The organism is Lentzea chajnantorensis, assembly GCF_054300775.1.
Map to the genome: position 1 here is coordinate 791,915 of NZ_JBSDZT010000002.1, position 56,708 is coordinate 848,622.

General features: G+C 71.1%; 51 protein-coding genes, 1 tRNA gene and 2 pseudogenes (1 of these 54 cut by a window edge). 22 read left to right on the forward strand and 32 right to left on the reverse strand.

What is annotated here, in order from left to right:
* Nucleotides 1–38: 38 nt before the first annotated feature.
* Entirely contained in the window at nucleotides 39–719 is a 681-nt protein-coding gene (locus ACVDFE_RS04450) for a site-specific integrase (protein ID WP_458429658.1), read from the forward strand.
* 19 nt (nucleotides 720–738) lie between these two features.
* Here ACVDFE_RS04450 and ACVDFE_RS04455 read toward each other — a convergent pair.
* Nucleotides 739–812: transfer RNA gene (locus tag ACVDFE_RS04455), tRNA-Thr, on the reverse strand.
* A gap of 111 nt (nucleotides 813–923) precedes the next feature.
* On the opposite strand from ACVDFE_RS04455, the gene ACVDFE_RS04460 reads away from it, so the two are divergent.
* Nucleotides 924–2,282, forward strand: a complete 1,359-nt coding sequence (locus ACVDFE_RS04460) for a hypothetical protein (RefSeq protein WP_458429659.1) — start codon at nucleotides 924–926, stop codon at nucleotides 2,280–2,282.
* A 63-nt stretch (nucleotides 2,283–2,345) separates the two neighbouring features.
* On the opposite strand, the gene ACVDFE_RS04465 is transcribed toward ACVDFE_RS04460, so the two are convergent.
* The 9 genes from ACVDFE_RS04465 to ACVDFE_RS04505 all read right to left on the reverse strand — a co-directional run bounded on the left by ACVDFE_RS04465 (nucleotide 2,346) and on the right by ACVDFE_RS04505 (nucleotide 13,738).
* Nucleotides 2,346–3,542 (reverse strand): DNA polymerase III subunit delta', encoded by a 1,197-nt coding sequence (locus ACVDFE_RS04465; protein WP_458429660.1) that lies wholly within the window; start codon nucleotides 3,540–3,542, stop codon nucleotides 2,346–2,348.
* A gap of 28 nt (nucleotides 3,543–3,570) precedes the next feature.
* A complete protein-coding gene (locus ACVDFE_RS04470; RefSeq protein WP_360385164.1) occupies nucleotides 3,571–5,616 on the reverse strand; it encodes a bifunctional MFS transporter/dTMP kinase in 2,046 nt (681 codons plus the stop codon).
* 80 nt (nucleotides 5,617–5,696) lie between these two features.
* Nucleotides 5,697–6,107, reverse strand: a complete 411-nt coding sequence (locus ACVDFE_RS04475) for a hypothetical protein (RefSeq protein WP_360385162.1) — start codon at nucleotides 6,105–6,107, stop codon at nucleotides 5,697–5,699.
* 17 nt (nucleotides 6,108–6,124) lie between these two features.
* Nucleotides 6,125–8,887, reverse strand: coding sequence for a type I DNA topoisomerase (gene topA, locus ACVDFE_RS04480; protein ID WP_360385160.1), 2,763 nt, complete (start codon nucleotides 8,885–8,887; stop codon nucleotides 6,125–6,127).
* Between the two features lie 139 nt (nucleotides 8,888–9,026).
* Nucleotides 9,027–9,599 (reverse strand): hypothetical protein, encoded by a 573-nt coding sequence (locus ACVDFE_RS04485; protein WP_360385158.1) that lies wholly within the window; start codon nucleotides 9,597–9,599, stop codon nucleotides 9,027–9,029.
* A gap of 65 nt (nucleotides 9,600–9,664) precedes the next feature.
* The gene (locus ACVDFE_RS04490) at nucleotides 9,665–10,207 is read right to left on the reverse strand and encodes a hypothetical protein (protein ID WP_458429661.1); all 543 of its coding nucleotides are present in this window, start codon (nucleotides 10,205–10,207) and stop codon (nucleotides 9,665–9,667) included.
* Nucleotides 10,204–10,752 (reverse strand): hypothetical protein, encoded by a 549-nt coding sequence (locus ACVDFE_RS04495; protein ID WP_458429662.1) that lies wholly within the window; start codon nucleotides 10,750–10,752, stop codon nucleotides 10,204–10,206. The genes ACVDFE_RS04490 and ACVDFE_RS04495 overlap by 4 nt, the downstream gene beginning before the upstream one ends.
* Before the next feature lie 43 nt (nucleotides 10,753–10,795).
* Nucleotides 10,796–11,365 carry a hypothetical protein gene (locus tag ACVDFE_RS04500; RefSeq protein WP_458429663.1) on the reverse strand — a complete coding sequence of 190 codons (570 nt, stop codon included), beginning with the start codon at nucleotides 11,363–11,365 and terminating at the stop codon, nucleotides 10,796–10,798.
* A gap of 63 nt (nucleotides 11,366–11,428) precedes the next feature.
* Entirely contained in the window at nucleotides 11,429–13,738 is a 2,310-nt protein-coding gene (locus ACVDFE_RS04505; RefSeq protein WP_458429664.1) for a sodium-translocating pyrophosphatase, read from the reverse strand.
* 215 nt (nucleotides 13,739–13,953) lie between these two features.
* Between ACVDFE_RS04505 and ACVDFE_RS04510 the strand changes: the two genes are divergently transcribed.
* Both ACVDFE_RS04510 and ACVDFE_RS04515 read left to right on the forward strand, forming a co-directional pair.
* Nucleotides 13,954–16,251 (forward strand): DEAD/DEAH box helicase, encoded by a 2,298-nt coding sequence (locus ACVDFE_RS04510; protein ID WP_458429665.1) that lies wholly within the window; start codon nucleotides 13,954–13,956, stop codon nucleotides 16,249–16,251.
* 501 nt (nucleotides 16,252–16,752) lie between these two features.
* Nucleotides 16,753–17,598, forward strand: a complete 846-nt coding sequence (locus ACVDFE_RS04515) for an aminoglycoside adenylyltransferase domain-containing protein (RefSeq protein WP_458429666.1) — start codon at nucleotides 16,753–16,755, stop codon at nucleotides 17,596–17,598.
* A 460-nt stretch (nucleotides 17,599–18,058) separates the two neighbouring features.
* On the opposite strand, the gene ACVDFE_RS04520 is transcribed toward ACVDFE_RS04515, so the two are convergent.
* The 8 genes from ACVDFE_RS04520 to ssd form a co-directional block, all read right to left on the reverse strand.
* A complete protein-coding gene (locus tag ACVDFE_RS04520) occupies nucleotides 18,059–18,679 on the reverse strand; it encodes a bifunctional DNA primase/polymerase (protein ID WP_458429667.1) in 621 nt (206 codons plus the stop codon).
* Nucleotides 18,680–18,873: 194 nt separating this feature from the next.
* Nucleotides 18,874–19,323 carry an Rv3654c family TadE-like protein gene (locus ACVDFE_RS04525; protein ID WP_458429668.1) on the reverse strand — a complete coding sequence of 150 codons (450 nt, stop codon included), beginning with the start codon at nucleotides 19,321–19,323 and terminating at the stop codon, nucleotides 18,874–18,876.
* Nucleotides 19,320–19,619 carry a TadE family type IV pilus minor pilin gene (locus tag ACVDFE_RS04530; protein WP_360385140.1) on the reverse strand — a complete coding sequence of 100 codons (300 nt, stop codon included), beginning with the start codon at nucleotides 19,617–19,619 and terminating at the stop codon, nucleotides 19,320–19,322. Before ACVDFE_RS04530 ends, ACVDFE_RS04525 begins: the two co-directional genes overlap by 4 nt.
* A gap of 10 nt (nucleotides 19,620–19,629) precedes the next feature.
* Nucleotides 19,630–19,791, reverse strand: a complete 162-nt coding sequence (locus ACVDFE_RS04535) for a DUF4244 domain-containing protein (RefSeq protein WP_458429669.1) — start codon at nucleotides 19,789–19,791, stop codon at nucleotides 19,630–19,632.
* Between the two features lie 13 nt (nucleotides 19,792–19,804).
* Nucleotides 19,805–20,332, reverse strand: a complete 528-nt coding sequence (locus tag ACVDFE_RS04540) for a type II secretion system F family protein (protein WP_360385136.1) — start codon at nucleotides 20,330–20,332, stop codon at nucleotides 19,805–19,807.
* On the reverse strand, nucleotides 20,329–21,093 hold the full coding sequence (locus tag ACVDFE_RS04545; RefSeq protein ID WP_458429670.1) for a type II secretion system F family protein: 765 nt from the start codon (nucleotides 21,091–21,093) through the stop codon (nucleotides 20,329–20,331). The genes ACVDFE_RS04540 and ACVDFE_RS04545 overlap by 4 nt, the downstream gene beginning before the upstream one ends.
* Nucleotides 21,087–22,193: a TadA family conjugal transfer-associated ATPase gene (locus ACVDFE_RS04550; protein ID WP_458429671.1), complete on the reverse strand. Its 1,107-nt coding sequence runs from the start codon at nucleotides 22,191–22,193 to the stop codon at nucleotides 21,087–21,089. The genes ACVDFE_RS04545 and ACVDFE_RS04550 overlap by 7 nt, the downstream gene beginning before the upstream one ends.
* 951 nt (nucleotides 22,194–23,144) lie before the next feature.
* On the reverse strand, nucleotides 23,145–24,179 hold the full coding sequence (gene ssd / locus ACVDFE_RS04555) for a septum site-determining protein Ssd (protein WP_458429672.1): 1,035 nt from the start codon (nucleotides 24,177–24,179) through the stop codon (nucleotides 23,145–23,147).
* A gap of 437 nt (nucleotides 24,180–24,616) precedes the next feature.
* Between ssd and ACVDFE_RS04560 the strand changes: the two genes are divergently transcribed.
* From ACVDFE_RS04560 to ACVDFE_RS04575, 4 genes and pseudogenes are all read left to right on the forward strand, one after another.
* Entirely contained in the window at nucleotides 24,617–25,411 is a 795-nt protein-coding gene (locus ACVDFE_RS04560) for an HAD-IB family hydrolase (RefSeq protein ID WP_360385128.1), read from the forward strand.
* A 651-nt stretch (nucleotides 25,412–26,062) separates the two neighbouring features.
* Nucleotides 26,063–27,716: pseudogene (locus ACVDFE_RS04565) on the forward strand (glycoside hydrolase family 3 protein).
* On the forward strand, nucleotides 27,713–28,921 hold the full coding sequence (locus tag ACVDFE_RS04570; RefSeq protein WP_360385126.1) for an exo-beta-N-acetylmuramidase NamZ family protein: 1,209 nt from the start codon (nucleotides 27,713–27,715) through the stop codon (nucleotides 28,919–28,921). Before ACVDFE_RS04565 ends, ACVDFE_RS04570 begins: the two are co-directional and overlap by 4 nt.
* A gap of 7 nt (nucleotides 28,922–28,928) precedes the next feature.
* Nucleotides 28,929–30,452: a serine hydrolase domain-containing protein gene (locus ACVDFE_RS04575; protein ID WP_360385124.1), complete on the forward strand. Its 1,524-nt coding sequence runs from the start codon at nucleotides 28,929–28,931 to the stop codon at nucleotides 30,450–30,452.
* Here ACVDFE_RS04575 and pdxR read toward each other — a convergent pair.
* Nucleotides 30,435–31,772: a MocR-like pyridoxine biosynthesis transcription factor PdxR gene (gene pdxR / locus ACVDFE_RS04580; protein ID WP_360385122.1), complete on the reverse strand. Its 1,338-nt coding sequence runs from the start codon at nucleotides 31,770–31,772 to the stop codon at nucleotides 30,435–30,437. The genes ACVDFE_RS04575 and pdxR overlap by 18 nt on opposite strands.
* Before the next feature lie 50 nt (nucleotides 31,773–31,822).
* Here pdxR and ACVDFE_RS04585 point away from each other — a divergent pair, with 50 nt between their 5' ends.
* From ACVDFE_RS04585 to ACVDFE_RS04595, 3 genes are all read left to right on the forward strand, one after another.
* Nucleotides 31,823–32,269 carry a carboxymuconolactone decarboxylase family protein gene (locus ACVDFE_RS04585; protein WP_360385120.1) on the forward strand — a complete coding sequence of 149 codons (447 nt, stop codon included), beginning with the start codon at nucleotides 31,823–31,825 and terminating at the stop codon, nucleotides 32,267–32,269.
* A 72-nt stretch (nucleotides 32,270–32,341) separates the two neighbouring features.
* The gene (locus tag ACVDFE_RS04590) at nucleotides 32,342–33,262 is read left to right on the forward strand and encodes a MurR/RpiR family transcriptional regulator (protein ID WP_360385118.1); all 921 of its coding nucleotides are present in this window, start codon (nucleotides 32,342–32,344) and stop codon (nucleotides 33,260–33,262) included.
* Nucleotides 33,259–34,170 carry an N-acetylmuramic acid 6-phosphate etherase gene (locus ACVDFE_RS04595; protein WP_458429673.1) on the forward strand — a complete coding sequence of 304 codons (912 nt, stop codon included), beginning with the start codon at nucleotides 33,259–33,261 and terminating at the stop codon, nucleotides 34,168–34,170. The genes ACVDFE_RS04590 and ACVDFE_RS04595 overlap by 4 nt, the downstream gene beginning before the upstream one ends.
* Here the strand turns inward: ACVDFE_RS04595 and ACVDFE_RS04600 are convergent.
* The 3 genes from ACVDFE_RS04600 to ACVDFE_RS04610 are packed head-to-tail and all read right to left on the reverse strand — an operon-like array spanning nucleotide 34,159 to nucleotide 36,208.
* A complete protein-coding gene (locus ACVDFE_RS04600) occupies nucleotides 34,159–35,283 on the reverse strand; it encodes a globin domain-containing protein (RefSeq protein WP_458429674.1) in 1,125 nt (374 codons plus the stop codon). The genes ACVDFE_RS04595 and ACVDFE_RS04600 overlap by 12 nt on opposite strands.
* An 11-nt stretch (nucleotides 35,284–35,294) precedes the next feature.
* Nucleotides 35,295–35,729, reverse strand: a complete 435-nt coding sequence (locus ACVDFE_RS04605) for an RrF2 family transcriptional regulator (protein WP_360385112.1) — start codon at nucleotides 35,727–35,729, stop codon at nucleotides 35,295–35,297.
* A gap of 38 nt (nucleotides 35,730–35,767) precedes the next feature.
* Nucleotides 35,768–36,208: an Lrp/AsnC family transcriptional regulator gene (locus tag ACVDFE_RS04610; protein ID WP_355559845.1), complete on the reverse strand. Its 441-nt coding sequence runs from the start codon at nucleotides 36,206–36,208 to the stop codon at nucleotides 35,768–35,770.
* Between the two features lie 106 nt (nucleotides 36,209–36,314).
* Here ACVDFE_RS04610 and ACVDFE_RS04615 point away from each other — a divergent pair, with 106 nt between their 5' ends.
* The gene (locus ACVDFE_RS04615) at nucleotides 36,315–37,130 is read left to right on the forward strand and encodes a tryptophan 2,3-dioxygenase (RefSeq protein WP_360385110.1); all 816 of its coding nucleotides are present in this window, start codon (nucleotides 36,315–36,317) and stop codon (nucleotides 37,128–37,130) included.
* A 54-nt stretch (nucleotides 37,131–37,184) separates the two neighbouring features.
* Here the strand turns inward: ACVDFE_RS04615 and ACVDFE_RS04620 are convergent, their stop codons facing one another.
* Nucleotides 37,185–38,393: an RNA-guided endonuclease InsQ/TnpB family protein gene (locus tag ACVDFE_RS04620; RefSeq protein WP_360385108.1), complete on the reverse strand. Its 1,209-nt coding sequence runs from the start codon at nucleotides 38,391–38,393 to the stop codon at nucleotides 37,185–37,187.
* 190 nt (nucleotides 38,394–38,583) lie between these two features.
* Here ACVDFE_RS04620 and ACVDFE_RS04625 point away from each other — a divergent pair.
* Both ACVDFE_RS04625 and ACVDFE_RS04630 read left to right on the forward strand, forming a co-directional pair.
* Nucleotides 38,584–39,327, forward strand: a pseudogene (locus ACVDFE_RS04625) (aminotransferase class V-fold PLP-dependent enzyme); the annotation flags it as partial.
* Between the two features lie 67 nt (nucleotides 39,328–39,394).
* Nucleotides 39,395–39,595, forward strand: a complete 201-nt coding sequence (locus ACVDFE_RS04630; protein ID WP_458429675.1) for a kynureninase/PvdN C-terminal domain-containing protein — start codon at nucleotides 39,395–39,397, stop codon at nucleotides 39,593–39,595.
* Here ACVDFE_RS04630 and ACVDFE_RS04635 read toward each other — a convergent pair.
* Nucleotides 39,585–40,313, reverse strand: coding sequence for an oxidoreductase (locus ACVDFE_RS04635; RefSeq protein WP_360385104.1), 729 nt, complete (start codon nucleotides 40,311–40,313; stop codon nucleotides 39,585–39,587). The two genes, ACVDFE_RS04630 and ACVDFE_RS04635, sit on opposite strands and share 11 nt — an antisense overlap.
* 257 nt (nucleotides 40,314–40,570) lie before the next feature.
* On the opposite strand from ACVDFE_RS04635, the gene acs reads away from it, so the two are divergent.
* From acs to ACVDFE_RS04655, 4 genes are all read left to right on the forward strand, one after another.
* Nucleotides 40,571–42,553, forward strand: a complete 1,983-nt coding sequence (gene acs / locus ACVDFE_RS04640) for an acetate--CoA ligase (RefSeq protein WP_458429676.1) — start codon at nucleotides 40,571–40,573, stop codon at nucleotides 42,551–42,553.
* 132 nt (nucleotides 42,554–42,685) lie between these two features.
* The gene (nhaA, locus tag ACVDFE_RS04645; protein WP_458429677.1) at nucleotides 42,686–43,852 is read left to right on the forward strand and encodes a Na+/H+ antiporter NhaA; all 1,167 of its coding nucleotides are present in this window, start codon (nucleotides 42,686–42,688) and stop codon (nucleotides 43,850–43,852) included.
* Entirely contained in the window at nucleotides 43,849–44,304 is a 456-nt protein-coding gene (locus ACVDFE_RS04650) for a phage holin family protein (RefSeq protein ID WP_360385098.1), read from the forward strand. Before nhaA ends, ACVDFE_RS04650 begins: the two co-directional genes overlap by 4 nt.
* Nucleotides 44,301–45,218, forward strand: a complete 918-nt coding sequence (locus ACVDFE_RS04655) for an alpha/beta fold hydrolase (protein ID WP_360386597.1) — start codon at nucleotides 44,301–44,303, stop codon at nucleotides 45,216–45,218. Before ACVDFE_RS04650 ends, ACVDFE_RS04655 begins: the two co-directional genes overlap by 4 nt.
* Here ACVDFE_RS04655 and ACVDFE_RS04660 read toward each other — a convergent pair.
* On the reverse strand, nucleotides 45,190–46,674 hold the full coding sequence (locus ACVDFE_RS04660) for an FAD-dependent oxidoreductase (RefSeq protein ID WP_458429678.1): 1,485 nt from the start codon (nucleotides 46,672–46,674) through the stop codon (nucleotides 45,190–45,192). The genes ACVDFE_RS04655 and ACVDFE_RS04660 overlap by 29 nt on opposite strands.
* Before the next feature lie 72 nt (nucleotides 46,675–46,746).
* On the opposite strand from ACVDFE_RS04660, the gene ACVDFE_RS04665 reads away from it, so the two are divergent.
* Nucleotides 46,747–47,490, forward strand: a complete 744-nt coding sequence (locus ACVDFE_RS04665; RefSeq protein ID WP_458429679.1) for a TetR/AcrR family transcriptional regulator — start codon at nucleotides 46,747–46,749, stop codon at nucleotides 47,488–47,490.
* Here ACVDFE_RS04665 and ACVDFE_RS04670 read toward each other — a convergent pair.
* The 4 genes from ACVDFE_RS04670 to nth are packed head-to-tail and all read right to left on the reverse strand — an operon-like array spanning nucleotide 47,423 to nucleotide 50,576.
* Nucleotides 47,423–48,610 carry a MarP family serine protease gene (locus ACVDFE_RS04670; RefSeq protein WP_458429680.1) on the reverse strand — a complete coding sequence of 396 codons (1,188 nt, stop codon included), beginning with the start codon at nucleotides 48,608–48,610 and terminating at the stop codon, nucleotides 47,423–47,425. The two genes, ACVDFE_RS04665 and ACVDFE_RS04670, sit on opposite strands and share 68 nt — an antisense overlap.
* A gap of 15 nt (nucleotides 48,611–48,625) precedes the next feature.
* The gene (locus tag ACVDFE_RS04675) at nucleotides 48,626–49,312 is read right to left on the reverse strand and encodes an NUDIX hydrolase (RefSeq protein WP_458429681.1); all 687 of its coding nucleotides are present in this window, start codon (nucleotides 49,310–49,312) and stop codon (nucleotides 48,626–48,628) included.
* Nucleotides 49,309–49,872, reverse strand: a complete 564-nt coding sequence (locus ACVDFE_RS04680; protein ID WP_458429682.1) for a TlpA family protein disulfide reductase — start codon at nucleotides 49,870–49,872, stop codon at nucleotides 49,309–49,311. The genes ACVDFE_RS04675 and ACVDFE_RS04680 overlap by 4 nt, the downstream gene beginning before the upstream one ends.
* Nucleotides 49,869–50,576: an endonuclease III gene (nth, locus tag ACVDFE_RS04685; protein WP_360386595.1), complete on the reverse strand. Its 708-nt coding sequence runs from the start codon at nucleotides 50,574–50,576 to the stop codon at nucleotides 49,869–49,871. The genes ACVDFE_RS04680 and nth overlap by 4 nt, the downstream gene beginning before the upstream one ends.
* A gap of 136 nt (nucleotides 50,577–50,712) precedes the next feature.
* Here nth and ACVDFE_RS04690 point away from each other — a divergent pair, with 136 nt between their 5' ends.
* From ACVDFE_RS04690 to ACVDFE_RS04700, 3 genes are all read left to right on the forward strand, one after another.
* Nucleotides 50,713–50,952, forward strand: coding sequence for a hypothetical protein (locus tag ACVDFE_RS04690; RefSeq protein WP_109630982.1), 240 nt, complete (start codon nucleotides 50,713–50,715; stop codon nucleotides 50,950–50,952).
* A 207-nt stretch (nucleotides 50,953–51,159) separates the two neighbouring features.
* Nucleotides 51,160–51,834, forward strand: coding sequence for a Crp/Fnr family transcriptional regulator (locus ACVDFE_RS04695; RefSeq protein ID WP_030469453.1), 675 nt, complete (start codon nucleotides 51,160–51,162; stop codon nucleotides 51,832–51,834).
* A 339-nt stretch (nucleotides 51,835–52,173) separates the two neighbouring features.
* Entirely contained in the window at nucleotides 52,174–53,427 is a 1,254-nt protein-coding gene (locus ACVDFE_RS04700) for an MFS transporter (RefSeq protein WP_458429683.1), read from the forward strand.
* Between the two features lie 639 nt (nucleotides 53,428–54,066).
* Here the strand turns inward: ACVDFE_RS04700 and dnaN are convergent.
* The 3 genes from dnaN to ACVDFE_RS04715 form a co-directional block, all read right to left on the reverse strand.
* On the reverse strand, nucleotides 54,067–55,161 hold the full coding sequence (dnaN, locus tag ACVDFE_RS04705; protein WP_458429684.1) for a DNA polymerase III subunit beta: 1,095 nt from the start codon (nucleotides 55,159–55,161) through the stop codon (nucleotides 54,067–54,069).
* A gap of 75 nt (nucleotides 55,162–55,236) precedes the next feature.
* Nucleotides 55,237–56,043 (reverse strand): MBL fold metallo-hydrolase, encoded by an 807-nt coding sequence (locus ACVDFE_RS04710; protein WP_458429685.1) that lies wholly within the window; start codon nucleotides 56,041–56,043, stop codon nucleotides 55,237–55,239.
* Nucleotides 56,040–56,708: the 3' portion of an NUDIX hydrolase gene (locus tag ACVDFE_RS04715; protein WP_458429686.1), read on the reverse strand. Its footprint extends 114 nt past the window's final position; 669 of the gene's 783 nt are visible here — the last part of the coding sequence; the start codon falls outside the window, past its right edge — the gene reads right to left on this strand; its stop codon occupies nucleotides 56,040–56,042. The genes ACVDFE_RS04710 and ACVDFE_RS04715 overlap by 4 nt, the downstream gene beginning before the upstream one ends.

Below are 56,708 nucleotides of genomic sequence, written 5' to 3' on the forward strand. Positions count from 1 at the left end.
CCTGGACTCCAGAGCAGACGGGCGAGTTCCTCGACTTGGTGCACGAGGACAGGCTGTACGGGCTGCATCACCTGATCGCGTTCCGGGGCCTGCGTCGGGGCGAGGGTTGCGGGTTGCGCTGGTCAGACGTCGACCTCGACACGAGGACGGCGACGGTCGCAACTCAGCTCGTGCTCGCCGGCTGGGAGGTCGAGGAGGGAGACCCGAAGACGTCCAGCGGTGCACGAGTCGTTGCGCTGGACGCCGAGACGGTCAAAGTCCTGCGAACGCACAAGGCGCAGCAGGCAGCCGAACGGTTGGAGTGGGGCGAGGCCTGGATCAACACAGGCCGCGTGTTCACCGAGGCCAACGGGACGCCGCTGCACCCAGGCAAGGTGTCCGAGGCGTTCGAGAAGATCGTGGGGACGTCGAGCCTGCCGCCGATCCGGCTGCACGACCTGCGGCACGGTGCGGCGACGCTCGCTCTCGCGGGCGGCGCAGACATGAAGACTGTGCAGGAGATGCTCGGTCACCCGTCCATCACGATCACATCGGACATCTACACGAGCGTCCCGCCCGAGGTCGCTCACCGTGCCGCCGAAGCGGCGACCAAGCTCGTCCCGCGCAAGTCCACCGGAACCGATGGGCATACTTCGAGCACACACGAGGCCCAGAGCAGCGCAGCTCTACAACTCGTCACGAACCTGCGGATACAGAAAGACCCAGGTCAGGAAGCCTGACCTGGGTCTTATCTCACCGAGCCGCCTATCGGAATCGAACCGATGACCTGCTCATTACGAGTGAGCCGCTCTGGCCGACTGAGCTAAGGCGGCGAGACGCGATAACTATAGCTGACCCGTGGACCCGTCACTCACGGGGGTCGGCATCGTTGAACCGACCGTGACCGAGGTCACCGTCTCCTAGTCCGCGTCGAGGAGTGGTTCATGCGTCGCTCGTTCTCCGTGCCGCTGGCCGGTCTGCTGCTGGCACTCGCCGCAGGGCCGGCACTCGCCCAGCCGCCGACCACACCGGTGCCGGGGCCGAGGGACCCGAACCAGCCGCCGGCGTCGTCGCCGAACGGGCCGCAGCCGTTGGCGCACGCGGTCGGTGACGCGGGCACGGGGCTCGCGGTGGTCCGGCTCGGGCCGCAGGGCGTTCCGACGAGCACGATCCTGCCGGGGTTCGGTGAGCAGCTGCCGAAGCAGTCGGTGACCGAGCTCGGGCTGGGGCTGTCGAGCGCGCAGGTCAACACCGAGGCGTTCCTGGCGACGGAACGCGTGGTCACGCAGGCCAACCCGTTCGGGTTCGCGGTGGCCGGTCGGGCGCCGCAGACGCCGGGAACGCTGGTGCAGACGGCGATCCCGGACAACCCGCAGCCCACGAAGGGCGGCCTGCCGATCCCGGAGACGCCGCTCGCGAAGCTGAGCGTGCTCAACGGCAGCGTGCAGGCGCGGTGGGACGAGGAGGTCGGGCCGTGCATCAGCCCGCTCGCCACGGCCACGACGTCGCTGGCCGGGTTGCAGGTGCTGAGCGCGCTGCCCGCCGAGGTGCCGCTGGCGCCCAAGACCGGGCTGGTGAGCATCCCGGACACGTTCGAGGCGAGCTCTGCCGTCCGGCTCGTCGACCTGCCGGGCAGCAAGAACAAGGCCGTCGCGTCCACGTCGACGATGCGAGCGGTCAGCATCGAGCTCGCCGGCGGTCTGAAGATCGACGTGGTCACCCCGCCGACGCTCACCGCCACCGCGACCGGCGACGAGAAGACCTCGACGATCAGTTACACCGCGCCGGTGCTCAAGGTCAGCCAGAACGGCAAGGACCTCGGCACCCTCGACGCCGCCCACCCGGTGCTGGACGTGCCGCTGCTGCTCGACCTGGTCGTGGTGAAGCTGCAGATCGCGGGCCTGACCGAGAAGAAGGCCGCCTTCTCCGGCAACGGCTTCACCGGCTACCAGCTCGGCGCGACCGCGCGGATGCTCGACGTGCAGCTCCTGCCGACGGACAAGCTGAAGCTCCCGAACCTGCCCACCGCGCTCGCGCAGATCTCGCTCGGCGAGCAGATCGTCCGCGCCGCGGCACCGCAGGGCGGCGTGGTGTGCGGAACGTCACAGCCGCCGCAGACACCCGCTCCGCAGGAGCCGGGTGGTGCGGCGGCGCCGCCCAAGAAGGCACCGCCGCTCGCCTACACCAACGCCGCGTACCAGTCGGTTCCGCTGTTCTGGACCGGGGCCGGGTTGTTGCTCGTCGGGGTCGTGGTGGTGGCGGCGCTCCCGGTCCGACGCCGGCCGCGTCGTGTTCCGGGCTGACGCTGGCGTGGCGGAGTCGGGTGCACCTGCTGGGGCGGGCCAGCGGCACCCCAGAACCGCGCGTCAGCCGCGGTGCAGCGTGGTGACCATCGCCTCGATCGCGATGCGCGGCTTCACGTTCACCTCGATCGCCTCCCGGCAGGACAGCACGGCCTCCAGGCGGCGCAGGATCGACTCCTGCGACCACTGGGCGGCGGCGGTGCGCGAGTCGGCGGCGCGGTCGGGGTGCATCAGGGACGCCTCGGAGCCGGTTTTGGTGACCAGGGCGTCGCGGTAGAAGCCGGCGAGGTCGACCAGGGCGAGGTCGAGGGAGTCGCGCTGGGTGCGGGTGGCGCGGGACTTCTGGCGCTTTTCGAGGTCCTTCAACGCGCCCTTCGCGCCGCGGGTGGCGGCTGCGGTGCCCTTGCCGGTGCCGCCGGCGCCCATGGCGGTTTCCAGGGCGGTGCGTTCGGCCTCGTTGCGGGCCTCGTTCGCGGTGGTGGCGTCTTCCTCTGCCGCCTTGATCAGCTCGTCGGCGCAGGTGAAGACGTCGGCGGGTTTGCGCAGGGCCAAGGGGATGCGCAGGACGGCCTCGCGGCGTTCGCGGGCTTCGGGGTCGACGGCCAGGCGGCGGGCGCGGCCCACGTGGCCGCCGCACACGGAGGCGGCCCAGGAGGCCATCTCAGGGGACACGCCGTCGATGACTTCCAGTGCTGAGGCGATGGCCGGGGGGCGGGGGGAGCCGAGGGGGACGAGGCGGCAGCGCGAGCGGATGGTGATCGAGACGTCCTCCGGGTGGTCGGAGGGGGCGCAGAGCAGGAAGACGGTGCGCTCCGGGGGTTCCTCGACGGCCTTCAGCAGCGCGTTCGCGGCGCCCTCGGTGAGGCGGTCGGCGTCTTCGATGATGACGACCTGCCAACGGCCGGACGTGGGGCGACGGGCGGAGATCTGCACGAGGGAGCGCATCTCGGCCACGGAGATCGAGAGGCCTTCGGTGATGACGACGCGCACGTCGGCGTGGGTGCCGTGCAGGGCCGTGCGGCAGCCGGTGCACTCGCCGCAGCCTGGGCGGTCATCGGTGACAACGCACTGCAACGCGCCGGCGAACGCACGGGCCGTGGACGAACGGCCGGAGCCGGGTGGGCCGGTGAAGAGCCAGGCGTGGGTCATCACGCCGGGTGCCGGGGTGCCGCCGGCGACGATCGTGGCGGCTGCCTCGGCCGCCGCGGACAGGCTTGCCACCGCGTCGGGTTGGCCGACCACCTCGTCCCACACGCTCATGGGTGCAGTCTCCCAGCGGCCGGGCCGGTCACGACGTCGGGGCGGGGGCTTCCGCGGGCACCTTCTTGCGGGACGCGAGCAGCGGGAGCACGGCGGTGTGGACGCGGTGCGCGGTCGTATCGGCGTCGCCGTCGGTCTCGACCACCAGGTAGCGGTCGGGGTTCGCGGCGGCCATCTCGCTGAGCAGGCGCTGGACCCGCCAGTGCTGTTCCAGGCCGATCGCCTTGCCGTCGGACACCGGGCGGTCGAGCAGGATCGTCAGGTCCGGGCGCAGGCGGCCGGTGGCCCACTCGACCAGGCCTTCGAGTTCCTGGTGCTCCAGGGTGCCGGTCGCGCTGAAGTGCGCCAGGGGCGAGTCGACGTAGCGCTCCATCACGACGATGGACCCCTCGTCCAGCGCGGGACGCACCTGCCGTTCGACGACGTCGGCGCGCACGGCGGCGGCGACGAGGGCTTGCGCGCGCACGCCGGCCAGCTCGGCGGACGACAGCATCGTGCGCAGACGGCGTTCGTCGTGTTCGGGGTCGGCGGCAAGCAGTACCTCGAACCCCTCGACGCGAAGAGCGGCCGCGAGCCGACGGGCCTGCACGGATGTGTCTTGACGCGTGTCGCCCTCGACGGCGATCAGCAGGCCCTTGGTGCGCGAGCGTCCGCGGATGGCGGCGAACAACGACGACAGCACGCGCTCTTCGCGACGGTCGTCCATCTGCCGGTAGGCGACGAGGCCGAGCACGATCGCGATGACCGCACCGCCGAGCATCACCGGACGGGTCGCGTCGACCTCCATCGGGTGGCCGAAGATGCTGACCGTGCGCTTCTGCAGCACCGCGACCAGCAGCGGAGCACCGGCCGACGCACCGAACAGCACGACCTTGAGCAACGACTGGATCAACGCCACCGTGCGGCCGCGCATCTCGTCCTCGACCTGCGAGCCCACGATCGTGAGACCGGTCAGGAACGCCACGCCGGCGCACAGGCCGACCAGCGACACCATCAGCAGCGCCAGCCACAGGCTCGGGGCCAGCGCGACCAGCGTCAACGTGACGCCCGCGCCGACGATCGTCACGCCGAACAGCCGGTTGTAGGCGAGCCTGCGCGCGAACCGGGGTGCCGTCGCCATGCCGACCGCGAGCCCGAGGAACACGGCCATGAACAGCAGGCCGAACGTCGACGCGCCACCGAGGAGCGAGGTCGCGTAGAGCTTCGCCGTCGCGATCACGACACCGGCCGCGGCGAACGCGCCGATCATGCCGATCACCAGGCCGCGGACCAGCGGCGTCGCGGCGGCGAACCTGACCCCCTCGCGGAACATCGCGACGAAGCCCGGCTTGTCGGCGTCGACCTCCTTCTTCTGCCGCGCGGCCCGGCCGGACAGCTCCGGCAGCCGGGTGGCGATCAGGACGGCGGAGGTGAAGTACAGCAGGCCGTTGATGATCACGGCGATGGTCGCGATGCGGAACTCGAGGTCGCCGCCCTGCAGGTTCAGGTACGCCGGCACGCCCGCGATCAGCGAGTACAGGCCGAACCCGCTGATGGTCGAGATGCCGTAGGTCATCACGAGGCCGAGCTGGTTGGCCGACTCGACCTGGTCGGGCCGGCGCAGCAGGTTCGGCACCGCCGACTCCTTGGCCGGAATCCACAGCATCGCGCAGCAGCCGACCAGGAAGTTCGCCACGAACAGCCAGATCGGCGACCCGATCAGCGCGATCGAGATGAACAGCGACCCGCGCAGGACGTCGCAGACGACCATGACCTTGCGCCGGTCGAAGCGGTCGGCGAGCACCCCGCCGACGGGGGCGAACAGGATGCCGGGCAGCAGCTGGGTCAGCACGACCAGCGACAGCGCGAACGACTGCCACTGGTAGCTGTTCAGCATCTCGGAGACCAGACCGGTCAACGCGAGCAGTGACAGCCAGTCACCGACGCTGCACAGGTAGGTGACGAGCCAGAGCCGGCGGAACGGCCGGATCGCGAGCACCGACCGCAGCCGGTGGACCGTGGACACGCTGGACTGGGCGGACCCGGCCGGGTCTGCCTGCGTCGCTGGTGTGTCCGCGTCCTGAATCTCAGTCACCTCTGCTCGCCCGTGCGGGTGCGATCAGGGTAACCGGATGTAGTGGGTGACGACGCCGGACTCTCGACGTCGAAAGGTCACTATCCGCTGAAGATCGCGCCGAGGACGCTCACGAGCACCAGCACGAAGAAGCCGAGGACGACGATGCAGCCGACCACGGTAGCGGCGGTGTTGGGCTTCTGCACGGGCTGCTGCGCCTGTGCGGCAGGCACTTGCGGCCACTGCGCGGCCTGCTGCCCCGGTCGTGGCCGGCGGCTCTGCGGGCGCCGCCGCTCCTGTTCCAGCTGGGCCTGGACGGCCTGCCGCACCTGCTCGGTGGGATCGGGAGGTGTCGGCACCGCCACACGTGACGAGAACGACGCGGTCCGCAGCGAGGACCACTGGGGTGCCACCCACGTGTCGGCCGTCACCAGCCCGGCGAGCGGGTCGGGGAACAGCGGGGGTGGCGGCGGGGCCTGCGTCCCGTCCGGACCGAAGTCAGAGCTCGGCACCCGCCACCCCCGTCACGTCAGCTCTTCGTCTTCGCCGGGGCCTTCTTGGCCGCCGGCTTCTTCGCCGCCGTCGTCGCCTTCTTGGCCGGTGCCTTCTTCTTCACCGGGCCCTTGGCGCGCTTCTCGGCCAGCAGCTCGGCCGCGCGCTCGTCGGTGATCGACTCGACGCTGTCGGTCTTGCGCAGCGACGCGTTCGCCTCGCCGTCGGTGACGTACGGGCCGAAGCGGCCCTCCTTGATCACCATCGGCTTGCCGGACACCGGGTCGTTGCCCAGCTCCCGCAACGGCGGCGCGGCGGCGGCCCGGCCGCGCTTCTTCGGCTCGGCGTAGATCTTCAGGGCCTCGTCGAGCGTGACCGTGAAGATCTGCGACTCGTCGGCCAGCGACCGCGAGTCGGTGCCCTTCTTGAGGTACGGGCCGTAGCGGCCGTTCTGCGCGGTGATCTCGGCGCCCGTCTCCGGGTCCTTGCCGACCACCCGCGGCAGCGACAGCAGCTTCAGCGCGTCGTCGATCGTGATCGTGTCCAGCGACATCGACTTGAACAACGAGCCGGTGCGCGGCTTCGGCAGCTTCGACTTCGGCGTGCTCTCCTCCGGCTCGGGCAGCACCTCGGTCACGTACGGGCCGAAGCGGCCCTCCTTGGCCACGATCTCGTTGCCCGAGACCGGGTCGGTGCCCAGCGAGCGGCCCTCCTGCGGCGTCGAGAACAGCTTCTCGGCGATCTCCGCGGTGAGCTCGTCCGGCGGCAGGTCGTCTGGCAGGTTCGCGCGCTGCGCGGCACCGTCGACCTCGCGCTCCAGGTACGGCCCGAACCGGCCGACGCGGACCACGACCGTGCGGCCCTCGGAGTCGCTGAACAGCGGGATCGAGTTGACCTCGCGCGGGTCGATGTCCTCGACGCCCGTGCCGACCAGCTTCTTCAGGCCACCGGAGCGGCCGATCGAGCCGTCGGGGCCGACGCTGCCGCCGAAGTAGAACCCGGACAGCCACGTCGTGCGCTGCTGGCGACCGGCGGCGATGCCGTCGAGCTCGTCCTCCAGCGCGGCGGTGAAGTCGTAGTCGACCAGGCGGCCGAAGTGCACCTCCAGCAGCCCGACCACGGCGAACGCCACCCAGGACGGGACCAGCGCCGCGCCCTTCTTCCACACGTAGCCGCGGTCCTGGACCGTGCTGATGATCGACGAGTAGGTGGAGGGGCGGCCGATGCCGAGCTCCTCCATCGTCTTGATCAGCGACGGCTCGGTGTAGCGCGACGGCGGCGAGGTCGTGTGGCCGTCCGGGGACAGCTCGGCGATCGTCAGCGCCTGGTCCTTGGCGAGCAGCGGCAGCCGCGACTCGGCGTCGTCGGACTCGCCACCGGCCTCGGCGTCGACGGTCTCGACGTAGGCCTTGAGGAAGCCGGCGAACGTGATCGTGCGACCGGACGCGGCGAAGGTGACCTCCTGGCCGGTCGCCGCCTTGCCGACGATCCGCACGCTGGTCGTGTTGCCGCGCGCGTCGGCCATCTGGGAGGCGATCGTGCGCTGCCAGATCATCTCGTAGAGCTTGAACTCGTCGGAGTCCAGCTCGGAGGCCACCTGGCCGGGCGTGCGGAACACCTCACCGGCGGGCCGGATCGCCTCGTGGGCCTCCTGCGCGTTCTTGACCTTGCGGGTGTACTGGCGCGGCTTGTCGGCGACGTACTGCGCGCCGTACAGGTCCGTGGCCTGCGTGCGGGCCGCGTTGATCGCGGTCTCCGACAGCGTCGTGCTGTCGGTGCGCATGTAGGTGATGTAGCCGTTCTCGTACAGCTTCTGCGCGGTGCGCATCGTGCGGTCGGCGGAGAACCGCAGCTTGCGACCCGCCTCCTGCTGCAGCGTCGAGGTCATGAACGGCGCGTACGGCTTGCGCGTGTACGGCTTCTCCTCGACCGAGGCGACCCGGACGGGGGCCTGCTCCAGGCCGGCGGCGATGGCACGGGCCTGCGCCTCGTCCAGCACGACCACGTCGGCCTTGCCGGTGAGCTTGCCGTCGGAGCCGAAGTCGCGGCCGGTCGCGAGGCGGGTGCCGTCGAGCGCCACCATGCGGGCGCCGAACTGACGCGGCGTGGCGTCGGCACCGGCGTCCATGACCGCCGAGATGTCCCAGTAGCCGGCGGAGACGAACTTCATCCGTTCGCGTTCGCGCTCCACGACCAGGCGCGTCGCCACCGACTGCACGCGGCCAGCCGAGAGCTTCGGCATGACCTTCTTCCACAGCACGGGGCTGACCTCGTAGCCGTAGAGGCGGTCGAGGATGCGGCGGGTCTCCTGCGCGTCGACCAGGTCCTGGTCCAGGTCGCGGGGGTTCGCGGCGGCGGCCTGGATCGCGGACTCGGTGATCTCGTGGAACACCATCCTGCGCACCGGGACTTTGGGCTTCAGGGTCTCCAGCAGGTGCCACGCGATGGCCTCGCCCTCGCGGTCACCGTCTGTCGCGAGGTAGAGCTCGTCGACTTCCTTCAGGGCTTCCCTGAGCTCGGTGACCAGCGACTTCTTGTCGGCGGACACCACGTAGAGCGGCTCGAAGTCGTGGTCGACGTCCACGCCGAGCCGGGCCCAGGCCTGGCCCTTGAACTTGGCGGGCACGTCGGCGGCACCGCGCGGCAAGTCCCGGATGTGTCCCCTGGAGGACTCCACGACGAAGTTGGCGCCGAGGTAGGACGCGATCTTGCGCGCCTTCGTGGGCGACTCGACGATCACAAGTCGTCGGGTGCCACCCGCTCCTCCGCTGCTCTTTCTCGTCCGTGTCGATCCAGCCACGCCGTCCCGCTCTCTTCCAAACCCGTTCCCAGGCCCGCCAGTGTTGCCCAGCGCCGGCCGAAAAGCACACCATCCGTCATGTCTTCTGCGACGCCTGTTCGACGAGACAGAGTGACACAACCCCGCCGGACTGCCCCGCTCAGGCCGCCGGCCAAGTGCTCATCGCCACCCCGTGGGGAGGGCTTCCGACCAGCTCAGCGAGCCTTGCGAGCCGTCGGCGGCCGGTTACCCGCAGCGCCGGTGCCCCTACCAGGGTGCACGGAAGTCCGGACTGGAGCAGGGCATTTTGCAACGGTGCGTGTGTCTGGGGTGCGTTGGGGTCCAAACCGAGCAGGTAGGCCGACTCCGACCAGCTGCCGGCGGCCAGCGCCCAGACCCGGAGCACCGCCCCGTTCAGCTCGAAGCCTGCGGGCACCGTCTTCGCGGTGCCGTTCAGCCAGTGGGCGGCCAGCGGGGTGAGGTCGGTGCGGAACGGCGTGCGGACGAAGCGCGTGCCTTCGTCGTCGACGCACAGCTCGGAGGTGACGCCGCGCTCGTCGCAGGCCTGCTTGAGGGGCCGGTAGCGCCACTCGTCGCGCAGTTCGACGTACACGCGGGCCGCTGTGCCGCGTGCGAAGCTGACGGCCTGCCCCGGCCCGCAGAGGAAGCCGGCGAGGTCCGCCTTGGCCGGCGTGCGCGCCTCGGCCGAGAAGAAGGACAGCTGCCCCACCACGGCCCACAGAGTAGAACAGGCGTTCGACTGTGACCAGTGGCGCACGCGTGGCCACACCGGTTGGACTACTGCTTCGCCTTCAGCTCGGAGCACGGTCGCGACCGGCCGACGGCGGCCGCGTACTTGGGCGACCGCTCCAGCGCGTCGAACGTGGCCCGCAGCTGTTCGGGCGTGCTGACCTGCGACGTCCTCGCCAGCACCTGCTCGGCGTCGTCCCAGAACCCGGCGTCCGCGGCGAGCACGGTGATCGGGTCCTTCGCCGCCTCGTAGGACTTCGCGGACTCGGTGAAGTACCTGACCGTGCCGTCGTGGACGTCCCGCAGTTCATCCGACGGTGAGCCGAGCTCGGTCAGCTCCCGCACCGCGTCGGTGAGGGCGGCGGCGTTCGCGGTGACGAGCTTGAGGTAGGCGGCCTTGACCGCGGCCGGGTCGGCGGGGTCCTGGGCCTGCAGCTCCTGCCCTGCCCTCAGACCGGGCAGGACACCGCCGCAGAACGCGTCGACCCACCGGCCCTGGGCGTCGGTGAGGGGCTTGTCCTCGTCCGAACCGCACGCCGTCAGCAGCGCCGTGGCGGCCAGCACCGCCGTGACCAGCCTGGTCCGGGTCACCGGGGTAGCTCCTCGCACTTGCCCGCCTTCTTCATCGGCTCGGCCAGCCCGCTGTCCTCGAAGCGCTTGCGCACGTCGGCGCCGGTGTTCTCGAACGCGGCGGCCTTGGTCATCAGTTCGGTGAACGCGGTGACCACCGCGGTCGCGTCGGACGAGGAGTCGATCTTCGACCTGGTGTCGGAGAGCACCGCCTTGAACTCCCCCGTGCTGTTCTCCACCGCCCCGACCAGCTCCTTCGCCTTCGGGTGCGGTCCGTCCTCCAGCGCCTTCAGGTCGTTCACCGACCGGTCGGCGGCGGTGATCTGGGTGGTCAGCCAGCCCGAGAGCCCGGCCTTGAGCTTCGCGGGGTCGCTCAGGTCGATGGACGGCTCCCCCGCCATGGCCTTCGTCGTGCCGCCGACGGCGCCGCAGACCTGGTCCAGCCACGCCACGACGTCGGCCTCGGTGGGCGCCGCGGGCGTGGACGCGGGGGTGCCGCCGGTGCAGGAGGCCAGGGCCAGGCTCGTGGCGACGGCGAGGACTGCGCGTGCGGTGGAGCGGGTCATGGGCCGCAAGCTACTCCGGGCGGTGGTGCCGCACAGGTCGGGCTCAGCCCGTGGGGGCGGCGCCGAGCCGCTGCATCTCCTGGCACTTCTGCGCGCTCTGGGCGGCCTTCTGCAGCTCGGGAACGGCCTTGAGGTCCCTCAGCGGGTCGGCGAGCTCGGAGAGCTTGGAGATCGCCTCTCCCGCCGCCTGCAGGCCGCCAGTGGCGTCGTTGGCGTCCGCCTGCTCGATCTTCACCTTGGCGTCGGCGAACAGCGTGCCGAGCGCGGTGAAGGTCTCCGACATCTTCGTCACGGCCTCGTCACCGCCCGCGACGGGCGACGGCCCGACCTGCTTGAGGTCGGCGGCGGACTTGGTGAACGCGTCGGCGTGCTGGCCCATGTAGGCGGCCATCTCGGCCTTGAGCTTGGCGGGGTCGCCCGCGTCGAGCTTCGGCGCCGTCTTGTCGACCTTGGCGAACGCGGACGCCGCGCCGCAGACCTTGTCCATGTAGGTGACGGCGACGGCGTCGGGCTGGCCGCTGGTCGGCGTGGACGTGCCGGAGTTGCCGCCGTTGGTGCACCCGGCCAGCGCGATGGCGGCAACTGCGGTAGTGGCGACGAGGCTGCGCCTCATGTCGTAACTCCTCGGTCGGGGTACGTCGGTGGACACCCGAACGTACCCCGACCGGCGGTGGAACTACGCGGCGCCGTTGCTGACGGCCTCCGCGGGCGAGTCGGCGATCGCCGTTCCGCGGCGCTTCGACACGATGATCGCGCCGATGATGATGACGGTGGCGACCACCGCGATCGCGATGCGCAGCGGCGCGGACGCGTCCGGGCCGATGGAGAACGTCACGACGGCGGGGGCGATCAGCACCGAGACCAGGTTCATGACCTTGATCAGCGGGTTGATGGCCGGGCCGGCGGTGTCCTTGAACGGGTCACCGACGGTGTCGCCGATGACGGTCGCGGCGTGGGCCTCGGAGCCCTTGCCGCCGTGGTTGCCGTCCTCGACCAGCTTCTTCGCGTTGTCCCACGCCCCACCGGAGTTGGCCAGGAACACCGCCATCAGCGTGCCGGTGGCGATGGCGCCGGCGAGGTAGCCGGCCAGCGGGCCGACGCCGAGGCCGAAGCCGACGGCGATCGGGGCGAGCACGGCCATCAGACCGGGGGTCGCGAGCTCGCGCAGCGAGTCCCTGGTGCAGATGTCGACGACGCGGCCGTACTCCGGCTTGACCGAGTAGTCCATGATGCCCGGGTTCTCGCGGAACTGGCGGCGCACCTCGAACACGATGGCACCGGCGGCGCGCGTCACGGCGTTGACCGCGAGGCCCGAGAACATGAACACGACGGCCGCGCCGATGGCGACGCCGACGAGGACGTTCGGGCTGAACACCACGTTGGTGAACGAGATGGGCAGCGAGCCGATCTCGTTGCCGATCTTCAGCACGGCCTGGTCGATCGCGTCCTTGTAGGAGCCGAACAGCGCCGTCGCGGCGAGCACGGCGGTCGCGATCGCGATGCCCTTGGTGATGGCCTTGGTCGTGTTGCCGACGGCGTCGAGCTCGGTGAGGATCTGCGCGCCCTCGCCGTGCACGTCACCGGACATCTCGGCGATGCCCTGCGCGTTGTCCGAGACCGGGCCGAAGGTGTCCATCGCGACGATGACGCCGACGGTGGTCAGCAGACCACAACCGGCCAGCGCGATCGCGAACAGCGCGACGACGACCGAACCGGACAACAGGAACGCGCCGTAGACGGCGGCACCGATGACCAGCGCGGTGTAGACGGCCGACTCGAAACCGACCGAGATGCCGGACAGGATGACGGTGGCCGCACCGGTCAGCGAGGTCTTGCCGACCTCCTGCACCGGCTTGTGCTCGGTGCCGGTGTAGTAGCCGGTCAGCCAGAGGATGACGCCGGCCAGCACGATGCCGATGATCACCGCGACGGACGCGATCAGCGCCGGGTTGCCGCTGGTGCCCTTGATCGCGTCGGAGATGCCGTTGAGGTCGGCGAAGGAGCTCGGCAGGTACGTGAAGGCCGCGATCGTGCACAGCACCGCGGAGATGACCGCGGAGATGTAGAAGGAGCGGTTGATGGCGGAAAGGCCGCTTTCGCCCACCTTCGCCCTGGTCGTGTAGACGCCGATGACCGCGGTCAGCACGCCGATCGCCGGGACGATCAGCGGGAACAGCAGGCCCTGCACACCGAACGCGGCGGTGCCGAGGATCAGCGACGCGACCAGGGTGACGGCGTAGGACTCGAAGAGGTCCGCGGCCATGCCGGCGCAGTCACCGACGTTGTCGCCCACGTTGTCCGCGATGGTCGCGGCGTTGCGGGGGTCGTCCTCGGGGATGCCCTGCTCGACCTTGCCGACCAGGTCGGCGCCGACGTCGGCGGCCTTGGTGAAGATGCCGCCACCGACGCGCATGAACATCGCGAGCAGCGCGGCACCGAAACCGAAGCCCTCCAGGACCTTCGGGGCCTGACCGGCGTACACGAGCACGACGAGCGCCGCGCCGAAGAGGCCGAGGCCGACCGTGGTCATGCCGACCACGCCGCCGGTGCGGAACGCGATGCGCGTCGCCTTTTCGCGACCGCCTTCTTCGTTCGCGGCGGCGGCGACACGCACGTTGGCGCGCGTGGACAACCACATGCCCAGGTAGCCGATGATCGCCGAGAACGCGGCACCGACGATGAAGAACAAAGATCGGCCGATTCGTTCGGCCAAATCATCTGCCGGTAGCGCGAACAGCAGCACGAACACGATCACGACAAAGATGCCGAGCGTGCGGAACTGCCGGTTGAGGTAGGCCGCTGCGCCCTCCTGAACCGCCCTGGCGATGTCCTGCATCTTGTCGGTGCCCTGGCCGGCGGCCAGCACCTCCTTGAGCAGCACGTACCCGACGGCGAGAGCAGCCAGGGCGACCACGGCGACCACGGCTACGACGCCGCGATCACCTCCGGAGAGCTCAAGGCCCTCCGCGAGGAATTGCCGGGACATCCGTCCTCCTGGTGAGTTGCCATGTGCAGCGCCAAGGCAGACCAGCCGCCCAGCGCGACGTGACGCATCCCTCATTGGATGCGATGAGCGGGGAGTCTAGGGGCTGGTTGCAACAAGGCAACGAACCGTCCCGAAGCGTGCACACACCGTTATCCGCGCTGGAAGTCGACCGCGGCCCGGTCCGGACTGTCGGTGGTGTATGCGAAGCTCGGGTCGTGGTGGATCAGGGACGCCGGTTGCTGAACCGGGTGCTGGCGGGCACGCCCGCCGGGGAGTCGCCCCTCACGCACGCGCGCGATCTCCCGTTGCGGCGGGCTGATCACGTGCAATGGCCGTCGTGGGCGGCCTCGGCGGTGGTCGAGGCGTTCACGGAGACGGGGGTGCGCGAGCCGTGGCGGCACCAGGTCGAGGCGGCCGAGCTGGCGTGGTCCGGGCGGCACGTGGTGCTCGCCACGGGCACCGCGTCGGGCAAGTCGCTCGCCTACCAACTGCCGGTGCTTTCCACTCTTTTGGCGGACACGAGGGCCACCGCGCTGTACCTGTCCCCCACCAAAGCCCTTGGTGCGGACCAGCTCCGCTCGCTCGACGAGCTGGGGATCAAGGGGGTGCGCGCGTCGGCCTACGACGGTGACACCCCGATGGCCGAACGGGACTGGGTGAAGGCGCACGCGAACTGGGCCTTCACCAACCCGGACATGCTGCACCGCTCAATCCTGCCGCAGCACCCGAAATGGTTGCGGTTCTTCCGCAGGCTGAAGTACGTGGTGATCGACGAGTGCCATTCCTACCGAGGTGTTTTCGGTTCGCACGTGGCGTTGTTGATGCGGCGGCTGCGGCGGGTGGCCCGCAAATACGGCGCGGACCCGATCTTCGTTTTGGCATCGGCCACTGTGGCTGATCCTTCCGCTTCGGCGGAAAGGCTGCTGGGCGTGCCGGTGTCCGCTGTCGTGGACGACTTCTCACCGCGTGCCTCGCGCACGGTGGCGTTGTGGGAGCCGCCGCTGACCTCTTTGGAGGGCGAGAACGGCGCGCCGGTGCGGCGGTCGGCGGGCGCGGAGACGTCGCGGATCCTCGCGGACCTGGTGGTGGAGGGTGCGCGGTCGCTCGCGTTCGTGCGCTCGCGGCGCGGTGCCGAGCTGACGGCGCTGGGCACCCAGCGGATTCTGTCCGAAGTGGATGGTGAGCTGCCCGCGCGGGTGGCCGCCTACCGGGGCGGGTTCCTGCCGGAGGAGCGGCGGGCGCTGGAGAAGGCGCTGTCCACGGGCGACCTGCTCGGCGTGGCGACGACGAACGCGCTGGAGCTGGGCGTCGACATCGCGGGCCTGGACGCCGTGGTGGTGGCGGGTTTCCCCGGCACCCTGGCGTCGTTCTGGCAGCAGGCCGGTCGCGCCGGGCGGTCCGGTGACAGCGCGCTGGTCGTGTTCGTGGCGCGGGACGACCCGCTGGACACGTACCTGGTGCACAACCCGGCGGCGGTGCTGGACCGGCCGGTCGAGGCGACCGTGCTGGACCCGATGAACCCGTACGTGCTCGGGCCGCAGCTGGCCTGCGCGGCCTCCGAGATGCCGCTGACGCGGGACTGCCTGCCGGACTTCGGCGGCGAGCTGGCGGAGTCCGTGCTGGCCGAGCTGGTGGCGGAGAAGCTGCTGCGCAAACGGCCCGCCGGCTGGTACTGGGCCTCGCATGACCGGCCGCACGCCGGGGTGGACATCCGCGGTTCCGGCGGCGAGCAGGTGGCGGTGGTGGAGGCCGACTCCGGCCGGATGCTCGGCACCGTCGACCCGGGATCGGCGAGCTGGCAGGTGCACCCCGGCGCCGTCTACCTGCACCAGGGCCGCTCGTACGTGGTCGACGAGCTCGACCTCGACAGCGGTCTCGCGCTGGTGCACCGCGAGGACCCGGAGTGGACGACCCAGCCGCGCGACTGCGTGGACATCACCGTCGTGCGGGAGGTGGAGCGGCAGGAGTTCGGCGGCGTGTCGGTGTCGCTGGGCGAGGTGGAGGTGACCACGCAGGTCGTCGGCTACCTGCGCCGGCTGCCCTCGGGCGTGGTGCTCGACCAGATCCCGCTCGACCTGCCCGAGCAGACCCTGCGAACCCGCGCGGTCTGGTACACCGTCGACGAGTCGCTGCTGCTCGCCGCGGGCGTGGAGGCGAAGCGGACTCCCGGCGCACTGCACGCCGCCGAACACGCGGCGATCGGCCTGCTGCCGCTGTTCGCGACCTGCGACCGGTGGGACATCGGCGGCGTGTCGACGGCCGCGCACCCGGACACCGGCATGCCGACGGTGTTCGTCCACGACGGCCACCCCGGCGGCGCGGGCTTCGCCGACCGCGGCCACTCGGCGCTGCGGGCCTGGCTGTCGGCGACCCGCGCGGCGATCAAGGCCTGCACGTGCCCGATGGGCTGCCCGTCGTGCGTCCAGTCCCCCAAGTGCGGCAACGGCAACGACCCGCTGGACAAGGCCGGAGCGGTGCTGGTGCTGGACGTGGTGCTCGGGAAAATCACCTGACCGGTGCCGTCGCTCGTGGCTACGGTGTTGGTGTGAACGCAGGTAGCTGCAACGCGACTGATCGGACCCGCCGCTTCTAGGTGCGGCCGAGTCCGGACCTCCGCCGTGCCATGCGCGGGTGGATCGCTGCGCCGTGCCTTCCGGCGCGGCCGGTTCGACGCTCCGCTGTGCCTTCCGGCGCGGCCGACTTGATGCTTCGCCGTGCCACTCGCGGCTGGTGGACCGCTCCGGCGTGCCCTCTGGCGCGGCCGACTCGACGCTTCGCCGTCCTACTCGCGGCTGGCGGACCATTTGACCGTGCTCTCCGGCGCGGACAGCTCGACGCTCTGCGTGCCACGCGTGCGGGTGGACCGCTGCCGTGCCCACCGGCGCGGACGACCCGGACCTCCACCGTTCCACGTGCGCGGCTGGTGAGCCGCTCCGCCGTGCCCTCCCGCGCGGCCGACGCGACGCTCTGCCGCGCCCGTCCCCCTTCTCGCCACGGGTTCCTTGGAGTCTGCCTTGTTCACGCCGTTTGCCGACCTCGACGCACTGCTCGACGACTTCGTCGCGTCGGTGCGCACCATCCTCGGCCCCACCTACGTGGGCGCCTACGTCCAGGGCTCGTTCGCCCTCGGCGCCGGGGACGTCCACTCCGACTGCGACTTCATCATCGCCTGCACCGAGCTGCCGTCCGGTGCCGCGCTGGAGGGTCTGCGGGTCCTCCACGACGAGATCCCCACCCGGCCGGGCCGCTGGTCGACGGAGATCGAGGGCTCGTACGCCGACGTCGACTCGCTGCGGTCGGTCGCCGGTCTTGGCGTTCCGTGGCTGTTCAACGACCACGGCAGCCGCACACTGGAGTGGGACCTGCACTGCAACTCGCCGCACGCGCGGTGGATCCTGCGCAACCACGGCATCGTGCTGGACGGCCCGCCGATCGAGTCGCTGGTCGACGAGGTCCCGCCCGAGGCGCTGCGGTCGTCGATGCGCGCCGCGCTGCCGCACGTGCTGGAGGGGATCTGCGGCTGGGCCCCGATGGGCAACGCCTGGACGCAGCGCTACATCGTCGCCGCGTACTGCCGGACGCTCTACACCATCCACACCGGGGAGGTGGAGTCGAAGCGCGGCGCGCTGCTGTGGGGGTTGAAAATGCTCGATCAGCGGTGGCACCCGCTGATCGAGCAGGTCTTGGCGGACCGGGACCTCGGCTGGGACGCCGACGCGGTTCCTCGTCCGGGGAGCCTGGAGCAGACCTTCGCCTTCGCGGCCTGCTGCGAGCTTCCTGTTGTAGTGCTTCCCGCGGGGTCTGCGGGGTCGCCCCCGCAACAGGCACTGCGAGCTGCGGCGAAACCGCGTCAGCGGTGAGCAGCATTGCCTGCTTCGTGGGCGCGCGCCGCGGGCTCACGGGTACCCGCGGCGCGCGCTCTCCACGTGCCGAACACTGTGTTCCCGCCTGCTACCGCATCTCGACCGGATTCCGTGGAACATCGGCGGAATCTGGTTGTCCGTCCGAGCAGGACACGCGGGAGGCGACGGTGTCGACTGCTGTGGGACGAACTCCGGGGAGGAGCCGGCTTCGCCGATCGCGGCAGCGCAGGTGCTCTGCCACTAACGTTCCTCGGTCCGGTCGTGTTGCGGGAGGCTGTCCTTCGGGGTGCGTGTTCGGCTTTCTGCCCTCTCCTGCGACCTCCCCCGAAGTGCGGGTGCGGAGGCAGGTCGTCGGATCGGGCTTGGTGGAACGGCCGTGCAGGGCATCGCCTTCGGGGTTGTCGGGGAGAGTCCACGACGACACCCAGCACGGCCGGGCTCTACATGTAGTTGTGTGTCAGACGGTTTCGAGCTGGAAGCGGGCCGGGGCGTGCAGCGCCTCGGCGAGCGCGTCCTGCACGACGTGCGCGTCCGGCAGGTTCCAGCCGCAGATCGACGGCTTGACCCGCCAGTGCACGACGCCGTGCGCCATCGGGGTGGGCGGCAGCGGGATGTACTCGCCCTGGCCGTACAGGTGGACGTCCGAGTTGTTGGCCAGCTCGGCGTTCAGCTTCGAGCCGGACTTCACCATGAACATCCACCGGCCGGACGGGGTCGCGGCGATCGGCACGGGAACGCTGATCGACCGCAGTGCGACGGCCGCGCGGCGGCCGAGGTCGGTGCCGACCTCGATCGCGTCCACCCCGTGGCCGGTGGCGAGGAGGAGGCTGTAGGAACGGCCCGCCCACCAGGTGGCGACCTGGTCGGACCGGGTGCCGACGCGATCGACCCAGTCGCGGTGGACCGGGATGGGACCGTGCAGCTCGAGCCCGCTGCGGCCCGCCCACTGCGTCACACCCTGCTCGGAACCGGCCGGGTACGTGCCGGGCAGGACGGGCCAGCCGCGGTACGCCAGGCTCACGGCCTCCGCACGCAGTTCGATGCGGAAGGCCCCGCGCCAGCTGTCCGACCAGTCCATCTTCCTTCGCCTCCAAGGCTCTTGGCTCGACATCGACGTGGTGCCGGTGTTCGTAGGACACCGCGTCGGTGCCGCCACTACAACTAACGACACCGGGGCCGGGCTTGGTAACCCCCGCCTCGACAACTGGTCGGTACGGCACGGCGAGCGTGCTTCGGCTGAACGGGGAACCGAACTGTCAACAATTGGTTCGATCACCGTTCAGCATGTCCAGGCACGGGTGTGAGTCCGCTCACCGCCGATGAACGACCGCTCGTCGTGCTCCAAACGCTCTGATCTTCAGCCGGACCTGCTCTCGACCGAGCACTGACCGGGCCGAACGGCGTAGCCGCCGACACCTCGACGACCACCTCCCACCCGTTCACCGCACACGAGCCGAGCTCGCCACCGTTCTGCCGCGCAACGCGTTCCGCCTGCTCACACGCGTGCTGATCACCTTCGGCAAGACGAGCGGCAGCCGCGAGGGCGGCCAGATCGGCGGCGCCGGTCACCCGGTGCCGTGCGATGACCGCCGCGCCGAACTGCGCACCCGCCGCTGTGACGACGACCAGCAGCAACATCGCCATGACGCCGCTCACCGCAGCCGATCCGCGCTCACCGCCAAGCGGTTCGCCGCTCGTCCCGCCGCTCGTCCCGCCGTTCACCGCGGCTCCACGACGGCGAACGCGGTCGCGGTGAGCAGCACGCCCAGCGGTCCCCGCTGCCGCACGAAGACGCGCACGGCATCGCCCTCGTCCTGGAACTCCGCCGTGGCACCGGGTGCGATCTGCGCAACGGCTTGGACCCCGCGCTGCCGTTCGCCGCGCGCCGACAACCGCGCCGCCTCGCGCGCCGCGTCCGTGCACCGGATCTGCTCGATCACCGCCGTGAGGCTCGCGGCCGCGAGTCCCATGGCGATGAGCAGTGCGCACACCGCGACCGCGGCTTCCACCGTGACCATGCCCCGGTCGTCAGACCGCCGACAGCGCACGCTGTATCAGCCCTTGCAACAGGTTCTGCACGAAGTCGCTCGTCACGACCGCGTAGATCACGCCCGCGAGCGCCGCCGCAGCGAGCGTGCCGATCGCGTACTCGACCGTGCTCATGCCGCTGTCGTCCTTGAGCAGTTCCATCTCGTTCGCCCTTCTAGTGGAGGATCTGGCCGGCCAGCCCCAGCACCACCGGCAGCACGCCGAGGCACAGGAAGGCCGGCAGGAAACACAGTGCGAGCGGCGCGGCCACGGCCACCGCGGCCCGCTGCGCCTTCGCCTCGGCCTGGTCGACGGCATCGGCGCGCGTCCGTTCGGCCAGCTCGGCGGCCTGCTGCGCGAGTGCCGCCCCTGACCGCGCGGTCCTGCGCGCGGCCCTGGCCAACGCCGCGGTCGCGGGGTCGTCGAGCGCCGTCGCCCACGCCGTGACCGGGTCCGCACCGAGCCGCAGCAGCTCCGCGACCCGGCCGAGCCCGTCGACGCGGACCGCCGCGATGGCCGTCGGCACCGGCAACCCGGCTTTGAGGCACGCGGCCAGCAGGTCCCAGGCGGCGGCCCGTTCGAACGGCCCGTCGGCCTTGCGCGGTGCGGGTGGCGGGTCGTTGGCCCGTGGCCGGAGGCGGTCGAGGGGACGTCGTGGCGGAGGTGCGACGAGCACCGCGAGGGCCAGGAGCAGGTAGGTCATGGCTCGGTGATCCGTTTCGTCCACCACAGGCCGGTCGCCAGGAGCACCGCGCCGACGACCAGCAGCACCTGACCGGCCGCGGTGCCGGTGAGGACGCCGAGCGGTCGTGCTCCGCTGAGCTCGCCCAGCAACACTCCGAACACCGGCAGCCCGGCCAGGACCAGCGCGCTCGCCCGCGGGCCTGCCATGCGGGCCCGCACCTGCCGTGCGAAGGCCAGGCGCCGGTCCAGGTCCGCCTTGGTCGCGTCCAGCACGTCGGCCAGCGCCACCCCGTGCCGGGCGGAGACGTGCCAGGCCCTGGCGAGCTGGTCCACCGCAGTTCTGAGCAGCGGCTGGTCCAGCTCCCGCAACGCCCTCTCGACGTCACCGCCCCGCCTGGACGCGGCGGCCGCGGTCCGCAGCACCTCGTTCGCCGGCGCGGGCGTGTCCTGGGCGGCGCCCTCCGCTGCCGCTGCCGCGTGGGCCCCGGCCCTGAGCTCGTCGACCACGCCGCCGAGTCCGTTGCTCAACGCCTCGGTCGCGGCGTTCTGGGAGCGCTCTCGCCTGATGCGCCTGACGATCCGCCCGACGGTGACGGCGACGACCGCCGCGGCGACCAGACCGCCGAGGCCGGTGGTCAGGTAGACCGCCACGGCTGCGGCGAGCACCCAGAACCACTTCGGCACCGGGACTCCGCGGGCGGCAGCGGGTCTCAGCCGTCTGATGGGCTTGACGTGCGGCCACACCAGCAGTGCTGTCGCGAGCAGGAGCAGGCCTACCACGGCTTCTCCTTCCACCCGTGCTCCTTCGTCCACAGTGGATGGACGACGAGTCCGTTCTCCGTGCGGCTGAAGGTGCCGATCTCGGCCAGTTGTCGTTCGCCGGTGTCGCAGCGGCGCATGTGCAACACGAGCCGGACCGCCGCGGTGACCTGGCTGTGCAGCGCTTGGCGATCAAGCCCCGCCAAGGCCCCCAGCGCTTCGAGCCGGGCGGGCACCTCGGCCGGCGAGTTGGCGTGCAGGGTGCCCGCGCCACCTTCGTGGCCGGTGTTGAGCGAGGTGAGCAGCTCACGCACCTCCGCGCCCCTGACCTCGCCGACGACGATCCGGTCCGGCCGCATCCGCAACGCCTCGCGCACCAACTCGCGAACGGTCACCTCCCCCGCGCCCTCGACGTTCGGCGGGCGTGCGACGAGCCGCACGAACTGCTCGTGATCCGGGCGCAGCTCGCCGGCGTCTTCCACGCACACGATCCGTTCGTTCGGCGGCACGCACCCGAGCAGCGCGGACAGCAACGACGTCTTGCCCGAGCCGGTGCCGCCCACCACGAGGAACGCCATCCGCCTGCGCACGACGGCCTTCAGCGTCCCGGCGATCTCCGCGTCGAACGTGCCGAGGTCTTGCAGCGCTTGGAGGTCGTGGGTCGCGGGGCGGAGGACGCGCAGGGACAGGCAGGTGTGGTCGGCGATCGGCGGGAGCACCGCGTGCATGCGCACCCCGCTGCCCGGCAACCAGCCGTCGACGCACGGCGAGGCGTCGTCCAGCCGCCGACCTGCGGCAACCGCGAGGCGCTGGGCGAGCCGGCGGACGGCGTCCTCGTCGGGGAAGACGACGGACGTGCGGCGCAGGCCGTCCGGGCCGTCGACCCAGACCTGGTCGGGCGCGGTGACCAGGACGTCGGTGGTGCCGGGGTCGGCCAGCAGCGGGTCGAGGGGGCCGGTGCCGCTGAACTCCTGGCGCAGGACTTGCAGCGCTTGCAGGACATCCGCGTCGGCGAGGACGCCGCCCGCCTCCGAGCGGACCGCCTGGGCGACGACCGCGGCGGTCATCTCGGCGTCGGTGCCCGCGAGGCGGTGGCGGACGCGGTCGATGAGGGTGCTCATGCCGGGGTCGCCGGTCCGGGGCGGTGGGGGTGGCGGGCGTGGCGGCCGTACGGGATTTCGTTCGCGCGGTGGGTGAGGCGGAGCCAGGTTTCGGAGCACCAGGCGAGGAAGCGGGTCATGGGGAGCTCCTTCCGGGGTGGGTGGTGCGGGACGGCGGGAGTGGGCGGGGATGGCGAGGGCGGGGTGGGTGGCAGGGGCCGGGGCGGGCTGGCGGGGGTGGGTGGCAGAGGGCGGGGATGGCGAGGGCTGGGCTGGGTGGCAGGAGCCGGGGCGGGTGGCAGGAGCCGGGGCGGGTGGCAGGGGCGGGCTGGGTGGCAGGGGCGGGCTGGGTGGCAGGGGCGGGCGATGCGGAGGTCTGCGGGGCGCGGGGTGAGACGAGGGCAGGGGCGCGGGGCGGAGTGGCGAGGGCCGGAGCGAGGGCGGAGGTCGGGTGGCGGGGAGCGGAGTGGCGCGAGGCGGAGTGGCGCGGGGCGGAGTGGCGCGGGGCGGGCGATGCGGAGGTCGGCGGCGGCGCGGAGTGAGACGAGGGCGGGGTGATGCGCGAGGGCGGGTGGCGGGCAGCGGGCGAGGGCCGGTGCAGGGCGAGGGTTTGGTGCGCGGTGCGCGGTGCGCGGTGCGCGGTGCCGGGACGGTGGGTGTGGCGTAGGCCGGTGCAGTTGGCGGCTGGATGCGTTGCCAACGCGGGAAAGGCGGTTGGTGGCGTGCGAGAACGGCCTTGGTCGCGCGCCGCCCACGCGCGGGGAGGCGGCCGCGGGCAGGGCGGCGCTCTGCGGCGCGGAAGCGTTGGTGTGCGGCGGTTCGCGAAGGCGCGGCGGGGCGGGTCAGGGTGGGGGCTTCACGAATTTGTACGGGGGTTTGGTGGTGCGGCCGTACAGGGCGAGGTTCAGCAGCATGCGGGCGTAGGTGCGGATGCGGAGGGAGAGGTGGAGGCGGGGCATCGGGGACGGCCTTTCAGGGGTGGAGGGACTGCAGGATCAGGCGGGCCGTGATGGCGAGGGGGCCCTTGGGGTTGCGGGGGAGGTGGCCGCGGTCCAGGGCGGCGGGGAGGCCTGGTTCGGGGCGCATCTGGGTGAGCAGGGGGAGGCCGACGGCGGCGGCGATGTCGGGGGCGGACAGGCCCGAGGGGGACGGGCCGCGGACCACCAGGCGGGTGGGGGTGCCGTGGGTGCGGAGCAGGGTGGCGACGCGGGTGGCGGCGGCGGTGGCGCGCAGTTCTGCCGGGACGACCAGGACCGCGAGGTCGGTGCGGGAGAGGGCGGCTGTCGCGGCCGGGGTGGGGTGGCGGGGGAGGTCGCAGACGGTGGTGCAGCCGGAGCGGCGGGCCGCGTCGAGAACTGCGGACACGGCCTGCGGTTCCGGGGGTTCGGCGGTGCGGTCGCAGGACAGGACGCTCAGTGCGCCGGTGGTGGGCAGGGCGACGCGCAGGGAGGACATGGGGACGCGGCCGCCGGAGCAGTGGACGGAGGGCCAGCGGGCGCCGGTGGCCGACTCGGCGCCGAGGGTCAGGTCCAGGCCGCCGCCGAGCGGGTCGCAGTCGACGAGCAGGGTCTCGGTGCCGGTGGTGGCGGACTCGCGGGCGCAGGCGGTGGCGAGGACGGAGGCGCCGGCGCCGCCGCGGCCGCCGATGACGGACAGGACGCGGCCGGCGTCCGAGGGCGGGCCGTCGCGGACGTCCGTGAGCAGGGTGACGAGGGCCTCGGCCTCGGTGGGGAGCTCCAGCAGCGCGGCGGCGCCGACCGCCACGACCAGGGGCCATGGCGGGTCGCCGCCGTGCACGACCACGACGCCGGGTCGGCGCGGGAGGTCGGCGGCCACGCAGGCGGGCAGTGCTGCGGCGTCGAGGACCACCAGCGGCGCGGAGTGCCAGGACAGGCGCAGCGCGGGGACGTCCGGTGCGCAGGACAGCGGGCAGTCGGCGGCTGCCGCGAGGCGGAGCACCTCGTCGAGCAGGTGCGGGTCGGTGAGCAGGGCGAGGGGGTGGGTCATGGGATGAACGGTCGTCGGTCGTGATGAACGACACAACGGGGTGAAGATCGAGATGTGGACGAATCGCGGGATGTGGACAAGTCGCGATCTTCAGGCGTCGGCGGGCCCGGAACTGTCGGGGGTGTGTGCGACGCTGGGAGGTCGGGCCGCGGTGGCCGCAGAGGTCCAGTCGAGGTCACCGGGAAACGTGCCCGGGATATGGGACGACCCCCGCCAGGGGGGAGGGACGGGGGTCGTCAATGGTTCAGTCCCGGGGGGTCGGACTGAACCCGTCCGTCGAACCGGACTCTCCTACTGTATCCCCATGCGCCAGTGCCGCGCGCAACTTCCGCTACAGCCGTGGGGCAAGTTTCGGTAACCGTGCGGCAACACCGTTTTGTCCACCGGCGAAATGCCGCCCGAACGGCCTACTGACCAGTACACCTAAGCTGAGTCCCATGAGCCGGACCGCCGCCTTCTTCGACCTCGACAAGACCGTGATCGCGAAGTCGAGCACGCTGGCGTTCAGCCGTCCCTTCTTCCAGGAGGGGCTGATCAACCGCCGAGCGGTGCTGAAGAGCGCGTACGCCCAGTTCGTGTTCATGCTGGCCGGTGCGGACGCGGACCAGATGGACCGGATGCGCGCGCACATCACGGCGCTGGCGGCGGGCTGGGACGTCGAGCAGATCCGCAGCATCGTGAGCGAGACCCTGCACGACATCGTCGACCCGCTGGTCTACAAGGAGGCGACGCAGCTCATCGCCGACCACAAGGCGGAGGGCCACGACGTCGTCATCGTCAGCGCGTCGGGCGAGGAACTGGTCGCCCCGATCGCACAGCTGATCGGCGCGGACCACTCCGTCGGCACCCGGATGGTCGTGAACGGGGGCCGCTACACCGGTGACGTCGACTTCTACTGCGCCGGCGAGAACAAGGCGGTGGCCATCAAGCAGCTCGCCGCCGAACGCGGGTACGACCTCGCCACCTGCTACGCCTACTCCGACTCGGTGAGCGACATCCCGATGCTCGAGGTCGTCGGTCACCCGAACGCGGTGAACCCGGACCGCGGCCTGCGCCGGATCGCCGTCCAGAAGGACTGGCCGGTGCAGGTGTTCTCGGACCCGGTGAGCCTGCGCTCGCGCATCCCCACCCCGTCGGGCAGAACGGTCGCGGTCACGGCCATCAGCCTCGGTGCCGTCGCCGCCGCGGGAGCCGCCTGGTACGGCCTCCGGCGCAAGCGCAAGGGCGACTAGTCAAGGCTCGCGACCCGAAGAACAGCCATCGGGACGCGTACCGAGCAGTAGCGGCAACGGCCCGCACACGTGGTGTCCGCGTGGGTGCACACGTCTGCCCCGACAGCGGTACCCGGACGCCGGCACGACCGCGGAAACGCTGGAACGCCAGTGCTTTCACTACTGAACGTGGCTTGACCGGTGCACCCTTCCGAGCCCTTGCTGTGACCGGGCCCACGCACTTAAATAGGTGGTGCGGACCTCGGGTCGGCCAGGGACCTGGCGAAGAGGAGCCAGACTCCACCCCGGCGGAGCTCCGTGCGCGGACTTCGAGTACCCACGCGCAGCACGCCGCGGGAGGCTTGTCGTCTAGGGCCTGCGTACCGGGACGCCGGACGCCGAGGCCAGGGTTGTACGACACGAGTTGCACGCTTGGTAACTCGCAAGCCCGCGCTGAAGACGGGGCGCCCCATTCGTGGGGTGCCCCGTCTGCTTTTGTGTGAAAGCTCCGCGCGGACCCTGTGAAGAACTCGGCGCGTCGCCGGAATGCGCTCCCGTTGACCCATAGGCTTGGCGTCACTAACTTGCATAACAGGCCTGTTATCTCGTGGGAAGATCACCGGGAGGCACGACACCGTGCGGAAAATCGCCGCGCTCACCCTGGCCACCGCGATGCTCACGCTCGTGCCGGTACCGCGAGCGGACGCTTCGGTGATCACGCTGGGCGGCATGTCGCTGGAGGAGAAGGTCGGCCAGCTGTTCGTCACGTTCGTGAACGGCCAGGCAGCCGACGTCGCTCACCCGAAGAACCGGACCGACTTCGGCGTCGACACGCCCGCGGAGGTGGTGCGCAAGTACCACCCCGGTGGCGTCATCTACTTCAACAACTCCTCGCGCGACAACATCGACACCCCCAGGCAGATCGCGCAGTTCTCCAACGGCCTGCAGAAGGCGAGCAGCGTCCCGTTGCTCATCTCGACGGACCAGGAGATGGGTCTCGTCACGCGCATCGGCCCGCCGTTCAGCCAGCTGCCGGGCAACATGGCCCTGGGCGCGGGCCGGTCGGCGGAGGACGCCGAGGAAGCCGCGCGGATCACCGCGGCCGAGCTGCGTTCGATGGGCATCAACCAGAACTTCGCGCCGGACGCCGACGTCAACTCCAACCCGGCGAACCCGATCATCGGCGTGCGCAGCTTCTCCAGCGACCCGAAGCTCGCGGCCGAGATGACGAGGGCCCAGGTCGAGGGCTACGAGCAGCGCTGGTTCAGCCCCACCTCGGTCACCGCGACGGCCAAGCACTTCCCCGGTCACGGCGACACGTCCGAGGACAGCCACACCAGCCTGCCGGTCTCGAACCGCACGCTGGAGCAGTGGCGGGAGATCGACGCGCCGCCGTTCAAGGCCGCCATCGCCGCGAAGGTCGACTCGATCATGACCGCGCACATCCAGGTGCCGCAGATCGACCCGTCCGGCAACCCGGCCACGCTCTCGCCGCGGGTCATCACCGGTCTGCTGCGCGAGGAGCTCGGTTACGACGGAGTGGTCGTGACCGACTCGCTGGAGATGGCCGGTGTCCGCAAGCTGCACTCCGACGCCGAGATCCCGGTGCTCGCGCTGAAGGCGGGCGTCGACCAGCTGCTGATGCCGCCGAACCTCGGTCTCGCGATCAACAGCGTCATCGCCGCCGTGCGCAGCGGTGAGCTTCTCCGAGCGGCGCATCGACCAGAGCGTGCTGCGCATCCTGAAGATGAAGCTCCTGCGCGGTGTCATGCTCAACGCCCAGGTCGACGCGGACGCGGCCGACCGGGTCGTCGGCTCCAACGCCGCCAAGGCCCAGCTCATCACCGACCGCACCATCACCGCGGTCCGCAACGACGGCCAGGCGCTCCCGCTGCAGGCCACCGCTCCCCTGGTCGTCGGCACCGGCGACGCACCGGTCGCGGCCCTCGCGACCAGGCTCAAAGCCGCCAAGGTCGTCACCGCCACGAGCCCGACACCGGCGCAGACCCAGCAGGCGCTGACGGCGGCCGCGAGCGCCGACAAGATCGTCGTGCTGACCAACAACCTGAGCACCCGCCCTGCCCAGCTCGACCTGCTGGCCAAGCTCGTCGCCACGGGCAAGCCGGTCGTCGCGGTGGCCACCGGCAACCCGTACGACGTCGCGCACACCGACGCGAAGACGTGGCTCGCCACCTACTCGACCACGGCGGTGTCGATGGAGTCGCTCGCGAAGGTCCTGCTCGGCGAGGCCAAGCCGCAGGGCAAGCTGCCCGTCGCGGTGCCCGGCCCGACCCCCTACCCGTTCGGGCACGGGGTGCCCTGGTGAGGCGACGGCACTTCCTCGCAGCCGGCGCGGCCCTGTCCGTCCCCCTCGCCACCACCGGGTCCGCGGCCGCCGACCGCAGGCTCACGACCGGCGCGCAGCGGCTGGCGCAGGACGGCTGGCGCAAGCTCAAGGGCCGCAAGGTCGGCGTGCTGACGAACCCGACGGGCGTGCTCACGGACCAGACGCACATCGTCGACTCGATGGTCGCGCACGACGCAAAGCCGACGGCGGTGTTCGGTCCGGAGCACGGGTTCCGCGGCACCGCGCAGGCCGGTGGTTCCGAGGGCGACTACCAGGACCCGCGCACCGGCATCCCGGTCTACGACGCGTACGGCGCGAACGCCACCAAGCTCGCGGCGATGTTCGCCAAGGCCGGCATCGACACGGTCGTCTTCGACATCGCGGACGTCGGCGCGCGCTTCTACACCTACATCTGGTCGCTCTACACGGCGATGCAGGCCGCGTCGGGCCTGGACTTCGTCGTCCTCGACCGCCCGAACCCGATCGGCGGCAGGGCGAACGGCCCGCAGCTCGACCCCGCGTACGCCACCGGTGTCGGCCTGAAGCCGATCGTGCAGCAGCACGGCATGACCGTCGGCGAGCTGGGCCGCTTCTACGTGGGCGAGTTCGGCGTCAAGACCCGCCTGGAGGTGGTCGACGTCCGCGACTGGCGGCGCGACCAGCTCGACACCGGCCTGCCGTGGGTGCCGCCCAGCCCGAACATGCCCACGCGGGACACCGCCCTGGTCTACCCCGGTACCTGCCTGTTCGAGGGCACCGTGCTGTCCGAGGGTCGCGGCACCACCCGCCCGTTCGAGACGGTCGGCGCTCCCGGCGTCGACTGGCGCTGGGCCGAGGCGTTGAACGCGATGGACCTCAGGGGTGTCCGGTTCCGCGAGACCCACTTCTCCCCCACGTTCCAGAAGTTCCAGGGCCAGACCTGCGGCGGCGTCACCGTGTCCGTGACCGACCCGCGCGAGTTCGACGCCATCAGGGCGGCCGTCGCCATGCTCGTCACCGCGAAGTCGCTGTACCCGGGCGTGTTCGCGTGGCGGCCGGACAACTGGATCGACAAGCTCAGCGGTTCCGACCGGCTGCGCACGATGATCGACGCCGGGGCGACCGCGGACGACGTGGTGGGCGCCTGGCAGCCGGAACTCCAGCAGTTCCGCCGCACCCGCCTGCCCTACCTGCGCTACCGGTGAGGACGCCATGCTCATCCCCGCACTGGCCGTCGCACTCGTGACGGTCGCCATCCCCGGCCACTTCGACCAGCCGCAGGACGGTTTCGCGCACGAGCGGACGACGCTGCGCCCGTCCAACCCGTACTGGGCGCACCTCGACCCGGAGCCGATCAACACCGCCCTGCGCCAGGTCCGCGACTTCACCCGGCCGCAGGCGAACGGCAAGCCGCTGTTCCCCGGCGCCGTCACGCTGTACGTGCACGACGGCAAGGTCGTCACGCACGACCGCACCGGGTACGCCGTCCTGTACCGGGACCAGCAGACCGAGCTGCCGGAGGCCGACCGGGTCGCGATGCGCAAGGACACGATCTTCGACCTGGCCTCGATCTCGAAGCTCTTCACGTCGATCGCGGTGATCCAGCAGGTCGAGCGGGGCCGGGTCGACATCGACCAGCGGGTGGCGCACTACCTGCCCGAGTTCGGCGTGAACGGCAAGCAGGACATCACCGTCAAGCAGCTGCTCACCCACACGAGCGGCCTGGAGCCGTTCATCCCGCTGTGGTCGCGGTTCCCGGACGTCCCGAGCCGCATCAAGGGCGTCATGGACGTGCAGCCGAAGTCCACGCCCGGCAGCACGTACGTGTACTCCGACCTGAACCTGATCACGCTCGGCGAGCTGGTCCACCGGGTCAGCGGCAAGAGGCTCGACGAGGCCGTGCGCGACGGCATCACCCGGCCGCTCGGCATGGCGGACACCGGCTACAACCCGCGGGACAAGGACCGCACGGCCGCCACGGAGTTCCAGGTCTCCCCGCCGCGCGGCATCGTCCGCGGTGAGGTGCACGACGAGAACGCGTGGTCCCTCGGCGGAGTGGCCGGTCACGCCGGCGTGTTCAGCACGGCCCGGGACCTCGCCGTCCTCGGTCAGACCGTTCTCAACGGCGGCACGTACGACGGCCGGCGCATCCTCAGCGAGCACTCCGTCGAGCTGATGCTCACGAACTTCACCCCGCAGTTCCCCGGCAACGCCCACGGCCTCGGCTTCGAGCTCGACCAGCGCTGGTACATGGGCGCGTTGAGCGGTCCCGGCACCGCGGGGCACACCGGGTACACGGGCACGTCGTTCGTGATCGACAAGGCCTCGCGCAGCATCGCGATCCTGCTGACGAACCGCGTGCACCCGTCCCGCGACTGGGGCAGCGTCAACCCCGCTCGCCGCGCCGTCGCCGACGGGCTGGCCGGTGCGCTCGCCGTGCAGTCGGGTGGGAAGCAGTGGCGGGCAACGACTTCCGGCGGCACGCTCACCGCGGACCGCCCGGTCGAGGTGTTCGTGGACGTCGACGAGGGCGACAGCCTGACCGTCCAGCACTGGGACGGCACGGCGTGGCAGGACGTCCGCACGATCACCACCACTGAGCGCCGATGGATTGCCACAGAACAGAAGAAGACGAGGTTCGTCTACACCAAGGCCGGTCAGTACAACGGCCGTGGCGTCTACGTCCACGCACGCGGCAACGTCACCGCCGAGGGCTGGTCAGCAGCACGCCGCTAGCGCCGAGGCGAACGTGTCGAGCGCCCGTGGGAACGCGGGCGCTCCGAAGCTCATGACCACCCCGGTCCGGTCGTCGGTGCTCGACGGATGCCGGAACCACGACAGCGGACTGACCTTCACGCCCAGGTCGCGCGCCTTCTGCACGATGGCCGTCTCGTGCGGGGTGTCCAGCACGGCGTGCATCCCGGCCGCGATGCCGGAGATCTCCACGTACGGCGAGACGGCCTCCACGAGCCGGGCGCGCCGCCGCTGGTACTTCAACCGCATCCGGCGCACGTGGCCGTCGTACGACCCGGACGCCAGGAAGTCGGCCAGCGTCAGCTGGTCCAGCATGCTGATGTGCTGCTCGCGGCTGGTCTTCAGCGCGAGCACCGGGTCGACGAACCGGTCCGGCAGCACCATCCACGCGATCCGCAACGCGGGCGTGAGCGCCTTGCTGGACGTCCCCAGGTAGACCACGTGCTCGGGGTCGAGGCCCTGCACCGCCCCGACGGGCTGCCGGTCGTAGCGGAACTCGCCGTCGTAGTCGTCTTCCAGCACAAGCCCGTTCACGCGCCGTGCCCACTCCACCGCCGACGCGCGCCGCCGTGGGTGCAAAGGGCCGCCCAACGGGAACTGGTGCGCGGGCGTCAGAACGCAGGTGCGCAGCTCGTCGGGCAGTTGTTCGGTGTTCGCGCCGTGGTCATCCACCGCCAACGGCACGGTCGACGTCCACAGCGACCGGTGGAACCCCAGCCCGTACTCCTCCACGACCACCGGCGGCGCCAGCAGCCGGTCGAAGATCTGCACGGCGCCGCCGAAGCCTGAGCACACCACGATCCGCTCCGGGTCGGCCCGCACGCCCCGCGCCCGCGCCAGGTACTCCGCGAGCGCCGTCCGCAGCTCGATCCGCCCCTGCGGGTCGCCGGGCCCGAACGCCTCCGCCGGTGCCGCCATCAGCGCCCGCCGCGTCGAGCGGACCCACTCCGCCCGCGGGAACTCGGTGATGTCGGGCGTGCTGACGGTCAGGTCGTACCGCACGTCGTCGGCGACGACCCGGCGCACCACCTGCGGCGGCGGCGCGACCCGTTGCGCGACAACGGTTCCCGAGCCCTGCCGAGCGGTCAGCCAGCCTTCGGCCACCAGCTCGGCGTACGCCTCGGCCACGGTGTTGCGCGCGATCCCCAGGTCGGCGGCGAGCGAGCGGGAGGCCGGCAGCCGCGTTCCCGGTGGCAGGCGCGCGGACCGGACCGCGTCCCGCAGCGACGCCGTCAACCGCTGCCGCACCCCACCCGGACCGGACAGGTCGAGGTGGAAGTCAAGATTGGCCCACGATTCCACGACCAGATTGCACCATGTCGAGGGCCAATGAGCGCCCTAGTTTTGTCCACATGACGAACCGAATCGACCTCGCCAAGAAGGCGCCGAAGGTCTACCGCGCCATGATCGCCCTCGACGCCGCTGCCCGCGAGGGCCTCGACGAGCAGCTCGCCGAGCTGGTCCGCATCCGCGCCTCGCAGCTCAACCACTGCGCCTACTGCCTCAACATGCACACCGTCGACGCACGGAAGGGCGGTGAGACCGAGGCCCGCATCTACCTGCTCAACGCGTGGGAGGAGGCGGGCGACGTCTACACCGAAAAAGAGCAGGCCGCGCTGAGGCTCACCGAGGCCATCACCGTCCTGAGCAGCCACGAGTACGTCAGCGACGAGGTCTACGAGCGGGCAGCGCAGCACTTCGACGAGGAGGAGCTGGCGCAGCTCATCGCCCTCATCTTCACGATCAACTCGTGGAACCGGATCGCGGTGTCGACCAGGAAGAAGCCCGACGTCCGCTGAACGGCTGGCCGAGAGGGTGACTTTCGGACACACTCCGTTGACCCTGGGGGTGGCGGTTAGTAAGTTTCCCACGTGTCCACTGAGAGCAGTGCCGAGTCCAGTCCGCTGGTGAAGATCCGGTCGTTGCTGCCGGGTCTCGCGCGCGCCGAGCAGCGCGTCGCCAAGGTGGTGCTGGAGAACCCGGCCACGGTCGCTCACCGCAGCATCACCGAGGTCGCCGAGCAGGCGGGCACCAGCGAGACCACGGTGACGCGGTTCTGCAAGGCCATCGGCGTCGGCGGCTACCCGGAGCTGCGCATCGCGCTGGCCGCGGACACCGCCCGCAGCCAGGCCAGGGCCAACCACGACATGGGCGGCGACATCGGCCCCGGCGACGACCTCCGCCAGGTCGTCGGCAAGGTCGCGTTCGCCGATGCCCGCGCCGTCGAGGAGACGGCGGAACAGCTGGACGTGGAGTCGCTCGCGAAGGTCGTCGAGGCCGTCGCGGGCGCACGCCGCGTGGACGTCTACGGCTTCGGCGCCAGCGCGTTCGTGGCGTTCGACCTCCAGCAGAAGCTGCACCGCATCGGGCTGACCTGCTTCGCGTGGAACGACACGCACATCGCGCTGACCTCGGCCGCGGTGCTGACCGAGGCGGACGTGGCGGTGGGCATCTCGCACACCGGCTCCACCTCGGAGACCGTCGAGGCGCTGCGGGTGGCCCGCGAGACCGGGGCCACCACCGTGGCGCTGACGAACTTCCCGCGCTCGCCGATCACCGAGGTCTCCGACCACGTGCTGACCACGGCGGCGCGCGAGACCACGTTCCGCTCGGGTGCGATGGCGAGCCGCATCGCCCAGCTGACCGTGATCGACTGCCTGTTCATCGGTGTCGCCCAGCACCACGTGGACACGGCGAAGACGGCGCTGGAGGCGACCTACGAGGCGGTGTCCGGCCACCGGCTCGGAGCCAGACCGGACGGACGCCGGCGGCCGCGGGAGACGACTAAATGACCTCGCCCCGGAACGGTGTGGTGGTGCACGTGGAGTCTCCGACCGAAGGGCGGAACCCGCGCACGGCCGACATCGACCGGGTTCCCACGATCGACGTGCTGCGGATGATCAACGACGAGGACCGCACGGTCCCCGCCGCGGTCGCCGCGGTGCTGCCGGAGCTGGCGCGCGCGGTCGACCTCGGCGTCGCCGCGATCTCGGCCGGCGGCCGGGTGCACTACGTCGGCGCCGGCACCTCCGGCCGGCTGGCCACGCTGGACGCCGCCGAGCTGGTGCCCACGTTCAACACGCCGTCCGACTGGTTCGTCGCCCACCACGCCGGTGGACCGGAGGCGCTGGTCCGCGCGGTCGAGGAGGTCGAGGACCACTCCGGTGCCGCCCAGATCCGCCGCCACGCCACCGCCGGGGACCTGGTCGTGGGCATCACGGCGTCCGGGCGCACGCCGTTCGTGATCGGTGCGCTGCAGGAGGCGCAGGCGCTCGGCGCCCACACGGTGCTGATCTCCAACAACGCCGCCGTGCCGATCACACCGGACGTGCTGGTCGCGCTCGACACCGGGCAGGAGGCGATCGCCGGGTCGACGCGGATGAAGGCGGGTTCGGCGCAGAAGCTGGTGCTGACCTCGTTCTCGACGGCGGTGATGGTCAAGCTCGGCCGCACCTACTCGAACCTGATGGTCAGCATGCGCGCCACCAACGCCAAGCTGCGCGGGCGGACGATCCGGATCCTGCACGAGGCCACCGGACTGCCCGAGAACGCCTGCGAGAAGGCGCTCGTGGACTCGTCCGGTGACCTCAAGGTCGCGCTGGTGCACCTGCTGTCCGGGGTGCCGACCGAACGGGCGGCCGCCGCGCTGGAGGACAGCAAGGGCCACGTCCGCGACGCGCTGGACCGGCTAGCCGGCTGACACGAGGTCCGGCCCGAACACCTCGTAGTAGATGTCGGTGACACCCGCGGCGAGGAGCTGGGCCCGCACCGCGCGCAGGAACGGCACCGGCCCGCACAGGTACGCGGTCGTGTCCGGCGGGACCTCGATGCCGCTCAGGTCGACGAACCCGGTCCGCTCGGCCGACCACTCCCCGATCGGCCGCTCGTAGAAGACGTGCGCCTGCCCGTCGGCGAGCTTCGCCACGAGCTGGCCGAGACCGGCGCGGAACGGGTGGCTGAGCTGGTCGCGGTCGCCGTGCACGACGATGACCCGCCGCGGTGAGCCGGTGGCCGCGAGCTCGGCGAGCATCGAGATCATGGGCGTGCAGCCGATGCCGGCCGAGGCGAGCAGCACCGGGCCGTCGCCGGGCTGGAGCGTCACGTCACCGGCCGGCTGGCTCAGCCGCAGCGTGCTGCCCACCGGCGCGTGGTCGTGCAGGTGGTTCGACACCTCGCCGTCGCGCTTCACGGAGAACTGCAACGCGTCGTCGGTGCGCCCGGAGAGGCTGTACTGGCGGATCTGCCGGGCACCGTCGGGCAGCGGGACCTGCACCGACACGTACTGACCGGGCTGGCTCGCCGGCACCGGCCCGTCGACCGGCCTGACCACGAACGTCACCACGTCGTCGGTCTCCTGGAAGCGGGCGATCACCCGGTGGTCCTGCTGGCCCGTGGGCAGGAACCGCTCCAGGCCGATCAGCGTGTCGGCCATCAGCCAGTAGACCTCGCTCCAGGCGGCGGCGACCTCGTCCGACACGTCCAGGACCTCGGCGACGGCGCCGAGGAGGTGCTTGTGCACCACCGCGTACTGACCGGGCGTGACGCCGACCGAGACGTGCTTGTGGGCGATGCGGCGCAGCATCGCGTCGGGCCGCTGCCCGGCGAGCAGGCCGGACGCGAAGGCCGCGACCGACCCGGCGAGCGCCTGGGCCTGGGTGCCGTTGGCCTGGTTGCCGCGGTTGAACACGTCCCGCAGCAGGATCGGGTGCTCGGCGAACATGCGCCGGTAGAAGAGCGTGCTGATCTCGCCGATGGCGGCGCCGACCGCGGGCAACGTGGCCTCGACCAGCTCGGCGGACTTCTCCGACAGCATCGACGTGCTCCTCACTTCAGCCCCAGGCTGAGCAGAACCGGACCGGTGGGCCGGGCGACGAGGTCTCCGACGGACAACGGGTCGAGCGAGGCGTAGAACGCCTCCTGCGCCTGGCGCAGGGCGTGGCGCAACCGGCAGGCCGAGCTGAGCGGGCACCGCAGCTCGCCCTCGCAGTCCACGACGTCCCCGACGCCTTCCAGCTCGCGCATCAGCCGGCCGATCGACACGGCCCGGCCCTGCGCGGTGAGCGTCAGGCCACCGCCCCGGCCGCGTCGCGCCTCCACGACACCGAGGTGCTGCAGCTGCGCCACGACCTTCGCCGCATGGGTGTACTGCACGCCCATGACCGCGGCGACGTCCCGTGTGGTCGGGTGCTCCGAGCCGTCCACGACGGCAAGCCTCATCACGATCCGCAGCGCGATGTCCGTGCTCTTCGTCAGCCTCACCCGACCGAGGCTAGCTTAATTTGAATCTGAGATTCCACTTATCCCGGCAGCACCGGACGCCACGGGATCGGCGTGGACAGCACCATTGCGCTGGACGTCTCACCGTGCGACGCCAACCGGACCAGCAGGCGTTCCAGCTCAAGGATGGACGTGGTGACGACCTTCACCACCGAGCAGATGTCACCGGTGAGCCGCACGACCTCCACGACCTCCGGCAGGTCGTCCAGCAGCTCGGGGTGCACGGTGATGCACCGCGGCCCGTAGCACTTCATGCGCACCAACGCGACGACCGGACGCCCCACGACAGTCGGGTCGACCACGGCGCGATAGCCGGTGATCGCACCCATGTTCTCCAACCGCCGCACGCGCTGAGCGACCGTCGGCGGTGACACGTGCACCCGCCGCGCCAGCTCGTTGTACGACAGGCGCGCATCCTCTTGGAGCGCCTCCAACAGGGCCTTGTCCACGTCGTCCAACATGAACGCAAAGCTACTCGGCTCTCCGCTTTGCGATTGGCAGAGATTTCTGCCGAACGCCTTTCGACGCCCATTCAGGTGACGCGCTCTTCGAGCCAGAATTGAGGGCATGAGCTGCCCCGTGTCCCCCAAGCTGGATTTCGGCGGCACCACGCCGTACGAGGACTACGTGCACGCGTCGGTGCTGCACACCCTTCAACAGCAGTGGTCCAAAGATCCCCGTGAGATGTCGTTCCTGGTCATCACGCAGGTGATGGAGCTGTACTTCGGCCTGCTCTGCTTCGAGTGGCGCCAGGCCCAGACCGAGCTGCGCGCCGACGACCTGCGCGCTGCCGTGCGCACGCTGCGCCGCTCCGACCTGCACCTGCAGGCGCTGTCCGCGGCGTGGCGCCCGATCGCGCGGATGACGCCGACCGAGTTCAACTCCTTCCGCGACGCCTTGGGCGAGGGCTCCGGCTTCCAGTCGGGCATGTACCGCGAGGTGGAGTTCCTGCTCGGCGAGAAGTCGGCGTCGATGCTCGTGCCGCACCGCGCCGTGCCCGCGATGCACGCGCAGCTGGAGGAGTCGCTGTCGAAGCCGTCGCTCTACGACGACGTGCTCGCGGCCTTGAAGCGCCGCGGTTTCGGCATCCCCGCCGAGGTGCTCGACCGCGACCTCACCAAGGCCTACGAGCCGTCCGCCGAGGTGGAGCAGGTGTGGGCGGCGATCTACCGCGGCGACGACCGCGACCTGCTGGAGCTCGGCGAGGCGCTGACCGACATCGCGGAGGAGTTCGCGCGCTGGCGCTACGACCACCTGCTCGCGACCCGCCGTTCGATGGGCGCGAAGGTGGGCACGGGTGGGTCCGCCGGTGTTGCATGGCTGGAGAAGCGCACCCAACGAGCGGTGTTCCCGGAGCTGTGGACCGCCAGGAGCTACGTTTGACTTCGCCCTCGTCCCAGGGACGCGGACTCCCACCCGCCGTGAGGCGGACAGCGCTCAAGCGCTGTGCCTCGCGGCACGGGCTTCCTGTTTCACCGCTGATCGCGGAGGGGAAACCCCTTGCCGTCTGACATCAGCTCCGCAGGCATCGCCCGGCGTTGCCCGGGCTACGGCTCGACCAGCCGCAAGGATGTTCTTCGCCGCGTTGTGGTCCCGGTCGTGCCGGGTGCGACAGGTCGGGCACGTCCAGTGCCGGGTGGAAAGCTCCAGCTCGACGAGCCGGTGACCACAGGTGGAACAGGTCTTGCTGGACGGGTACCAACGGTTGATCACCACCAACGTGCGGCCGGCACGTTGGCACTTGTACTCCAGCTGTCTCCGAAACTCGCCCCAGCCCGCGTCGGCGATAGCGCGGGAAAGCCGGCGGTTGCGCATCAGGTTTCCGATCGACAGGTCCTCGATGGCGATCAGAGCGGCTTTGCGCACAAGTGCGGTCGTGGTGCGGTGCAGGAAATCTTTGCGACTGTCGCGGACTTTGCCATGAGCACGAGCGACTTTGACCTTCGCCTTGCGCCTGTTGTTGCTGCCGGGCCGACACCGAGCCATCCGGCGCTGGTACCGGGCCAAGTTCCGCGCCTTGTGGGCGAAATGCCGCGGATTGGCGATCCGCTCGCCGTCACTGGTCACCAGGAAGTTCGTGACGCCGAGATCAACACCGACCTCGCACACCGTCGACGCGACAGGTGCGCGCACATCCGCCTCGACTGCGAATGTCACATACCAGCGGTCATCGGAATCTCGAGAGACCACCACCGTCGTGGGATCGAGAGTGGCCAAGTCCACCTCGTCGTACGACCAGACGAATGCCAAGGACGCGTTGGTCTTCGCCAAGGTCAGGACACCTTCGCGCATGCGGAACGCCGACCGGGTGTAGTGCGCACTCTGACGACCGGTTCGAGACTTGAACCTCGGACGACGGGCGCGTCCCGCGAAGAAGTTCGCGAATGCCGCATGTTGGTGACGCAGGGTTTGCTGCAACGGAACGGAGGACACCTCACTCAGGAAGGCCAGCTCCTCAGTGCGTTTCCACCGGGTCAAAGCAGCATCGGTTTCTCGATACGAGGTGGAAGCGCCATGCAGACGGTAACGGCTCTGCCGTTCGCTCAAAGTCTTGTTCCACACCAGGCGGACACACCCGAAGGTGCGGACCAGCCCGGTGATCTGTTCTGCACTCGGATACGCCCGGCACTTGTACGCCGTTCGCACGAAACACAGCGTACTGCATTCGTCACAGCGGGAGACGATCCGGATGGTTGCCCGAACCCCACCTTCCCGAACCAATCGGGCTTCTGCTTTGGAGACCTCAGTGAAGCGTGAGCTGTTCGACCTCCCCGAAGGCGTCGTCTACCTCGACGGCAACTCCCTCGGCGCACCGCCGAGGCACGTCGCCGCCCGGATGCAGGAGGTCGTTGCGCACCAGTGGGGAACGCGGCTGATCCGGTCGTGGTCCGAGGGCTGGTGGGAGGCGCCGCAACGGATCGGTGACCGGATCGGCCGGCTGGTCGGGGCCGCACCGGGGCAGGTCGTGGTCGGCGACTCCACGTCGGTCAACGTGTTCAAGGCGTTGATGGGTGCGGTGAAGGGCACCGAGCGCGGCGAGGTCGTGGTCGACGAGGCGACGTTCCCGACCGACGGTTACATCGCGGAGTCCGTGGCCTCGTTGACGGGCCTCAAGGTCCGGGCCGCACATCCGTCCTCTTTGGACCTCACCGGGGACACCGCGGTGGTGTTGCTCAACCAGGTCGACTACCGCACCGGCGAGCTGCACGACATGAAGGCGCTCACCGAGCAGGTGCACGCGGCCGGCGCGCAGGTGGTGTGGGACCTCTGCCACAGCGCGGGCGTGCTGCCGATCGCCTTGGACGAGCTCCAAGTCGACTTCGCGGTCGGCTGCACCTACAAGTTCCTCAACGGCGGGCCCGGCTCGCCGGCGTTCATCTACGTGCCGCACGCGAAGCAGGCCACGTTCGAGAACCCGCTGTCGGGGTGGAACGGGCACCGCGAGCCGTTCGGCATGAAGTCGTCCTACGAGCCCGATCCTGGCATCGCGCGGGCACGGGTCGGCACGCCGGACATCCTGTCGATGCTGGCGCTCGACGCGGCGCTGGACGTGTGGGACGACGTGGACCTCGCCGAGCTGCGCGAGCGCGGGCTCCGGCTCACCGCGGTGTTCCGCGAGCGGGTCGAGGAGCTGCACGGACCTGGAGGTGATCACGCCGGAGCGGCGCGGCAACCAGATCTCCGTGCGCTGCCCGGACGCCAAGGCCGTGATGGACGAGCTGATCGCGCGAGGTGTCATCGGCGACCACCGGCCGCCGGACGTCCTGCGGTTCGGGTTCGCGCCGCTCTACGTGACCGACGAGGACGCGGTGCGGGCCGCCGAGGTCCTGGCCGACGTCATCCGGTGAGCGCGGCGTCCGCGATGCTCCTGGCCTCGCGGGCGCCCGCCTCCAGCGACGAGCACACGAACAGGATCCACTGCGCCAGGCCTTCCAGTTCGCCCGACGCGAACGCCACGGACGCCGCCTCGTACTCCGCCGACCGGCGCAGGCACGCCACCTCCGGCACGCCGAGGCCCTTGGGGTCGAGGCCGGTGGAGATCGACGTCAGCCGGGCGGCGGCGCGGGCCACCACGCCGTTCGCGACGTCGAACGGGGCCAGGCCGAGCAGTTCGCCGTGCACGACCGCGACGAGCACGGGCGCGGGCACCGAGGTGCCGCCGGTGACGAGCGAGCCGAGCAGGTCGAGCCGCTGCGACACGTCCTGTGCGACGCGCGGCCGGCCGACCTCCGGGGTCAGGTCCGCCGCGGCGAGGACGTGCAGCCGCGCCAGCGCCTGCAGCGGTGCGCGCTGCCAGACGGCGACCAGGCCGCCGAGCGCCTCCGCGATCCGCAGCGAGCCCGCGAGCACCGGGTCGGAGACCTCGCCGGACTCCGGGATCTCGGTCGGGCCGCCCTCCAGCGCCGCCGACGCCCGTGCCGCGCGGACGGACGCCTCGGCCGCGGTCGTGGCCCAGCCGCGCAGGTTCACCCGATGGCGGTGCACCTGGAAAACGGCGTCCTTGGCCGCGTTCGCGGCGTCTGCGACACCGGGAAGGGAAAGCAGCGGGGCGAGGGGATCGGTCACGGTCGCGCAGAGTACCTGACCAGGTGAAACGCGTGACCCAGCTCACTGGGCGACCGTTGAGCGCGCAACTTCGCCCGTTCAACGCGCCACACGTGCCTGGACCAGACAAAACGGGTTACACAGTGACAGCCGTGTAACCAACCTCCCAAGATTGGTCTGAACCTTTCAGGGGAGGAGCCTGTTGGAGTGAGCTGGCTCGCACTACGGTCAGTACCCGCATCCCGAACAGGTCTGGACTTTCCAGGAGGTCTCGCACCATGACGCAGTCGCCAGGCCAGGGCAACGCCCTGGACAACCTGCTCACGGAGAGCAGGACGTTCCCGCCTTCCGACGAGTTCGCGGCACAGGCGAACGCACAGCCCGCGCTGTACGAGGAGGCGAAGGCCGACCGCGAGGCGTTCTGGGCGAAGCAGGCGGAACGGCTGCACTGGGACACGAGGTGGGACCAGGTGCTCGACTGGTCGGACGCGCCGTTCGCGAAGTGGTTCGTGGGCGGCAAGCTCAACGTCGCCTACAACTGCGTCGACCGCCACGTCGAGTCCGGCCACGGCGAGCAGGTCGCGATCCACTGGGAGGGCGAGCCCGGCGACTCCCGCACCATCACCTACGACGAGCTGCAGCGCGAGGTCTCCAAGGCCGCGAACGCGTTGACCTCGCTGGGCATCGGCGCGCAGGACCGCGTCGCGATCTACATGCCGATGATCCCCGAGGCGATCTTCGCGATGCTCGCCTGCGCCCGCGTCGGCGCGTTGCACAACGTCGTGTTCGGCGGCTTCTCCGCCGAGGCGCTGCGCACCCGCATCCAGGACTCCGAGGCCCGGCTCGTCATCACGACCGACGGCCAGTACCGCCGCGGCAACCCGGCCCCGCTCAAGCCGGCCGTCGACGAGGCCGTCGCGGGCGCGCCGTCGGTGGAGAAGGTCGTCGTCGTCAAGCGCACCGACACCGAGGTCGTGTGGACCGACAGGGACGTGTGGTGGCACGAGCTGGTGGACGCGCAGTCCGACCAGCACACCCCGGAGGCGTTCGACTCCGAGCACCCGCTCTTCATCCTCTACACCTCGGGCACCACGGGGAAGCCGAAGGGCATCCTGCACACGTCCGGCGGCTACCTCACGCAGGCGTCGTACACGCACCACAACGTGTTCGACCTCAAGCCGGACACCGACGTCTACTGGTGCACCGCGGACATCGGCTGGGTCACCGGCCACAGCTACATCGTCTACGGACCGCTGTCGAACCGCGTGACGCAGGTCGTCTACGAGGGCACGCCGAACACCCCGGACGAGGGCCGGCACTGGGACATCGTGCAGAAGTACGGCGTCTCCATCTACTACACGGCGCCGACGCTGATCCGCACCTTCATGAAGTGGGGCGCGGACATCCCGGCCAGGTACGACCTGTCGTCGCTGCGGGTGCTGGGCTCGGTCGGCGAGCCGATCAACCCCGAGGCGTGGATGTGGTACCGCGAGAACGTCGGTGGCGGCAAGGCGCCGATCGTGGACACGTGGTGGCAGACCGAGACCGGCGCGATCATGATCTCGCCGCTGCCCGGTGTCGTCGCGACCAAGCCCGGTTCCGCGCAGCGCCCGCTGCCCGGCATCGGCGCGAAGGTCGTCAACGACGAGGGTGTCGAGGTCGAGCACGGCGGCGGTGGCTACCTGGTGCTCGACGAGCCGTGGCCGTCGATGCTGCGCGGCATCTGGGGCGACGACGAGCGCTACCGCGACACGTACTGGTCGCGCTTCAAGGACCAGGGCTACTACTTCGCCGGTGACGGCGCCAAGTACGACGCCGACGGCGACCTGTGGCTGCTCGGCCGCGTCGACGACGTGATGAACGTGTCGGGCCACCGCATCTCGACCACCGAGGTCGAGTCGGCGCTCGTGTCGCACCCGACCGTCGCCGAGGCCGCGGTCGTCGGCGCGTCCGACGACACGACCGGCCAGGGCATCGTGGCGTTCGTGATCCTGCGCGGTGGCGCGGGTGCCGACGCCGGTGGCGCGGAGGCGATCAAGGCGCTGCGCGACCACGTGGCCAAGGAGATCGGCCCGATCGCGAAGCCGCGGCAGATCATGGTCGTGCCGGAGCTGCCGAAGACGCGCTCGGGCAAGATCATGCGCCGCCTGCTGCGCGACGTGGCGGAGAACCGCGCGGTCGGCGACGTGACGACGCTCGCGGACTCGTCGGTGATGGACCTGATCTCGGCGGGCCTGCAGTCGGGCAAGTCGGAGGACTGATACTGATCTGCGCAAACGTGACGGGCGTCCTCTTCGGGGGACGCCCGTTCGCGTTAAGGTTGCGGCAGGGTGAGCCGGGAAGTCTGGTCGGCACGAGGATTTGTCGTGCCCGCAGACCGCCCTGGGAGCCCCGTGTCGCGCAAGAAGGCCGTCGTCGCCGAGTTCGCCCGTTACCTCCGCACCGAGACCGTCGGTGGCACCGTTCTGCTCGGCGCCACCGCGATCGCCCTGCTGTGGGCCAACTCGCCGTGGGCACCCGCCTACTTCGGGCTGCGCGACCTGCACCTCGGGCCGTTGTCCGTCGGCGACTGGGCCAAGGACGGTCTGCTGGCCATCTTCTTCTTCGTGGCCGGCCTTGAGCTCAAGCGCGAGCTCGTCGTCGGCGAGCTCTCGAACATCAAGGCCGCGGCCCTGCCGATCATCGCGGCGGTCGGCGGCATGGTCGTGCCGGCGCTGATCGCGTTGTCGATCGGGTGGGGGCAGCCGGGGATCGAGAAGGCGTGGGCGATCCCGGTGGCGACGGACATCGCGTTCGCGCTCGGGGTGCTCGCGCTGACGGCGTCGGGACTGCCGTCGAGCCTGCGGGTCTTCCTGCTCTCGCTCGCGGTGGTCGACGACCTGGGCGCGATCGTGGTGATCGCGGTCCTGTTCACGGCGCAGTTCAACCTGCTGGCGGCGGGTGCCGTGGTGGCGCTGCTGGCGCTGTACTGGTTCCTCCAGCACAAGAGGATCACCACGCCGTTGCTGTACGTGCCGATCGCGCTGGCCACCTGGTGGTTCATGCACGAGTCGGGCATCCACGCCACGATCGCCGGTGTCTCGCTCGCGCTGCTGACGCGGGTCAAGCGCGACCCGTACGAGCAGCACGCGCCGGCCGTGCGCCTCGAACACCGGTTGCAGCCGTGGTCGGCGGGCGTGGCGGTACCGGTGTTCGCGCTGTTCGCGGCGGGTGTGCCGGTCGGCGCGGAGGCGTTCGGCAAGCTCTTCGAGGACAAGATCGCGATCGGTGTGGTGGTCGGGCTCGTCGTCGGCAAGGTGATCGGGATCGTGGGGGCGTCGGCGCTCGCGGTGTGGTTCAAGGCGGCGGTCTGGCCGGCCGGGGCGGGGCCGCGCGACATCGTGGCGGTGGCGACGCTGGGCGGGGTCGGGTTCACCGTCAGCCTGCTGATCGCGGAGCTGTCGCTGCCGGAACCGGAGACCGCGAAGGCCGCCGTCCTGCTCGCCTCGATGATCGCGTCGCTGCTCGCGGCGGTGTTGCTCATTCGCCGGAGCCGGGCGCATGGCACCATGTCCGGGTGACCACCAGGGAGCACATCGCGTCGATTCCGCTGACCGCTGACGACCCCGCGGCCGAGGCCTCGATCGGCGGCCTGGTCCGCGACGCGACCGCGCACGTGTCGACTTTGGTCAGAGCAGAGGTCGAGCTCGCGAAGGGCGAGCTCGCCGCCGAGGTCAAGAAGGCGCTCAGGGGCAGTGTTTTCTTCATCGTCGCGCTGACGGTGCTGCTGTTCAGCCTGTTCTTCTTGTTCATGGCGCTCGGCTTCGGGTTCACCGAGTGGTTCGGCTGGTACGCCTGGGCCGGCTTCGGGCTGACCTTCCTGCTGATGCTCGTCACCGCGGGGCTGTTCGCGTTCCTCGGCTACCGGAAGGTCCGCAAGATCAGGGCGCCGGAGCGGTCGATCGCGGCGGCCAAGGACACCGTGGCCGCACTGCGCAACCGTGACTCTCACGGCAGGGGCGACGACAACTGAGCCGCAAACCCGACCCGTCGGTGGTGCGGGTCGCGGGGCCGTGGACGCACCGCGACGTCTCGGCCAACGGCATCCGCCTGCACGTCGCCGAGCTCGGCGAGGGACCCCTCGTGCTGCTGCTGCACGGGTTCCCCGAGTTCTGGTGGTCGTGGCGGCACCAGCTGACCGCGCTCGCCGAGGCCGGCTACCGCGCCGTGGCCGTCGACCTGCGCGGCTACGGCGACTCGGACAAACCCCCGCGCGGGTACGACGGGTTCACCCTCGCGGGTGACATCGCGGGTCTGGTCAAGGCGCTCGGCGCCCCCCGCGCGCACCTGGTGGGTCACGCGTGGGGCGGCCTGCTGGCGTGGACGGCCGGCGCCATGCACCCGCGGCTGGTGTCGTCGGTGTCCGCGCTGTCGGCCCCGCACCCGCTGGCGTTGCGCCGCACGTTCCGCCGACCGGGCCGGCTGAACCGGCACGTGCTGCAGTTCCAGCTCCCGCTCTACCCGGAACGCCTGCTGACCAGGGAGAACGGCCTGCAGGTGGCCAAGCTGCTGTCGGCGTGGTCGGGCCCGAAGTACCGGTCGGCACCGGAGTTCGACGAGGTCGTCCGCCGCTGCCGGCAGGCGATGCTCGTGCAGGGCGTGGCGCACAGCGCGATGGAGTACTACCGCTGGGCCGTGCGGTCCCAGCTGCGCGGCGACGGCCGCCGCTTCGCCGAGGCGGTCGACAAGCCGTTGCCGGTGCCGGTGCTCCAGATCCACGGCGAGCTGGACGCGGTGGTGCTGGAGTCCACAGCCCGCGCGTCCCTGCCGTGGCTCGGTCCCGGCTCGGAGTTCCGCTCGCTGCCCGAGGTGGGGCACTTCCCGAACCAGGAGGCGCCGCACACCACGAGCCGCCTGCTCACCGAGTTCCTGCAGAGGTCGTCCTGAACGCCGCCGCCAGCTCCGCCGCCGGGTCGTCCGGCAGCTCGGTCGCGCGCCAGGCGATGTAGCCGTCCGGGCGGACGAGCGACGCGCCCTTGCCGGACAGCCCGAACGCGTCGAGCGCCTCGACGGGTTCGTACCGCACGCCCAGCGGTTCGGCCGCGTCCGCCCACAGCGGGTCGTTCGCCACCAGCACCCAGCCGCGTTGGAACAGGTCCAACGTGGACTTCCCCGGCTCGATCCACAGGTGCGGGGCGCGCGTGCCGGGCTGGCCGTTCCACTGCTCGGGGAGCCGGGCCGGCGGCAGTTCCTCGCCCGCCCCGAGCACCGCCGCGGAGCGGTAGAGCACGCCGAAGTGCATGGCGTCGTTGTCGTACAGCGGCGCGTCCTCCGGTTCACCGCCGCGGTTGTGGCCGTCGTTGCGCGCGAAGATCTGCTGGTGGCACAGGGTCGCGACGGGCCGCCGTTCCGCGTCGTAGGTGTCCAGCAGGGACGGTCGTGACGTGCCGTCCAGCACGGCGGCGAGCTTCCAGGCGAGGTTGTGCGCGTCCTCGATGCCGACGTTCGCCCCGAACCCGCCGCGGCTGGGCGGCAACGTGTGCGCGGCGTCGCCGGCGAGGAAGACCCTGCCCCGGCTGAACCGGTCGGCGACGTTCGCGCTGATGGTCCACCGGCCGGTGGTGATGACCTCGACGTCGAGGTCGTCGCGGCCGATGGCCTGGAAGACCTTCTGCCGCAGCTCCGGCTCGGTGTACTCGCGGTCGTCGAGCATCAGCACCCAGCGGCCGTCGCCGTAGGTCGTGAGGAAGCCGACGTCGTCGATCACGAACTGGCCGATGCCGTCCTTCAGGTACTCGTCCAGCGGTGCGCGGAACAGCACGCTGCGGGACGTGTGCATGTATCCGCGACCGGTGCGGGTGATGCCGAGCTGTTCGCGGATCGGGCTGCGGTGGCCGTCGGCCGCGACGAGGTAGTCGGCGCGGATCTCGTACGGCTCCCCGTCACCCTGCACGACCGCCGTGACGCCGTCGTCGTCCTGGGAGAACTCCAGCATCCGGGTGCTCATCCGGATGTCCGCGCCGAACTCGCGGGCCTTGTCGCGCAGGATCGGCTCCATCACGTCCTGCGCCGCGCCGACGCCCCTGACCGGCGAGTGCTCGACGTCCGTGAGCTGAGCCGGTGGCGTCCAGAACGTCTCGTCGTACTTCTTCCCGACCAGGCTCTCCGCCCGCACCCGCCGCACGCCGAAACCCCTGGTCATCCGGCTGCGCGGCAGCTCGTCCCCCATGCCGACCGCCCGCAGCAGCTCACCGACCCGCGCGTTGAAACCGACCGCCCGCGGGTGCGGTGAGCTGCCGGGGTGCTTCTCGACGAGCACCACGTCCACCCCGCGCCACGCCAGGAACAACGCGGCCGAGGTACCCGCCAGCCCGCCCCCGACCACCACGACCTGCGTCCTCATCACACCCACCCTCCGATACGCCGTATCTGTCAATACACTGTATCGGCAAGAGACGCTGTATTGTCCAGTCCGATGTCGAACGAACCCGTGTGGGAGCGGCCGGAGCCGCCCGGCAAGCCGTCGCCGACCCCGTTGAGCAGGGACCTGATCGTGAGCGCCGCGATCAGGCTCGCCGACGCGGGCGGGCTCGACGAGGTGTCGTTCCGCAAGGTCGCCGCCGCCCTCAACGCCGGCCCGATGCGCCTGTACGGCTACGTGGAGACCAAGGACGAGCTGCTCGACCTCATGGTCGACGAGGTCTACGGCGAGATCACGCCGCCGCCGTCATCGGCCGGCTGGCGCGAGGGGCTGCGGCACGTCGCGCACGGCATCCGGGACGCGACGAAGCGGCACGAGTGGTTCATCGACCTGCTGAGCAACCGCCCGCACCAGGGCCCGAACGCGCTCACACACCTGGAGACCACGCTCGCCACGGTCCGGTTCGACGACATCGACCAGGTGCTCGGCGCGGTCGGCGCGGTGATGGCGTACGTCTTCGGGGCCGTCCGCGGCGAGATCACCGAACTGCGCGCGGAACGGTCCAGCGGCATGACCGAGGAGCAGTGGCAGCGCGCGTCCGGCCCCTACATGCAGCGGATGCTCGCCACCGGCCGGTTCCCGACGCTCGCCAGGGTCATGCACGAGTCGAGTGACACCGATCCCGCGCACAGGTTCGAGATCGGCCTCGGCTACGTGCTCGACGGGATCGCTACGAGGCACAACCTTGCGTGGAGGCCCGCCGGGTCAGCGTCGGAGCCTTCTGCACAATTTCCTTGACCTGCTGCGCCGTGAGCACGAACCCGGTCTCCGGGTCGTCGACCGCCGCGCCGAACACCACGCCCATCACCCGGCCGTTCGGGTCGACCAGGGGGCCGCCGGAGTTGCCGGAGCGGACCTCGGCGCGGACGGTGTAGACGTCGCGGGTCACGGTCTGCGCGTCGTAGATGTCCGGGCCGCGCAGCAGCGGGATGCGTTCGCGGACGCGGGCGGACTTGGCGAGGTAGGGGCCGTCGAGGGGGTAGCCCAGCACGATGCCGTCCTCACCGGCCTGCACCTCGTCGGAGCGGAACTGCAGCGGCGCGGCCTCCAGGTCGGGGACCGCGAGGATGGCGACGTCGACCTTGGGGTCGTAGAGGACGACGGTGGCGTCGAACTGGCCGCGGCCGACCTCGACGGTCACCTCGTTGGTGCCGGCGACGACGTGGGCGTTGGTCATGACGCGCTCGGGGGCGATCACGAAACCGGTGCCCTCCAGCGCGCGGGAGCAGGACGGGGCACGGCCGCGGACCTTCAGCACCGAGGACTTCAGCCGGTTCACCACCGGGAAGCTCGCCAGCGCCTGGTCGGGTGGGCTGACGTCCTTCAGCGGGGTGCGGTTGAACGGGTCCATCGCCTGCGGGAAGCCGGAGACGTCGAACAGCTTCTGCAGGTCGTCGGACAGCACGCGGGCGGCCTGCGGCATGGTCTCGTTGACCTTGCCGAGGATCACCGAGTTGCGCAGCGACGCGGTCAGGTCGGGCAGGCCCGCGACCGAGGTCAGCGGCAGGGCGATCATCCAGGCCACGACGAAGACGACGATGCCCTGCACGATGGCGCCCAGCGCGTTGTCCGCGCCGCGCAACGGGGAGGCGTTGACCCGCGCCTTGATCGTCCGGCCGATGTAGACGCCGATCGTCTCGCCGAGCGCCACCAGCAGGACGACGATGCCCACCGCGAAGACGACCTTGGTCACCACGTTCTCGAACTGGGACACGAGCATCGGTGCGATCTGGGTGCCGAGGATCAGGCCGACGAGCACACCGACGAACGCGGGCAGCGCGACGACCATGCCCTGCCTGGCCCCTGACACCGCGGCGATCGCGGCAAGGCCCAGCACGAGCAGGTCAACCCAGTTCAACCGACTACCTCCGCCTCACTGTGTAGCGCGCAACGCTAGTTCAAGGTCGCGCACATCGGTCGCATCCCACGGCTGTTCCCAGCCACCGAGTGCGATCAGGCCGTTCAGCAGTCCCGCGGTGAAGCCCCACACCAGCATGCCCGGCGCGGAGAAGGCCGCTCCGACGTAGCCCGCGGGGTGGCGCACCCGGAACCTGTTGGCAGGGTCGGCGAGGTGTGCGACCGGCACCCGTGCGACGGCGGCGGTCTCGGCCGGGTCGACGGGGGCGACGGGGCTCGGCTGTTCCCAGTAGGCGAGCACGGGGGTGACCACGAAACCGGACACCGGCACGTACAGCTCCGGCATCACGACCAGTGGTCTCACTCCTGTCCCAAGTACACCTGTCTCCTCGTAAGCCTCGCGTAATGCGGTGCCCACGGGTCCGTCGTCGGTCGGGTCGGCGGCCCCGCCGGGGAACGCGACCTGACCGGGGTGGGAGCCCAGCGTGTCCGAGCGGCGCAGCAGCAGGACGTCCGGGCCGTGGTCGGCGTTGTCGCCGAAGAGCATGAGCACCGCCGCGGGCCTGCCGCCGGACGCGGGGGGCTTGATCCGGGTGAACGCCGTGGCGTCGATCTCCTCGGTCGCCTTGACGAGCCGCTGCATCCAGTCCGGCAGCTCGGTCGCTCCCAGCCCGGTTGCTCCCAGCTCGGTCGCCTCGCTCATCGCACCGCCTTCTCCACCTGTTCCGGCGCCGTGAACACCGGCGGGTCCGTGATCAACCGGACCGCGCCGTCCGCTGATATGTAATACGTGGCCGGCAACGTGATCGGCGCCTTCACCCGCTTGCGCAGCTCGTCCGCCCCGTCGTGGACCGACGGCAGCCGCACGCCCAGCTTGGCGAGCAGCTCCAGGCCGTCGGCCTCGGTGCTCTCCACGAGAACTGGGACGACCGGGACGGCGTTCGGTTGCTCCGCGTAGGCGTCCAGCACCGGAAGCTCCTTCTGGCACGGCTGGCACCAGGTCGCCCAGAAGTTGATCAGGAGCGGGCCCTTGAGCGCGAGGTCCGTCCGGGTGCCGTCACCGAGGCACGTCACGCTGACGCCGCCCGCACCGCCCGGCACGCACGGCCGCAGCTGGGCCTGCGCGCGCAACGCCACCACGTCCTGCGGCGGGCGGTTCGACCGGGCGGGCTGCTCCCGCGCGTCATCGCGCGGCCACAGCGCGACGACCCCGGCGACGCCGAGGACGAGCACGAGGACCAGCCAGCGGGTGCGGTTGTTCACCCCACCAGCTTCTCACCGGCTCGCACCCGCTCGGCGAGCTCGACCAGGTGCGGCTTCTCGTCGCCCTTCACGAGCTTCGCGGCCTTCACCGGGTCCTCGGGACCCAGGCCGTACGACGGGCAGTCCTTCATCAGCAGGCAGGCCCCGCACGCGGGGGTCTTGGCGTGGCACACGCGGCGGCCGTGGAAGACGATCCAGTGCGAGGCCATGGTCCAGTCGCGCTTCTCGATCAGCTCACCGATCGCGTACTCGACCTTGACCGCGTCCTCCTCCTCGGTCCACCCCCAGCGGCGCACGAGCCGGCCGAAGTGGGTGTCGACTGTGAGCCCCGGCACATCGAAGGCGTTGCCGAGAACCACGTTGGCCGTCTTGCGTCCTACACCGGGGAGCTTGACCAGCTCCTCCATGCTGCCGGGAACCACACCGTCGTGCTGCTCCACGAGAGCGGCACCGAGACCCAGGAGGGATGACGCCTTGTTCCGGTAGAAGCCGGTGGGGCGGATCATCTCCTCGAGTTCCACCCGGTCGGCTCCGGCGTAGTCGGCGGCCGTCGGGTACTTCGCGAAGAGCGCGGGAGTGACCTCGTTGACCTTCTTGTCGGTGCACTGCGCGGACAGCACGACTGCCACGACCAGTTCGAGCGGCGTGGTGAAGTCCAGCTCGCAGTGGGCGTCGGGATATCCCTCGGCAAGCGTGCGCACCATCCGGCGGGCCCTGCGGGTCAGGCCGAGTTTGGTTTCCGGTTTCTTGGTTGCGGGCACTGATCCAGAGTAGTCAACACGCCGCGACCACCCCCTAGATCCGTGCTCGAATCCCCCATGCGCCAGACTGCGGAGCATCATGACTGCCTGGTTTGTGATCGTCGTCCCGATCGTGATCATGTTCTTCGCGCTCTTCATGGAGCGCGTGGAAGCGAAGCTCCGGCACGTGGCCGTGCAGGAGAACGAGGTCGAGGAGTTCCTGGAGTCCGCCCGGCCCGACGAGGTCAAGGCGCTCTACGGACACGGCATCGGTCGCGCGCTGGAGCTGTTCCGCCTGCGCCGCCGCGGTCGCGGCAGCGTGCGCAAGCGCGTCCGCTAGCGGGCGGGTGCCGGCCAGGCACCCGAATGGCGTAGACTGGTTCGTTGGGCTCTGGATCGAGTCAGTCGAGTTGTTCCCAGCGAGACGGCGAGCCGAACGGCGATCCACTACACAGCCCTTAGACTGCAACGCAGTGATCGGCGGCACGGCGCTGACTCCACCAAAGATGGTGGTAGGCGTGCCGTCGCGTCGATTAGGAGGGACGAGGTGGACGAGACCCTGGCGCGAGCGGGCATCTTCCAGGGAGTTGACCCGGCAGCCGCAGAGGCGCTGGCGCAGACCCTGGAGACGGTGGAGTTCCCGCGTGGCCATGTGATCTTCGCGGAGGGTGAGCCGGGCGACCGCCTGTACATCATCCAGTCCGGCAAGGTGAAGATCGGCCGCAAGTCGCCGGACGGCCGCGAGAACCTGTTGGGGATCTTCGGGCCCTCCGACATGTTCGGTGAACTGTCCATTTTCGACCCCGGCCCCCGCACGTCGACCGCGACGACGGTGACCGAGGTGCGCGCGGTGTCCATGGACCGCCCCGCGCTCCGTCAGTGGATCACCAACCGGCCGGAGATCGCCGAGCAGCTGCTGAGGGCACTGGCCCGCAGGCTGCGCAGGACGAACTCGATGCTGGCCGACCTGATCTTCACGGACGTGCCCGGCCGCGTCGCCAAGGCGTTGCTGCAGCTCGCGCAGCGCTTCGGCTCGCAGGAGGCCGGTCTGCTCCGCGTCACGCACGACCTGACGCAGGAGGAGATCGCCCAGTTCGTCGGCGCGTCCCGCGAGACCGTGAACAAGGCCCTGGCCGACTTCGCGCACCGCGGGTGGCTGCGGCTGGAGGGCAAGAGCGTGCTGATCCTGGACCCGGAGCGCCTGGCGCGCCGCGCACGCTAGGACTTCAGCAGTTCGACGGACAAAGGACCGGGCGCCACCCCCGACGTGGCGCACCGGTCCTTTGTGCTGCACGGCCCATCCCCCGACGAACCGTGCCTTCCCACCCTCCGGCGCGCAGGCCCCGACCCTCAGGCCGGAGGTTGGTCTTTCGATCGACGAGTCAACTTTCGCACGGCCCCTACCGTGGGACTCAAGCCTTTTCACCCTCAGGGACCTCGTTCGGGTGGTTTTGGCTGCATCTTTCACCCGGTCATCCCATTCCTGTGACCGAACCGCAACCGTGGTGACACCGCGCACCCAAACTGGTACTTCCGTACCACCTTTGTCATACTGGTACACATGTCCCACTCCGCCCGCCTGTCCGACTATCGTGCTGCCCTGACGACCCCCGGCATGCGCGGCCCCGTGGTCGCGTCCCTGCTCGCCCGCCTCCCCATCGCGATGGTCGGGCTCTCGCTGCTGCTCTACGTGGAGCGCGCCACGGGTTCGTTCGCGGTCGCCGGTCTGGTGTCGGCGGCGGCGCTGGTGGGCGTGGCGATGGGCTCGGTCGTGCAGGGCCGGTTGATGGACCGCTTCGGTCCCACCCGCCCGCTGATGACCGTGACCGCGCTCTTCACCCTCTTCGTGACCGCCTCCGTGATCGCTGTCGAGGCCGGCCTGCCGGTGCTCCTGCTGGTCCCGCTGGCCCTCGGCGTCGGCGCGACCGAGCCGATGGTGGGCTCGGCGTCGCGGGCGCTGTGGGAGCGGATGGTCCCCGCCGGCCCGACGCGGATGGCGGGCTACGCCTACGAGGCCATCTCGATGGAGGTCTTCTTCATCCTCGGACCGGGTCTCGCGGGCCTGCTGCTGGCGGCGCCGTGGGCGGGCACCGGCGTGGTCGTCGGCTCGGTGCTGATGGTCGTCGGCGCCCTGTGGTTCGCGACCAACCCGGTCGTGCGCGAGTGGGGCCCGGTCGTCCAGGCCCCGCGGCCGCTGCTCGGTGCGTTCGCCTACCCCGGCATGCGCACGGTGGCACTGGCCGCGCTCGGCTTCGGCGTGACCATCGGTTTCGTCGAGGTGGCGGTGCCGGCCTTCGCGAAGGCGACGGGCCACGCCGCGATGGGCGGCCTGATGCTGTCGCTGTGGTCGATCAGCTCGGTGATCTTCGGCGTGCTCTACGGCATGCGCCCGTGGCCGCGCCCGATGCACCTGCGGCTGCCGGTGCTGCTCGGCGGCTTCGGCCTGCTGTCGCTGCTGCTCGCGATCCCCGCGTCGCTGGTGGGGCTGGGCCTGGCGCTGTTCGTGGTCGGCACCCTGATCACGCCCCAGTCGACCGCGCACTCCGCCGCGATCGAGCAGGTCACGCCCAACGGCATGGCCGCGGAGGCGTTCGGCTGGGTGATCACCTCGGTGACCGTCGGCCTCGCCATCGGACAGGGCCTGTCCGGTCAGCTGATCGAGCACTTCGGCACGCGGCCCGCGTTCCTCGCTTCCGGCGTGGCCGGTCTGCTGATCGCCGCGGCCGTGTGGGCGCTGCGCGAGACCGTGCGGCGCGGGGTTCCGGCCGGGGATGCGCTGCCGGCGCGGTCGGAAATGGAGCTCGTGGCCCGCTGAGGGGTGGACGGGTCCCCGGAGTGGGGGCCGGAGGTTGTGGTTGAGAGGCACGCCGGGGACGGCGTGCCTTTCGGCATTTCGGGGGGTGTTGGGACGGATGGTGGCCGGGTGAGGGTGCGGGCCTGCCGCGCGGGGGCGGGCAGGGCCGTGGGGGGCAGGGCAGGCCGAGGCCGGGGACGGCCCAGGGACGGGGACGGCCCGGGACGGGCGGGCCAGGCCGGGGACGGGCGGGCCGGAGCGGGCCGAGCGAGGCGGGGCAAGGGCGGGGCAGAGCGAGAAGGGGGCGGGCAGGCCAGGCCGGGGACGGGCGGGCGGAGCGGGCCGAGCGAGGCGGGGCAGGGCGGGAAGGGGGCGGGCGGGCCGCCACCGAGGGTGGGCAGGCCGCACTCCAGGGCGAGCGCGCCGCGTCCCAGGACGAGCAGAGCGCGTCCTGGGACGCGCTGAGTGGCGCCGACCCTGGACTGCAGGCCCGCAGCGTCGCACGACCGCCAACGGGCCAGGCTCGTCGTGCCCTGCCCCTACGCCCGCGCCTCCACGCCCCCGCGCTCGCGCCCCCGTGCCCGCGCTCACGCCCCGCGCTCAGACCCCGCGCTCAGACCCCACGCTCAAGCCCCTGCGCTCGGTGGCCTGACGGCGCCGTCAGGCCACCGAGCGCATCGGAACGACCAGGTAGGTGAGCTCCACGCCGTCCTCGCCGGGCGGGGAGGTCAGGACGGTGGAGCGGAGGCCGTCCTGGATGCGGAGTTCGATGCGGCGGCCCGCGAAGGCCTTCAGGGCGTCGGCGAGGTAGCGGGCCTGGAAGGTCTTGGTGAGGCGGTCGCCCTCGACGGTGGCCTTGACGAACTCCTCGGCCTCGCCGGAGGTCGGGTCGCTGCTCTTGACGCGCAGCTCGCTGTCCTCGACCTGGATGGTGACGGCCTGGTGGGGGCCGCCGTAGGGGGTGGCGCGGCGCACGGCGCGGGACAGGGCGTCGGCGTCGACCAGGACGGTGCTGTCGATGGTGGTCTCCAGGAGTCGGCGCGCTCGGTCGTCCGGGAACGGGGCGGCCAGGAGTGCGGTGGAGAGGGAGTTGTGGTGCCAGGCGAGGCCGATGCGGTCCGCGTCGGCGTGCAGGGCGACGGGGCCCTCCGCCTGGCGGGTGGCTTCGGCGAGGGCCTTGGCGGGGACCAGGACGTCGACGGAGCCGGCGGACTGCCACGGGAGCTTGGCGTAGGCCATGCGGTAGCGGTCGGTGGCCATGACGTGCAGGTGCTCGGCGTCGGACTGGACGCGGATGCCGGTGAAGATCGGCAGTGCGTCGTCCTTCGAGGCGGCACCGGCCACGGCGGCGACGACGCGCAGGTGCTCGGCGGCCGCGGTGCCCTGCAACGGGGGCAGGGCCGGGATGCCGGGGTGGTCGTGCAGGTCGAGCAACGGCAGGGCGAAGCGGGCCTGGCCGGTGCGGACCGCGAGCCGGGAACCCTCGACGCGCAGGCGGACCTGCGGCTCGTCGAGGGCCTGGAGGGTGGCGGCGAGCGCCTTCGCGGGCACCAGCACCTCCCCCTCGGTGTGCGCGGACGCGGGCTTCGTCAGGCTCACCGCGTGTTCGTGGTCGCTGCCCGCCACCTCCACCCCCGTCGCGGAGGCCCGCAGCCGGACACCGGCGAGGACGGGGTCGAGCACGCGGGTGGGCAGCAGCCGCGCCACCTCGGCGACGGCGCCGGCGAGCTCGGCTGTGGTGGCGGTGAGGTCCATGGCAGGGACGTTAGCGAGCACCCCTGACAATTTTCGCGAGCACGAGCGCGGCCAGGACGCATGAGCACGGGCGTCTCACCCGGTGCGCAGGTACTCCAGCTGGGCCCGCACCGACCACTCCGCGGCCGGCCAGAGCACCCGGTCGACGTCGGCGTAGACGACCTCGACGACCTGCCGGGGCGTGGGCGAGCCGCCCAGCGACTCCACGGCCCGGCGCACCTGCTCCAGGCGCTGGGTCCGGTGCGCCAGGTAGGCCCGCGCGGCCTCGCCGGCGTCGGCGAGCTCGGGGCCGTGGCCGGGCAGCACCGCGGTGTCCGGCGGCAGGTCCGCCAGCACCTTCAGCGACTCGAAGTAGTCGCCGAGCTTCCCGTCGGGGTGGGCGACGATCGTGGTGCCGCGGCCCAGCACCGTGTCCCCGGTCAGCACGGCCTCGCCGTCGAGCACGAAGCACAGCGAGTCGCTGGTGTGCCCCGGTGTGCCGAGCACCCGCAGCTCCAGACCGGAGCTGGTGACGACGTCACCGTCCACCAGGCCCTCGGACCCGAAGACGAACGTCGGGTCGAGCGCGCGCACCGGTGCCCCGACGAGCTCTCCGAACGAGCGCGCCCCCTCGGAGTGGTCGGGGTGGCCGTGGGTCAGCAGGACCTCGGAGACCGGCCCGACCGCCGCGATGCGCTCCAGGTGCGCGGGGTCGAGCGGACCGGGGTCGACCACGACGTACGACCCGGCGTCCGGCGCCTTGAGCAGCCACGTGTTGGTGCCGTCGAGCGTCATCGGCGACGGGTTGTCCGCCAGCAGCACGGCCGCGTGCGCGGTGACCTGGCGCAGCTGCCCGTACAGCGGGTGCTCGGCCCGGGCCCCGATCAACGGCGACCCGCTCATCCGAGCACCACCCTGACCACGTCACCGTCGCGGATCAGCTTGGGGATGATCTTCTCGACGCTGCGCTCCTCGGCCATGACCGCGGCGACCGAGCCGAGCGCACCGATCTCGTCCAGCGTCCGCCAGGTCGGCGGCATGAGCATGCGGCGCCCCTCCTGGGCGTCCTGGACCGCTTCCGCGGGCGTCTGCCAGGCCGCGTCGGACGCCTCGGTCGTGGCGCCGTCGGCGTGCTGACCGGTCGGCAGGGCCGCGACGAAGAACCGCGTGTCGTAGCGGCGCGGCTCCTCGCGCGGAGTCACCCAGTTGGCCCACGGCCGCAGCAGGTCCGCCCGCAGCACCAGCCCGGCGGCCGCCAGGAACTCCGCCAGCGACACCTTCCGGTCGACCAGGTCCTGCCGGGCCTGCGCGTACACCGAGGCGTCCGCGACGACCGTCGACGGGGACGGCCCCGCCAGCAGCACACCGGACTCCTCGAACGTCTCCCGCACCGCCGCGCACACGAACGCGCGGGCGAGCGACTCGTCCACCCCGAACACCGACCCCCACCACGACGGCGGCGGACCGGCCCACGCGACCGACGTGTCCGCGTCGCGCGGGTCCACGCCACCACCGGGGAACACGGTCATGCCGCCCGCGAACGCCATCCCCTTCACCCGCCGCAGCAG

Coding starts and splice junctions, on each gene's coding strand:
- ACVDFE_RS04460 (WP_458429659.1), top strand. CDS start 924: ATGCGTCGCTCGTTCTCCGTGCCGCTGGCCGGTCTGCTGCTGGCACTC.
- ACVDFE_RS04465 (WP_458429660.1), bottom strand. CDS start 3,542: ATGAGCGTGTGGGACGAGGTGGTCGGCCAACCCGACGCGGTGGCAAGC.
- ACVDFE_RS04495 (WP_458429662.1), bottom strand. CDS start 10,752: ATGACCCGCTCCACCGCACGCGCAGTCCTCGCCGTCGCCACGAGCCTG.
- ACVDFE_RS04500 (WP_458429663.1), bottom strand. CDS start 11,365: ATGAGGCGCAGCCTCGTCGCCACTACCGCAGTTGCCGCCATCGCGCTG.
- ACVDFE_RS04505 (WP_458429664.1), bottom strand. CDS start 13,738: ATGTCCCGGCAATTCCTCGCGGAGGGCCTTGAGCTCTCCGGAGGTGAT.
- ACVDFE_RS04520 (WP_458429667.1), bottom strand. CDS start 18,679: ATGGACTGGTCGGACAGCTGGCGCGGGGCCTTCCGCATCGAACTGCGT.
- ACVDFE_RS04530 (WP_360385140.1), bottom strand. CDS start 19,619: ATGGTCACGGTGGAAGCCGCGGTCGCGGTGTGCGCACTGCTCATCGCC.
- ACVDFE_RS04535 (WP_458429669.1), bottom strand. CDS start 19,791: ATGGAACTGCTCAAGGACGACAGCGGCATGAGCACGGTCGAGTACGCG.
- ACVDFE_RS04540 (WP_360385136.1), bottom strand. CDS start 20,332: ATGACCTACCTGCTCCTGGCCCTCGCGGTGCTCGTCGCACCTCCGCCA.
- ACVDFE_RS04550 (WP_458429671.1), bottom strand. CDS start 22,193: ATGAGCACCCTCATCGACCGCGTCCGCCACCGCCTCGCGGGCACCGAC.
- ssd (WP_458429672.1), bottom strand. CDS start 24,179: ATGACCCACCCCCTCGCCCTGCTCACCGACCCGCACCTGCTCGACGAG.
- ACVDFE_RS04560 (WP_360385128.1), top strand. CDS start 24,617: ATGAGCCGGACCGCCGCCTTCTTCGACCTCGACAAGACCGTGATCGCG.
- ACVDFE_RS04575 (WP_360385124.1), top strand. CDS start 28,929: ATGCTCATCCCCGCACTGGCCGTCGCACTCGTGACGGTCGCCATCCCC.
- ACVDFE_RS04585 (WP_360385120.1), top strand. CDS start 31,823: ATGACGAACCGAATCGACCTCGCCAAGAAGGCGCCGAAGGTCTACCGC.
- ACVDFE_RS04595 (WP_458429673.1), top strand. CDS start 33,259: ATGACCTCGCCCCGGAACGGTGTGGTGGTGCACGTGGAGTCTCCGACC.
- ACVDFE_RS04600 (WP_458429674.1), bottom strand. CDS start 35,283: ATGCTGTCGGAGAAGTCCGCCGAGCTGGTCGAGGCCACGTTGCCCGCG.
- ACVDFE_RS04610 (WP_355559845.1), bottom strand. CDS start 36,208: ATGTTGGACGACGTGGACAAGGCCCTGTTGGAGGCGCTCCAAGAGGAT.
- ACVDFE_RS04615 (WP_360385110.1), top strand. CDS start 36,315: ATGAGCTGCCCCGTGTCCCCCAAGCTGGATTTCGGCGGCACCACGCCG.
- acs (WP_458429676.1), top strand. CDS start 40,571: ATGACGCAGTCGCCAGGCCAGGGCAACGCCCTGGACAACCTGCTCACG.
- ACVDFE_RS04660 (WP_458429678.1), bottom strand. CDS start 46,674: ATGAGGACGCAGGTCGTGGTGGTCGGGGGCGGGCTGGCGGGTACCTCG.
- ACVDFE_RS04665 (WP_458429679.1), top strand. CDS start 46,747: ATGTCGAACGAACCCGTGTGGGAGCGGCCGGAGCCGCCCGGCAAGCCG.
- ACVDFE_RS04675 (WP_458429681.1), bottom strand. CDS start 49,312: ATGAGCGAGGCGACCGAGCTGGGAGCAACCGGGCTGGGAGCGACCGAG.
- nth (WP_360386595.1), bottom strand. CDS start 50,576: ATGGTGCGCACGCTTGCCGAGGGATATCCCGACGCCCACTGCGAGCTG.
- ACVDFE_RS04690 (WP_109630982.1), top strand. CDS start 50,713: ATGACTGCCTGGTTTGTGATCGTCGTCCCGATCGTGATCATGTTCTTC.
- ACVDFE_RS04700 (WP_458429683.1), top strand. CDS start 52,174: ATGTCCCACTCCGCCCGCCTGTCCGACTATCGTGCTGCCCTGACGACC.
- dnaN (WP_458429684.1), bottom strand. CDS start 55,161: ATGGACCTCACCGCCACCACAGCCGAGCTCGCCGGCGCCGTCGCCGAG.
- ACVDFE_RS04710 (WP_458429685.1), bottom strand. CDS start 56,043: ATGAGCGGGTCGCCGTTGATCGGGGCCCGGGCCGAGCACCCGCTGTAC.